Source organism: Paenibacillus sp. LRG-1 (genome assembly GCF_057220305.1).
The window spans coordinates 1-57,671 of record NZ_CM170126.1; the positions used below are offsets into that span (position 1 = coordinate 1).

The window sequence follows — 57,671 nt, forward strand, 5'->3', positions numbered from 1 at the left end:
GTGGACAGCCATACCTCTGAACTATGGCAGCAAATTCTATCCATCATACAAACCAAGCTGAGTAAGCCGAGTTACGACACTTGGTTTAAGGCTACCAAGGCAGCGAAACTAAATGACCACTCCATTGTGATTTCTGCACCGACAACTTTTGCCGTGGAATGGCTTGAAAGCCGCTATACCAAGCTAGTCGGAGCAACGGTTTATGAAATTTTGGGCAAACAACTAGAGGTCAAGTTCGTTATTGAAGAGAACAAGCCCGCCGAGGTCGACCTTCAGCAACAACCTCAGCAGCAGCCGGTCGTTCATGAAGAAGCTGTGTCCCATATGCTGAATCCCAAATATACATTCGATACATTCGTCATCGGATCGGGGAACCGTTTTGCCCATGCGGCATCGCTGGCCGTCGCCGAGGCGCCGGCAAAAGCTTACAATCCGCTGTTTTTATACGGTGGTGTGGGGCTGGGGAAAACGCATCTGATGCACGCTATCGGACACTATATTTTGGAGCACAATCCGACCAGCAAGGTCGTTTATTTATCGTCGGAGAAGTTTACGAATGAATTCATTAATGCCATTCGGGACAACCGCGGGGAAAGTTTCCGGAATAAATATCGCAACATTGATATTTTGCTCATTGATGATATTCAATTCATTGCGGGCAAGGAATCGACGCAGGAGGAATTTTTCCACACGTTCAACGCCCTTCATGAGGAACGCAAGCAGATTATAATCTCAAGCGATCGGCCGCCTAAAGAAATTCCAACGCTGGAAGAACGGCTGCGCTCTCGCTTTGAGTGGGGACTTATTACGGATATTCAACCGCCGGATCTGGAGACGAGAATTGCTATTCTTCGGAAAAAGGCGCGGGCGGAGAACCTGGATATTCCTAATGAGGCCATGATGTATATCGCTAATCAAATTGATACAAACATCCGTGAGCTGGAAGGGGCGCTTATTCGCGTTGTCGCTTATTCCTCCTTAACCAATCAGGATGTCACAAGTCATCTCGCGGCTGAGGCGTTGAAAGATATTATCCCGTCCAGTCGTCCAAAAATGATCACGATTCAGGATATACAGCATCAAGTCGGGGAATTTTACAATCTACGGCTGGAGGATTTTAAAGCGCGTAAGCGGACGAAGGCTGTAGCTTTTCCACGACAGATTGCCATGTACCTGTCTCGTGAGCTAACCGACTATTCTTTGCCAAAAATCGGCGAAGCCTTCGGTGGGCGTGATCATACGACTGTCATTCATGCGCACGAAAAAATCTCCAAATCCATTCAAGTGGATCAGGATCTGTTTAAAGTTATCAACAGCCTAATAGAAAAAATCAAAAATCCAACCTGAATAAGTTCAGAGCCTATACACAATTTATACACATGTGGATAGGCTTGATTTTATTAGGGTTACAGTGACTTATCCACATATTCAGTGCGCCTATTACTATTACTAATATATTTTAAAGATATACATCACCTAAATAAGGCCCGCGTCAACGCGTGCTTGAAGGATTAAAACCCGTAGGAGGAACTTATGAAGATCAGCATTCTGAAAAACGTTTTGAACGAGGCTATACAACATGTATCCAAAGCGATATCAAGTCGGACTACGATTCCAATTCTGAGTGGTATTAAGTTGGATGTGAATCACCAGGGAGTAACGCTGACCGCCAGCGATACAGACATCTCCATTCAATCCTTTATTCCGATGGAGGATGGTGACCAAACTGTTGTTCAGGTCGAACAACCCGGCAGTGTTGTGCTGCCTGCCAAATTCTTTGTCGAAATTATCAAAAAGTTGCCGTCGCAGGAGATCCATATGGAGGTAAAAGACCAATTCCAAACCTTTATCTCGTCCGGCGCAACTGAAATTCAGATTGTTGGCTTGGACCCTGAAGAATTCCCGGTGCTTCCCAACATTGAAGAAAATCAAGTCATCTCTGTACCAGGAGATTTACTTAAAAATATGATTAAACAGACGGTATTCTCCATCTCCACCCACGAAACGACACCGATTTTAACTGGCGTGTTGTGGAATCTGGCTGAGGGTGAATTGAAGTTTGTGGCAACGGACCGCCACCGCCTTGCCACCCGTAGCGCTCATTTGGAGACGTCTGAAGGCTTGCGTTTTAGCAATGTTGTCATTGCGGGCAAAACGCTGAATGAGCTGAGCAGAATTATTCCAGATCAAAATATGCTTGTGGATATCGTAGTAGCGGACAATCAGGTATTATTCAAAGTAGATCGGGTGCTATTTTATTCCCGCATCTTGGACGGCACCTATCCTGATACTTCTAGAATTATTCCGACCTCCTACAAAACAGAACTGATTGTGGATACAAAAAGTTTAAGTGAGTCAATTGACCGTGCTTATTTGCTGTCCCGTGAGGAAAAAACGAATATTGTAAAAATGCAGTCGCTGGAAAATGGCGGTTTGGAGATTTCCTCTAGTTCCTCTGAGCTTGGCAAAGTGCGTGAGGAAGTAACTGTGTCCAAATTTGAGGGAGAGCCGCTCAAAATTTCGTTCAACTCTAAATACATGCTCGACGTGCTGAAGGTGATTGACAGCGAGCAGCTGACGATTGCTTTTACCGGCATTATGAGCCCCATTATTTTAAAACCGGCTGATTCCAGCAATGCGCTGTATATCATCCTGCCATATCGCACAACCAACTGACGTTTAGCGTTAACCCACCCGAGGACAAGCGAAAGGATGAACAAGCCTTGAAACAGATATCTATACAAACCGAATACATTAAGCTCGATCAATTTTTAAAATTAGCCGATTGTGTATCCACAGGAGGCATGGCTAAAGCCCTGCTGCAAGAGGGACAAGTCCGTGTGAATGGTGAACCGGAAGAACGTCGTGGAAGAAAACTGTACCCGGGTGATACCGTAGAAGTAGAGGACAACGGAAGTTTCGAAGTTACAGCAGGAGCATGATCGCCTGGGTGGCAAGGACTCCTTTTAGGTACGGAGTAACAAGGGGGACCCTATGTGTTTGTGAACAACATTGTTTTGCAGCAGTACCGGAACTATGAACAGCTGGAGCTGAATGAATTTGGGCCCGTTAATTTGCTGATCGGACAAAATGCGCAGGGCAAAACGAATCTGGTAGAGGCGATTTTTGTACTGGCTTTAACCAAAAGTCATCGAACGTCCCGCGACAAGGAGTTAATCTCTTTCGGGGCTACTTCCACTCACCTAGCTGCGGATGTGGATAAAAAATACGGGAAAATCAGACTGGATCTCGCGTTATCCACACAAGGCAAAAAAGCAAAGATCAACGGACTGGAGCAGCGCAAACTGAGCGATTTTATCGGTTCGTTAAATGTGGTCATGTTTGCACCTGAGGATCTGGAAATTGTGAAAGGAACACCGGGGGTTCGCCGCCGGTTTCTTGACATGGAAATCGGACAGGTTGCGCCAGGATATCTGTATCATTTGCAGCAATATCAGAAAGTATTGGTTCAGCGAAACAACCTGCTCAAGCAAGCTTGGGGTAAGGATATGGCGTCAGTGCAGCTGATGCTGGAGGTATGGAATGAGCAACTTGTTGAGCATGGTGTTAAAATTGTTAAAAAGCGGAAACAATTTATAACAAAGCTACAAAAGTGGGCTCAGGCCATTCATGAAGGGATCGCAGGTGGGACAGAAGAGTTAAAATTAACCTATGTTCCCTCCTTCAGTGAGCCAGAGGAAGAAGATGAAGCTGTCTTATTGGAGCGATTTATGATAAAGTTATCCCAAATGAGGGAACAGGAAATCCGCCGTGGCATGACTTTGGCGGGACCCCATCGTGACGATTTGGCCTTTGCCATTAACGGCAGAGAAGTGCATACGTATGGCTCTCAGGGGCAGCAGCGGACGACGGCCCTGTCCTTGAAGTTGGCCGAAATAGAGTTAATTCATGAGGAAATTGGTGAATATCCTGTCTTGCTGCTGGATGATGTTTTGTCCGAGCTGGACCCCTATCGTCAGACCCAGCTGATCGAGACTTTCCAAAGCAAGGTACAGACCTTTATCACGGCAACCGGGGTTGAGACTTTGAACGCAGAACGACTCAAGGATGCCAATATTTATCACGTCCACGACGGGCATGTGGAACACTAAGGAGTGAGTGACCGCTATGTATATTCATCTGGGTGGAGAAAAAATCATCCGCTCGTCAGAGCTTGTGGCTATTTTCGATATCTCGATTGAAAAATCCTCTAAAATCTCCAAGCAATATGTGAACCACGCCCAACAGCAAAAGCATGTCGAGATGATTGGCGAAGAGGAAGCCAAGTCCATCGTAGTGACTCAGAATACGGTGTATTATTCCCCCATCTCCTCAACAACACTCAAAAAGCGGGCAAACCAGTTTGTTGCCAATGCTTAACCATAGAATCTATAGAAGTAGGTGAAAGGCATGTCTATGAATCAACCGTCTTATGATGCGGGCGAGATTCAGGTCCTCGAGGGCCTGGAAGCGGTTCGGAAACGTCCCGGGATGTATATTGGCTCCACGAGCGCCAAAGGTCTCCATCATCTGGTCTGGGAAGTTGTGGACAACAGCATTGACGAAGCGCTGGCGGGTTATTGTGACAGCATTCAAGTTGTGGTTCACGAAGATAACAGCGTTACCGTTACAGATAACGGACGCGGTATTCCGGTAAGCGAACACGCCAAAATGAAAAAATCTGCGCTGGAAGTCGTTATGACTGTACTTCACGCAGGTGGTAAATTCGGAGGCGGAGGGTACAAGGTATCCGGTGGTCTGCACGGGGTTGGTGTATCGGTAGTGAACGCTCTCTCCAGCAAAATGATCGTTCATGTTAAACGGGACGGACATCTGTATGAGCAGGAATATCACCGTGGTGCTCCGCAGTATGATGTCAGAGTCATCGGTGATACAGACGAGACGGGTACCCAAACGACCTTCTATCCGGACGATCAAATCTTTACAGAAACGACCGTATATGATTATGATACGCTCCAAACGCGGATTCGTGAGTTGGCTTTCCTGAACAAAGGCATTGCAATCAGCTTGACTGATGAACGGACGGGAGCCAGCGATACATTCCATTACGAGGGCGGAATCAGTGAATATGTGCAATTCTTGAATCAAAAAAGAGAAGCGTTACATGAACAGCCGATTTATGTCGAAGGCTCGCGTGATATGATTCAAGTCGAAGTTGCTTTGCAATATAACGACAGCTATACCGAGAATATTTATTCTTTTGCTAACAACATCAATACCCATGAGGGCGGAACTCACGAATCAGGCTTCAAGAGTGCATTAACCCGGATTATTAACGATTATGCACGTAAAAATGGCTTGATTAAGGACAACAATGCCAACTTGACCGGTGATGATGTGCGTGAAGGATTGACGGCGATTATCTCCGTCAAAATTCCAGAACCACAGTTTGAGGGTCAGACCAAGACAAAGCTGGGGAACAGTGAGGTGCGAGGGATTGTCGAATCCCTATTCGCAGAGAAACTCCAGGAGTTCCTAGAGGAAAATCCGTCTGTTTCCCGCCGTGTGGTTGATAAATCATTACAAGCAGCACGTGCCCGGGAAGCAGCGCGTAAAGCGCGTGAGCTTACACGTCGTAAAAGTGCGCTGGAAATCAGTTCGCTCCCAGGCAAGCTGGCAGATTGCTCCTCTAAGGATGCTTCGATTAGTGAACTGTACATCGTCGAAGGTGACTCAGCAGGGGGTTCGGCCAAGCAGGGTCGTGATCGTCACTTTCAAGCTATTTTGCCGATTCGCGGTAAAATCCTGAATGTCGAAAAGGCACGCTTGGACCGTATTTTGTCCAGTGATGAAATCCGGTCGATGGTAACAGCAATGGGCACAGGGATCGGAGACGACTTTGACATCGCCAAAGCCCGTTATCACAAGGTCATTATCATGACAGATGCGGATGTCGATGGTGCCCATATTCGTACGTTGTTGCTGACGTTCTTCTATCGGTACATGCGTAAAATCATTGATGCAGGCTATATTTATATTGCTCAGCCACCACTATTCAAAGTAGAGCGTAACAAAGTTGTACGTTATGCGAACTCCGAGGCGGAACGTGATGAGATCATCAGGGAATTTGGAGAAAACGCGAAGTACAATGTACAGCGCTATAAAGGTTTGGGTGAGATGAATGCGACCCAACTTTGGGAAACTACGATGGACCCTGAGAGTCGTACCATGCTTCAGGTAACTGTCAGTGACGCGATGCTGGCTGATACACTGTTCAATACCTTGATGGGTGATAATGTAGAACCTCGTCGTGACTTTATCCAAGAACATGCGAAGTACGTGAAAAATCTCGATTTTTAATGTGTGATGTTCTTTCCTAGTGGCTGTATTACGTGCTCATTAGGTAGTATTTTGTAGGAGTTCACAAGGGGCGCCCAAAGGGGCGTCCCTTTTCTTGTCATTAACCAGCCCGGGTGTATTTGAATATTTAATCTCATTGTTTTAGGCTTTTTTCTTAGAGCGTACGGCTTTACCCGTGGATGGAGAGTACCGTCCGTAGCCTACTGCATATCTGAATATTTTATGATAGAGGCTTTTGTTTGGAAGGGAAGAGAACACCTTGATTGCTGGTCTCGTGTTAACCTCCAGAATCCACGGATAATTTTGCTGATCCAGTCCCACATCTAATCCTATTTCCCTTAAACGTGGGTATCTTTTTTGCAACTGCCAGGCTACCCGTTCGCCCATTTTTGATAATTTTTGCTCCAGTCGTACAGATTCCTTTACATCCATGTATGGAGCGACCAGCTCATTGAAAAAGCGCGTTGTCCCACCGCTGTGATGATTGGTGACGACTTTGTCAGGAGCAGCTACGCGTCCTACAATAAGCGTTGTTTCCCATTGGTGTCTTAAGTTCATCTGGGTTAATACCCTCAGATCGAAAGGGCGTGCTTCATGCTGAAGAAGTGGAATTCCACGCTGGATCAGATATGGACGTTTTCGTATGCGGGAAGAAACCACTCTATGCAGATCTTCTAGACTTTCGAAGGTGAAGGTATCTACTTCATAGCGAAGCACATACCAAGTTCTCTCTTCGATGATTCCTTCTTCTGTCGGCGGAAGCGGTTCTGTCAGCCTCTCTGCCCGCATAACCCCTTTTCCATAAGTACCGTTATCAGGCTTAATATAGACAGTACCATACACGGCCAACATTTCGTTCAAGTGATCAAATGTGTACAACCGTGTTTCCGGTACATAAGCGGCCAATGTCGGATTGGGGAGAATGGCATTTGTTTTGGTCCACTTACTGGATACTCGCTGAATAGACAAGTAATCTCATCCCTTTCTTTTCGAAATATGAGTCATGTACTTGGAATCCGCAACACTTTGACAAAACAAGGGAAACTAAAGGACAAGTGCGTAAAACAATGATATAATAGAGAAATACGGCGTTTTTCGGAATTTTGCTAAGTGAACCCTGACCGTATACGTATTGTATGTGGAAAAGGCCCTTAGGGTGGGGGCTAATCCCCAGCTCTGGGGAATTTGTTATAATCAGGGCTTGTGAGTTGTACAAGAGAATAGCGATCTGCTACAGGCAGAGAGAGAATGACGAGGGATTTACGCTGTAAAGAGGACAGATGTGTTTAATTGTGCTCTTTTTGTGAAAGTAATATAATTATACAGATGAGGATTTCAGCCAAAATCCTGCGCAGAGAGCGGAGTGTATAGGCAGTATCTTGTTAGGCTTTTCACATAGAGAGCATTGTATTGAAGGATAAGAAGGAGGACCAGCATGGCGGATCAAAATAACTCGCAAATCATCAATAGGGATATCGGAGTGGAAATGCGCGAATCCTTTATGGATTATGCCATGAGTATTATTGTTAGCCGTGCCTTGCCTGATGTGCGGGACGGACTGAAGCCGGTACACCGTCGTATTTTGTACGCGATGTCCGAGCTGGGCATGTCGCCAGATAAGCCTTACAAAAAATCGGCAAGAATCGTCGGCGAAGTTATCGGTAAATATCACCCTCATGGTGATACGGCTGTATATGATACGATGGTGCGGATGGCGCAGGATTTTTCTTTGCGTTATATGTTGGTGGATGGACACGGTAACTTTGGCTCCGTGGATGGAGATATGGCGGCTGCGATGCGTTACACCGAAGCACGGTTGTCCAAGATTGCCATGGAAATGCTACGTGATTTGAACAAAGAGACCGTTGATTTTATGCCGAACTACGATGGTGAAGAGAGCGAGCCCGTCGTATTACCTGCACGTTATCCTAACTTGCTGGTGAATGGTGTCGGCGGAATTGCAGTCGGAATGGCTACCAATATTCCTCCGCATAACTTGGGAGAGGTTATCGATGGTGTACAAGCATTGATCGAAAACCCCGACATTACGCCGATGGAACTTATGGATTATATTCAAGGGCCCGATTTCCCGACAGCAGGTTATATTTTAGGACGCTCTGGTATCCGTCAGGCGTACCAGACTGGCCGCGGATCTGTGACCATGCGTGCGAAGACCACCATAGAAGAGATTGGCAATAAAGCACGGATTATCGTGCATGAGTTGCCTTACCAAGTGAATAAGGCTCGTCTGGTTGAGAAAATTGCCGAATTAGTACGTGACAAACGTATTGAAGGCATTACGGATCTTCGGGATGAATCGGACCGTACAGGTATGCGTGTCGTTATCGAGTTGCGTAGGGACGTGAACCCGAACGTCGTTCTGAATAATTTGTTTAAACATACGGCTATGCAGTCGAATTTCGGTATTAATATGCTTGCCATTGTAAACAACGAACCGAAGATTTTGAACCTGAAGGATGTCTTGTATCATTATCTCAAACATCAGGTCGAGGTTATTCGTCGCCGGACAGAATTTGATCTGAAAAAAGCCGAAGCCAGAGCACACATTCTGGAAGGCTTGCGCATTGCCCTTGACCATCTGGACGAAGTTATTGCTTTGATTCGTTCTTCCCAAACTGCAGAAGCAGCTCGTGAAGGACTGATTGAGCGTTTCTCGCTCACTCTTGAGCAGTCTCAGGCTATTCTCGATATGCGTCTGCAACGCTTAACCGGTTTGGAACGTGAGAAGATCGAGAACGAATATAACGAGCTAATACAAAAGATTGCGGAATACCGTGAGATTTTGGCGAACGAGCATCTGGTACTCAACATCATTAGCGAAGAGCTGAATGAACTTAAGGAACGCTTCGCTGATGACCGTCGCACTGAAATTACAGTGGGTGAAGAGAGTATTCTGGATGAGGATCTCATTCCGCGTGAAGATGTTATTATTACTGTAACCCATACGGGATATATCAAACGCCTTCCTGTTACTACCTATCGCAGTCAAAAACGCGGTGGTCGTGGTGTAGTGGGTATGGATACCAAAGATGAGGATTTCGTAGAGCATCTGTTCATTACGAATTCACATCATCATTTGTTATTCTTTACCGACAAGGGCAAGGTATATCGGATTAAGGCCTATGAGATTCCTGACCTTAGCCGGACAGCCCGGGGAACACCGATTATTAACCTGATTCAGATTGAACAGGGTGAGTCGATCAATGCGGTAATTCCAATCGAGGAATTTGTGGAGGATAGCTATCTATTCTTTGCGACCCAGCATGGAATCATAAAGAAGACACCACTTGACGACTATGCAAATATCCGCAAAGGTGGCTTGATTGCCATTAACTTGCGTGAAGATGACGCCCTGATCGAAGTGAAGCTGACGGACGGACAACAGGAAATGATTATTGGTACAGCACAAGGCATGTCTATCCGTTTCCCTGAAAGTGATGTACGGTCTATGGGCCGTAGCGCTACAGGGGTTAAAGGGATCAACCTTGATGAGAGTGATGCTGTAATTGGTATGGACATCGTAGATACCAGCCTGGATATCCTGATTGTAACGGCCAAAGGTTATGGCAAGCGTACCCCTGTTGTGGATTATCGTATCCAAAGCCGTGGAGGTAAGGGGATCAAGACGATTAATGTTACGGATAAAAATGGTCCGGTTGTCGGTCTCAAGGTTGTAAAAACCGAAGAGGATCTGATGATCATTACAGCTAGTGGCACCTTGATTCGGACTAGCATGGGGGAAATCTCCACGATGGGTCGGAATACACAAGGGGTAAGGCTGATTAATATTCGCGATGATGATTCGGTTGCAACTGTTTGTCGAGCGAACAAGAATGAGGAGCAGGATGAACTGCTTGAAGAATTATTAGAGGGTGGGGAAGCTGGAGAGGGCTCATCTCTATCATTTGTTGAACCAACTCTCGAAACGAATACAGAAGGTGCGGAAGGTAACGACCCAGAATCTTCTGAGGGCGAATAAGAGCCTGAATATGGAAACAACAGTAGTTATTAAATTTCAGATGGAACAGACTCTCTGACTATTTGGTCGGGGAGTCTTTTTCTTTTTCTGGCTAACGAATTCAGACAAGTATGCTTTAAATGGCATAAAATGAATGTACAGGATCATTCCCAAGTAATATAATGACATCATAACTGGCAGCTGGAGCAGCTGTTGTGAGAACAGAGAGGTTGACCATGACAACTGTACCCGTATCCGAATTAAAAGCAGGACTTAGATTGCAAAGCGATGTATTTACAGAAATGGGCAGCTTGCTGCTACCGAAAGGGCGCATTCTGCTACCGCGTGACTTGGAGATTTTACAGGCGTTCCTGATCCAGCAAGTTGAGGTAGGGACGGATGATCTTACAAAATCCAGTAGCGAGTCTACGACTGTTCGATCTGGAACATCTGAATCGCAAGGACCTTCGTTAGATGGACGAGATGAATCTGAACAATTTCAGGATGAGTATGACAAAATGGTGATGCTCGTTAAGAATGCATTTCAATCGGTGCTCGTCTCTAATTTATCTATATATGAACTGCGAGGACAATTGGAGTCCTTACTGGTGCACATTCAGCGCTATAATGTAATGACCTATACTCCGCCCGCCATGATCGAAGTGGACTATATTTTTCACAACGCCGTGCTAACCTCCCTTACTTCCTATTCCATTGCACAATGGATCGGATTACCTCAAAAGGATTGGATGCAAGTGGCTTTTGCTGGATTGCTTCATGACATAGGGAACGCTAAAATGGACCCGGTCATTCTGTATAAGCCCTCCAAACTAACGTGGGAAGAGCAAGAAGAAATACGTCGCCATACATCACTAGGATACCAGTTGCTTAAAAATGTGAAAGCTATTAACGAAGGTGTGCGTTTGGCAGCTCTTCAGCATCATGAGAAAGTGGACGGTACTGGATATCCACTGCGTCTTAAAGGGGAACAAATCCACATCTACGCTAAAATCGTTGGAGTGGCTGATGTATTCCATGCTATGACTCTAGAGAAAACATACCGACCTGCCCAATCACCGTATCTGGTTCTAGAGCAAATCAAGTCAGAATCATTTGGAAAGCTGGACCCAAGTGTCGTACAAGTTTTTATTCATAAGTTAACCCAATTCAATAATGGAACCAAGGTGCGCCTCAATGATAACCGTACAGGGGAAATTATTTTCGCTGATCGAGATCATCCGACTCGGCCGTTGATTCAAGTAGATGGGGAAATCATTAACTTAATGCTGCAAAGAGAGCTTTATATCGAGTGTATTGTTACTTAACTAAGTATTTTTAAAATAACAGTTGCACAATATAAAGAAAGTATGATATATTATTTCTTGTCGCTTCAAGTGTTATCAAGAAGAGCGGAAAACACTTTTGAAAAAAGTGTTGACATAACTCTAGAAAATATGATACACTATAAAAGTTGCTGAGGGGTTGAAAGAAACGCCGATGCGGACATTGAATGTTTGATCTTTGAAAACTGAACAACGAGTGAGTAAAACGATTTTGTTCGCAAAATCAAACAAGAGATATTTTATCTCGTCAGTTTCAAAATGAGCTTATCGCTCTTTCTATAAACCAACTTCGGTTGGTCTTTAATGGAGAGTTTGATCCTGGCTCAGGACGAACGCTGGCGGCGTGCCTAATACATGCAAGTCGAGCGGGGTTGATTAGAAGCTTGCTTCTAATCAACCTAGCGGCGGACGGGTGAGTAACACGTAGGCAACCTGCCCACAAGACAGGGATAACTACCGGAAACGGTAGCTAATACCCGATACATCCTTTTCCTGCATGGGAGAAGGAGGAAAGACGGAGCAATCTGTCACTTGTGGATGGGCCTGCGGCGCATTAGCTAGTTGGTGGGGTAAAGGCCTACCAAGGCGACGATGCGTAGCCGACCTGAGAGGGTGATCGGCCACACTGGGACTGAGACACGGCCCAGACTCCTACGGGAGGCAGCAGTAGGGAATCTTCCGCAATGGGCGAAAGCCTGACGGAGCAACGCCGCGTGAGTGATGAAGGTTTTCGGATCGTAAAGCTCTGTTGCCAGGGAAGAACGTCTTGTAGAGTAACTGCTACAAGAGTGACGGTACCTGAGAAGAAAGCCCCGGCTAACTACGTGCCAGCAGCCGCGGTAATACGTAGGGGGCAAGCGTTGTCCGGAATTATTGGGCGTAAAGCGCGCGCAGGCGGCTCTTTAAGTCTGGTGTTTAATCCCGAGGCTCAACTTCGGGTCGCACTGGAAACTGGGGAGCTTGAGTGCAGAAGAGGAGAGTGGAATTCCACGTGTAGCGGTGAAATGCGTAGATATGTGGAGGAACACCAGTGGCGAAGGCGACTCTCTGGGCTGTAACTGACGCTGAGGCGCGAAAGCGTGGGGAGCAAACAGGATTAGATACCCTGGTAGTCCACGCCGTAAACGATGAATGCTAGGTGTTAGGGGTTTCGATACCCTTGGTGCCGAAGTTAACACATTAAGCATTCCGCCTGGGGAGTACGGTCGCAAGACTGAAACTCAAAGGAATTGACGGGGACCCGCACAAGCAGTGGAGTATGTGGTTTAATTCGAAGCAACGCGAAGAACCTTACCAGGTCTTGACATCCCTCTGACCGGTCTAGAGATAGACCTTTCCTTCGGGACAGAGGAGACAGGTGGTGCATGGTTGTCGTCAGCTCGTGTCGTGAGATGTTGGGTTAAGTCCCGCAACGAGCGCAACCCTTATGCTTAGTTGCCAGCAGGTCAAGCTGGGCACTCTAAGCAGACTGCCGGTGACAAACCGGAGGAAGGTGGGGATGACGTCAAATCATCATGCCCCTTATGACCTGGGCTACACACGTACTACAATGGCCGGTACAACGGGAAGCGAAATCGCGAGGTGGAGCCAATCCTAGAAAAGCCGGTCTCAGTTCGGATTGTAGGCTGCAACTCGCCTACATGAAGTCGGAATTGCTAGTAATCGCGGATCAGCATGCCGCGGTGAATACGTTCCCGGGTCTTGTACACACCGCCCGTCACACCACGAGAGTTTACAACACCCGAAGTCGGTGGGGTAACCCGCAAGGGAGCCAGCCGCCGAAGGTGGGGTAGATGATTGGGGTGAAGTCGTAACAAGGTAGCCGTATCGGAAGGTGCGGCTGGATCACCTCCTTTCTATGGAGAATCGTTTCCTGCAACGGAAACATTCAAATATGAAGCGTAAGCTTCAAAACTCAGGTTTAGGCCTGTTACTCACTCGTTGCTCAGTTTTGAGAGCTCAAACTCTCAAGCTTCGACGAATGTTTCATTCACACATCTGTGTGGAACCGAAATATTCATCGGGTTTCGCTTCAATGAAGCGAATTGCACCTTGAAAACTGGATACCGAAACGAAATTGCGTTTTAGAATATTCCTTTAAGCTGATCTTGTGTAAACAAGTGAAATAAAGGTAGCTGCCTTGAATTTTATTCACACATTTGTGTTGAACCGAAATTCAAAGCAAATCGTATTTACCATGTAAATACTAGGTTAAGCTACAAAGAGCACACGGAGGATGCCTAGGCGCCAGGAGCCGACGAAGGACGTGGCGAACAACGATAAAGCCTCGGGGAGCTGTAAGCAAGCTTTGATCCGGGGATGTCCGAATGGGGAAACCCGGCTGTCTTCATCGACAGTCACTTTCTGCTGAATACATAGGCAGAATAGAGGCAGACCAGGGGAACTGAAACATCTAAGTACCCTGAGGAAGAGAAAACAATAGTGATTCCGTCAGTAGCGGCGAGCGAACGCGGATTAGCCCAAACCAAGGAGCTTGCTCCTTGGGGTTGTGGGACGTCTCACATGGAGTTACAAAGGAACCGGTTAGATGAAGAGGTCTGGAAAGGCCCGCCAGAGAAGGTAAAAGCCCTGTAGTTCAAAACTTGTTCTCTCCGAGACGGATCCCGAGTAGTGCGGGGCACGTGAAACCCCGTATGAATCCGGCAGGACCATCTGCCAAGGCTAAATACTCCCTGGCGACCGATAGTGAAGCAGTACCGTGAGGGAAAGGTGAAAAGCACCCCGGAAGGGGAGTGAAATAGATCCTGAAACCGTGTGCTTACAAGAAGTCAGAGCCCGATCTATGGGTGATGGCGTGCCTTTTGTAGAATGAACCGGCGAGTTACGTTCCCGTGCAAGGTTAAGGTGAAGAGCTGAAGCCGCAGCGAAAGCGAGTCTGAATAGGGCGAATGAGTACGTGGACGTAGACCCGAAACCGGGTGATCTACCCCTGTCCAGGGTGAAGGTGCGGTAACACGCACTGGAGGCCCGAACCCACGCATGTTGAAAAATGCGGGGATGAGGTGGGGGTAGCGGAGAAATTCCAATCGAACCCGGAGATAGCTGGTTCTCCCCGAAATAGCTTTAGGGCTAGCCTCGGAAAAAAGAATCGTGGAGGTAGAGCACTGATTGGGTGCGGGGCCCGCAAGGGTTACCAAGCTCAGTCAAACTCCGAATGCCATAGATTTAGTTCCGGGAGTCAGACAGTGAGTGCTAAGATCCATTGTCGAAAGGGAAACAGCCCAGACCATCAGCTAAGGTCCCCAAGTGTGTGTTAAGTGGGAAAGGATGTGGAGTTGCACAGACAACCAGGATGTTGGCTTAGAAGCAGCCACCATTGAAAGAGTGCGTAATAGCTCACTGGTCGAGTGACTCTGCGCCGAAAATGTAACGGGGCTAAACACACCACCGAAGCTATGGCTTGATGCTTGCATCAGGGGTAGGGGAGCGTTGAATGCGGGTTGAAGGTGTACCGTAAGGAGCGCTGGACTGCATTCAAGTGAGAATGCCGGTATGAGTAACGAAAAGATCTGTGAGAATCAGATCCGCCGAAAGCCTAAGGGTTCCTGAGGAAGGTTCGTCCGCTCAGGGTAAGTCGGGACCTAAGGCGAGGCCGATAGGCGTAGTCGAAGGACAACAGGTCGAAATTCCTGTACCACCGTAATCCGTTATGAGCGATGGGGTGACGCAGTAGGGTAGTGACGCGGACTGATGGATGTCCGTCTAAGCAGTGAGGCTGGTGTGTAGGCAAATCCGCACATCGTAAGGCTGGGCTGTGATGGGGAGCGAAAATTGTAGTAGCGAAGGTCATGATCTCAGACTGCCAAGAAAAGCCTCTAGCCAGGAGAAGGTGCCCGTACCGCAAACCGACACAGGTAGGCGAGAAGAGAATTCTAAGGCGCGCGGAAGAACTCTCGTTAAGGAACTCGGCAAAATGACCCCGTAACTTCGGGAGAAGGGGTGCCTCGGTAGGGTGAATAGCCCGAGGGGGCCGCAGTGAAAAGGCCCAAGCGACTGTTTAGCAAAAACACAGGTCTGTGCGAAGCCGCAAGGCGAAGTATACGGGCTGACGCCTGCCCGGTGCTGGAAGGTTAAGGGGAGTGGTAAGCCTTCGGGCGAAGCTATGAACCGAAGCCCCAGTAAACGGCGGCCGTAACTATAACGGTCCTAAGGTAGCGAAATTCCTTGTCAGGTAAATTCTGACCCGCACGAATGGCGTAACGACTTGGGCGCTGTCTCAACGAGAGATCCGGTGAAATTTTAATACCTGTGAAGATGCAGGTTACCCGCGACAAGACGGAAAGACCCCATGGAGCTTTACTGCAGCTTGATATTGAATTTGGGTACGATCTGTACAGGATAGGTGGGAGCCGTAGAACTTTGAGCGCCAGCTTGAAGGGAGGCATCCTTGGGATACCACCCTGATCGTATCTAGGTTCTAACTTGGTACCGTGATCCGGTGCGAGGACAGTGTCAGGTGGGCAGTTTGACTGGGGCGGTCGCCTCCTAAAGAGTAACGGAGGCGCCCCAAGGTTCCCTCAGAATGGTTGGAAATCATTCGAAGAGTGCAAAGGCAGAAGGGAGCTTGACTGCGAGACCTACAAGTCGAGCAGGGACGAAAGTCGGGCTTAGTGATCCGGTGGTACCGCATGGAAGGGCCATCGCTCAACGGATAAAAGCTACCCTGGGGATAACAGGCTTATCTCCCCCAAGAGTCCACATCGACGGGGAGGTTTGGCACCTCGATGTCGGCTCATCGCATCCTGGGGCTGAAGTAGGTCCCAAGGGTTGGGCTGTTCGCCCATTAAAGCGGTACGCGAGCTGGGTTCAGAACGTCGTGAGACAGTTCGGTCCCTATCTGTCGTGGGCGTAGGAAATTTGAGAGGAGCTGTCCTTAGTACGAGAGGACCGGGATGGACGTACCGCTGGTGTACCAGTTGTTCCGCCAGGAGCACCGCTGGGTAGCTATGTACGGAAGGGATAAGCGCTGAAAGCATCTAAGCGTGAAGCCCCCCTCAAGATGAGATTTCCCAATTAGTAAGACCCCTTGAAGACGACGAGGTAGATAGGTTGGGGGTGGAAGTGCAGTAATGCATGGAGCTGACCAATACTAATCGGTCGAGGGCTTATCCTAAGAATAAAACGCAAATAAGTTTCGGATCCAGTTTTCAGGGTGTAACCTTGAAGGTGTGTAGAAATACATACATACAAGCGCGTGGCTATTCATTCACACAAAAGTGATGAACCGAATAACCACACGGTAGAATTTGCACAGCAAATTCATGTTTGGTGGCGATAGCGGAGGGGTTCCACACGTACCCATCCCGAACACGACCGTTAAGCCCTCCAGCGCCGATGGTACTTGGACCGCAGGGTCCTGGGAGAGTAGGACGTCGCCAAGCAACAAGTAAAGAGGACCATGATCTCATTGAGATTATGGTTCTTTTTTGCATATACGTATACTTTAGAAATATCCTTACAAAAGGAAGGTAACATTTTTGTTACGGAATGTAAGAGTAAACCCTGTATAATATAGGTATTGAATCCCATACACACACGCTGCATTATTGCAGAATTATGCAAACTCCATCATAGGATTTTGTATAGTCAATCAGGCTGGTAAGGAGGGAAGATCATGCGGCGAAATAAATGGCTTGCTCTATTGGTGCTATTCAGTGTCGCTGTCGCGATTCTTACCGGGTGCGTGGAGGAGGAGCCTTCTTGGACATCGTTTGAGGGTGCTGCCAATGAGAAGACGTTTCCGGTTCCCAAAGAAGCTAGTAAAACCGATCGGGCCAGCAGTAATTCGGACATGGACTATGTTCGCTATGCACTGCCAGCATTGAAGGAAAGTGATAGTCTACCTGCCCCTTATCTAGAGGAGATTGCAGCTTGGGGCTGGACTGAGGAACCGAATTTATCCACCTCGAATCAGAAGGTGTTTCAGAAAAATAAACACATGGTGCATTTATCTGTGCATGATGGTTCTTTTACTGTATTGGTTCCAAAAGACAGAAAGGCTGTTGTGAAGAGCAAAAGCGTGGATCTTAATTAGGGACACGGTTTTCAACCGAGTAAGCAGCATAGGATTTATTGTAGATCATATTTTTAGTAAACTCATAGCGTATTGTATGCTGTGTATAATGATGAATGAAGAGATCGGATATGGGGAAGCACTCAGAACTGCAGTTGAGTAGGGGGTGGCTTCCTTTTATATATTTGCATGTTGATCAAATGCTCTACATGAATAACGAGGATAATGATGAGGAAAAGTTTACTTGATAAGCGAATATAACGATTACAGTTGTTAAGTCACAAAAAAAGGAGTAACCGGTTGAGGTTGCTCCTTTTTTATTGCTTCGGTCTATATGGGTGTAGGTTAGTTCAGACCTGAATTTTCTATCTGTACGGATAATGAGTGGTTAGATTTACTGTTGATAATATGAGGCATCTTCATCGGTAAACTTCAACATGCCGTCTTTTCTCTCGCCTGTAAGCCGACTGAGGATGTATAGACGCGGTGCAATAAGCCATAGATGCCAGAAGAGTAAGGATACAGTAAAGGCTGGTGGAGACCAGAGAATGAATACGGCTGATAAGCAGATACCGATCCAGAGGGTATGTATGTGCACACGACGAAAGATGCTATAGCCTATATACTGGTCTGTCATATAGCCTAGCCAAGGTAATTTACGATGGAATGCCCAGCGTTTGCGGAAGGATGTTCCGCCACCGATGTATAGGACAGATCGTGAGATTACGAAGTGTACCCATAAGGTTAGGAAAAAGGCAAGAGCAAACAAAAACACGCTAGTCCAGGAAAAGGCAAGAAGCAGAAAGAGAAGCATAATAATAGGTAATGTGATGTGACTCCATATTAGTTGACGCGGTATACTGATTTTTTTAATGAGCTTGTAGTGATAGTAGGTAGCTTTGGTTCCGGTTTCCTCTGTCATGCGAACAGTCCTTTCATTAATCTACTGCATCACAAGTGGCTTCCCGTCCACAGCCGGAAAAAGGGACGGTACTTCGCTCATGCCGCTTTAAATAAGCATTTAATCGTTTTTGTAGAAATACAGAATGATCAACATCCAGTGTTAGCTAGCCTACTCTATAATTACTGGAAAAGCTATCACTGATGAAGTGTTCAAGAGCTCCGATGAAAGGGTATCCATACATAAGAGCTTTTCTTATTATATCGGCATAGACGGCTGTTTTTTAAACATACGGGGTACAAACACCATAATGGCCCAGAAGGAATATATATAGAGTATATCGTCGAACTGGGCTATGAAAAGGTTTAAAATAGTAGAAAGTGCCCCATACTAATAGTAAAAGAAACAAGGTGGGATGGATATGCATGATCAAGGCGGCCACCGCTGCATTATATGCGGGCAGCACAAGCATGAAGGCATTTTTATCGTTTCCGAGTTTATCTGTGATACGTGTGAAGCTGAAATGGTGCACACGGATGCAACTGATGCCAAATATCATTTTTTTATTGATCAATTAAAGCAAATCTGGGTACAGAAAAATGCATAATATCCTTTGCTAATTAGTCTTTGAAGGATTGGCATTCCAAGGTCTGTCGATACGGGCCTTTTTTTCTGTGAGTAAAAGTAGGATTCCGCTTGATTTTACGATAAAATAAGGTAGATATAAAGCTTTGTTTGGAAGGATTGCAGAATGATGGGGAAAAAGGCGGTACATGCACCATTAATGGAAGCTCTAATACGTTACCGGACTCAGGGCAATGCTTCTTTCCATGTACCCGGTCATAAAAATGGACAAGTATATGAGCATGAAAATATTGCGTCTCTGTTGCAAGAAGTGATGTCTATTGATGCGACAGAAATTTCTGGACTGGATGATTTGCATCACCCAGAAGATGTGATTCGTGAAGGGCAGGGACTGGCTGCAAAGTGCTTTGGTGCTGAGGAGAGCTTTTGGCTAATTGGAGGAAGCACGGTCGGTAATTTGGCTATGATTTTAACTGTATGTACGGAGCCGGGAGATCTACTGCTGGTACAGAGGAATGTACACAAATCTGTCCTGAACGGTCTCATGCTGTCAGGGGCTAACGCGGTATTCCTGGATCCGGAAATAGACACACTAAGCGGACTGACGGTTGCCCCAACGACGGATACAATAAAGGCTGCACTGAAGGCCTATCCTTCGGCTAAAGGGGTGTTACTTACACTACCTAATTACTATGGAATGGGGCATGACCTGACGGCAACGGCTAAGGCCTGTCATGCAGCCCATGTGCCGCTATTGGTAGATGAGGCACACGGTGCCCATTATGGGCTGCATCCTCGTTTGCCAGCCTCTGCGCTATCCTGCGGGGCTGATGTAGTCGTCCAGTCGACACATAAAATGCTTCCAGCCATGACCATGGGGGCCATGTTACATGTGCAGGGAGAGAGAATCCATCGGGAACTGCTTCGTCAGCGGTTGGCGATGGTGCAGAGCTCTAGCCCTTCTTATCCGTTAATGGCTTCACTGGATTTGGCAAGATGGTATATAGAGGCGTATGGAGCGGATGCTTTTACAGTGGGCTTAGCGTCGGCAGATGCTTTTAGAAAGGGCCTGGAGCAGCTCCCACGCTTTCGCTTGCTAGAACCTACACAGCAGGTACTAGAGGGGAAAGGCGCTCACAGGGGAATCTCTGAGGTCCTAGAAAGGGCTGAGGAGGGAATAAGCGGATATTCAACCCAGGACCCTTTTAAATTGGTGCTGTATGATACATGGGGGATACTGGATGGGTTTGGACTCAAGCATGAGTTGGAGACTTATGGATGTACTCCAGAGATGAGCGACGAAAAACATGTTGTTTTATTGTTTACGTTAGGCTCTACGCCTAAGGATGCGAGTCACCTGTTGCAGGCTCTTGTGCATATAGATAATGATATAAGATTTAAGGAGACGGCTGGTGAGCCGGGGGCAACGGAAAAAGAGCTGCAAAGACTCGAATTAGATTTTTCCACGTGGAACAATGATAGAATGAAGGGATACTCTAGTCCGGTGCCGTTTGGACTTCGACCGATTAGCCCGGATCAGATAGAGAACGTGTCTGTAGAGGATTCCGCTGGCAGGGTAGCGGCTGAAATGATTATCCCGTATCCTCCAGGTATTCCGCTGTTATATACAGGAGAAACAATCACAGAAGCGATTGCACTGCGGATGAGTCGTCTACGTGAGCTGGGAGCCAAGTGGCATGGGATAGCAGATGAAAGTATGCTTACAATTCGGGTATTCCGTTTACAATAAAGATTAGATACTAGAGACTTAACAAATACAGAAGACTGAATAAAAGAAGCATACGTAGCCTGTGGGTGACTTTTATTTTTCAGGCAGGAAAGCAGGGAATAACATGAATCGCAAAGGCATTTTTATCACACTGGAGGGGGGAGACGGCTCCGGTAAAACAACTATGATTCAACGGCTGGCGAAGTTTATGGAGGAAGAAGGCTATCCAGTCATCACGACGAGGGAGCCGGGTGGCATCGAAATTTCCGAAAAGATTCGCTCTATCATTTTGGACCCTGCTCATACCAGTATGGATGCTCGAACAGAGGCACTTTTATACGCGGCGGCGCGGCGTCAGCATTTGGTGGAGAAGGTAAAGCCGGCTATTGAACAGGGAGCTATCGTATTATGTGATCGTTTTGTGGATAGTAGCTTGGTCTATCAAGGATTTGCAAGAGGGATCGGAATTGAAGAGGTAGCTTCAATTAATCGCTTCGCGGTGGATGATTGGGAGCCGGATGCCACATTTTATCTGGATATTGAGCCCGAATTGGGATTGGCAAGAATTAATGCGTCACGAGGAGCAGAAATGGACCGCCTCGACATGGAGAGTATATCGTTTCACCATAAGGTGCGAGAGGCATATTTGGAGTTGGCTCGCAAATTTCCGGAGCGAATTACAATTGTTGATGCATCTCCGGCGCCAGAGCAGGTGGAGCAAGTATTGAGGGATTTGCTGAAAAAGCGGTTTGTTCAGAATTTTAGCATATAATTGTCGAAGGATATACGGTAAAATTGAGCTAGGGACAAGGTTGTCTCTAATATGACTTGAAGGAGGAATACAGGATGAAGCTGATTATTGCGATTGTACAGGATAAGGACAGTAATAGATTATCCAGCGGACTGGTGAAAGCTAATTTCCGTGCTACCAAATTGGCGAGCACAGGAGGATTTCTGCGTGCAGGTAATACGACATTTATGATCGGTGTTGATGACAATCAGGTGGACTCATTAATGAACGTCATTCGCAGCAGTTGCAAGGTTCGTGAACAGCTGGTCACACCCGTTACCCCTATGAGCGGGACGACGGATTCCTATTTACCGTTACCTGTTGAAGTGCAGGTGGGTGGAGCGACGGTATTCGTGATGCCTGTAGACCGTTTCGAGCATTTCTGAATCTACACAATAGGGCCTATTCTGCCGATATGATAGGGGAATCGCCTGTATCTTCTCACATGATGGGAGTGAGGGCAGATCCACTAAAACGGCAGCGCTACAGCGTAGTCCCCGGAAAGCCGAAGAAACCCCGAGTTCTAGTTTGAACTGTTCATGAAGGGGGAAAGTGGAAGCATCCGGGGAGAAAGCAGGTTTATATGAAAATAAATCCGGGCTATCGCCCTTTACAAAGTACATTGTCTACAAATGAAATGAGTGCAAAGCCAATTCAGCCCAAGAGCTTCTCCGACGTTATGCAGCAAAATGGGGAGCAGGCTTCGCAGGAGGAATTGAATCGGCGCTTTAAGGAAATACAAATGCAGGGAGATCGTCTTGCACGTTCAATGACGATTCGTGAGTTGAAGGCTTATAAGATGCTGGTTAAACGGTTTTTGGAAGATACAGTTCGGCGAGGCGTGTCCATGAAGGACACAAAGGGTTGGGATCGCCGGGGACGCAGCAAACGTTATAAGCTGATTGATGAAGTGGATGAGCTGTTGCTCAAAATGGCGGATGAGCTGCTTGAAACTGAACAAGGCAAGATTGAGCTTTTGCAAGGGGTCGGTGAGATCAGAGGATTGCTGATTAATCTCTCATTTTAATGCAGACTTATGTTATAAATGAATACAGACGGGCTGTTGCCACGAAGAAATAATCTGCTTGCTGATCATGCTGGCAGATTATTTTTGACTATGTATATGTGGGCAGACGTGATACGGAAATAGCAGCAGTTGCCCCGAAAAACGAGGATTTGAAGTTGGAATCATGAAAATAGCAACAAAGTTTGCCCGGAAGAACAACGGTTTGCTGAGGGATCACAGTTGTTTTCAGTGGAGAAAGTGAGGAAATATGTCTTTTCAACATATAATGGGCCAGGATGTAGCCAAAAAAATGCTGCAAAGTGCACTACGGAATCATACGGTCAACCATGCCTATGTTTTTAGCGGGCCGCCGGGAAGCGGGCAGATGAACATGGCGCAGATCTTTGCTAAGGCTTTATTTTGTGAGCGACAGACGGATGATGCATGTGGGGAGTGCTTGTCGTGCCGTAAGGTAGAGCACGGGAATCATCCAGATTTGCACATTGTAGAGCCGGATGGAGCTACGATTAAAATTGATCAGATTCGCGGGCTTCAACGTATATTTTCTTACAAATCTGAAAGCTCCAATCCGAAGGTATATATTATTCGACAGGCGGATACCATGACAGTGCAAGCTGCTAATAGCCTACTTAAATTTTTGGAGGAGCCCCAGATTCCAGTGGTCGGTATACTCATTTCTGAAAATGGACAGGCGTTGCTACCTACGATTCAATCACGGACGCAGCAGGTTCCTTTCCACGCTTTACAGCCAGAAGTGATGATGCAGGCGTTAATTGGGGAAGGCTATACGGCAGGGCTTGTCCGGTCGGTCGTTCATATTGCTTCAGGACTGGAATCATGTAGAGAAATTCTCCAGCAGAATTGGTTTGCAGAAATTAGAAACGTAGTGTTACAATTAGTGAAGGAGTCCATGAGTCGGGGGAGCTCGTCTATTATTCTGGCTCAACAGAAGATTTTTAAAACTGGACTTTCTGAACACCTGGATATTCTGTTTCATCTGTTTCATTTGTGGTTTAAGGATATGCTTCATTTCCGTTACGGAAGGCACGAAAGCATTGTTTTCATAGATCATTTGGAGTCCGTCTCCAAATTGGCAATCACCCGCAGCACGGAACAATGGGTCTCTTATATGGATTTGGCCGCGAATTGCAGGAAGAAGCTCCGTTTTCACGTCAACGGGCAATTATGCGTGGAGCAGCTTCTGATTGGGTTGTCCGATACAAGCGGTTCTATCACCGGCTAACAGGAAGGCGCGCTTGTTCCACTCTGCACAATCCGCGACGCCAGGTTCCCGGTTTGTGCGACAGTGAGACTTCAATTGCGGCCATTCGTACAATGTCGGCTTCAAATGAGGTTTAGTGGCATACAAGGGGGTTAATTTTTGTATAGTGTAGTGGGTGTCCGTTTCAAGAAGGCGGGCAAGACTTATTATTTTGATCCGCTGGACCTTCCAGTGGAGAAAGAAAACTGCGTCATTGTAGAGACCGCACGCGGTATTGAATATGGCAAGGTTGTAGTGGGCAAAAAAGAGGTAAATGATTCGGATGTTGTCCTGCCCTTAAAAAAAGTCATTCGTATTGCTGGGGATGATGATGCTCTTGTTGTAGAAGAGAATAAATTGGCGGCCAAGGATGCATTCGGCACGTGTTTAAATAAAATTAAAGACCATGGCCTTAAAATGAAGCTGGTAGATGTAGAATTTACATTTGACCGCAATAAGATCATTTTTTATTTTACGGCAGAGGGTCGGGTGGATTTTCGAGAGCTTGTAAAGGACTTGGCCAGTATTTTTCGTACACGGATCGAGCTGCGGCAGATCGGCGTACGGGATGAGGCTAAAATGCTTGGCGGAATCGGACCTTGTGGACGTATTCTGTGTTGCTCCTCATGGCTGGGGGATTTTGAGCCGGTATCTATTAAGATGGCGAAGGATCAGAGTTTGTCGCTGAATCCGACGAAGATTTCCGGGTTGTGCGGGAGATTGATGTGCTGCCTCAAGTTTGAACATGATAACTACGAAAGCATGCGAGAAGAGCTACCTCAGGTGGGTAAGATGGTTATCACCTCTTTGGGAGAAGGTAAAGTCGTAGGTGTGAATGCAGGTCATCGCACGGTGCATGTTCAACTGTTTGAGATCAGTAAGGTCAAGGAACTTCCAATGGACGATGTAGTCGTCAAGTAAACCATTAGGTTGCTTCGGGGTGGAAACTTGGATAAATTAAATGTTTTTGCGCGTATTCACGAAATGGAAACCCAAATGGGACAGTTGCATAGCGATCTGGGTGAATTGAAACTGGCAGTAAAAGAGCTGCTGGAGGAAAATCAACGACTAACGATTGAAAACGAACAGGTGCGCAAGATGCTCAAACGTGAAACCTCTGGAGAAGAAAAGACGGCAAACAAGCCGAAGCTTCCTCCTCCGATCGTCATTAAGGATGAAGGGCAAACGGGTGAGGTCGTGGGCGAAGGCTACGACAATCTAGCAAGGCTGTATCATGAAGGATTTCATATATGCAACGTGTATTACGGACATTTGCGAACGGAAGGCGATTGCCTCTTCTGTCTGTCATTTTTGAATAAATAAAAACAAGCCGTAGGAGCAAGATGCCTACGGCTTTTTTGTAAGGAAGTATGAGTGAAAAGCGATTTTGGTTATAAAAGATGGGAGAGCATTATGGACGAAAATGAAAAGAAGTCTGAACGAATTGATGATTTACTTTCACATAATTTGCGCATTATCCAAAGTGATGAAGTATTCAGCTTCTCGATGGACGCGGTCTTGCTGGCACGTTTTGCTGGTATTCCACAGCGTGGAAAGATCCTGGATCTGTGTACTGGCAATGGGGTTGTCCCGCTGTTGCTAACGACACGAACAAAAGCGTCTATTGAAGGAATTGAGATTCAACCACGCTTGGCAGATATGGCTAGACGCAGTGTCAGCTTGAATGGATTAGAAGCAGCAATTGAGATTCGGGAAGGGGACCTGCGTGAGCTGGTTCAAATCACGGGACATGGTGTTTATGATGCGATTACCGTGAATCCCCCCTATATGCCGCTAAATGGTAGCGATATCAAGCTGAATCCTCACCAGGCAATTGCCCGTCATGAAGTGAACTGTACACTGGAAGAAGTCATTCAGGCATCCACCCGGCTCGTCCGTAATGGGGGCAAAGTATCCATGGTTCATCGCCCGCAGCGATTGGGTGAGATTATAACCTTGATGCGTAATCATAGTTTGGAACCCAAACGAATACGTTTTGTTCACCCACGAGTTCATATGGAAGCCAATATGGTACTGGTTGAAGCATTACGTGACGGCAAACCGGAGGTTCGTCTGTTGCCTCCGCTCATTGTATATCAGGAAAATGGGAATTATACTCAGGAAATAAGAGATATCTATGGAGAAGTAAGCAAGGGGGATTCTGTGTGAAAGCAGCTGTACAAAAAAGCTTTAGTACCAGCGAAGAAGAACGGGGAAAGTTGTATCTTGTTGCAACACCCATTGGGAATCTGGACGATATGACCTTTAGGGCGATTAACACCTTAAAATCATGTAGTATTATCGCTGCCGAAGATACGCGGCAGACACGCAAACTGCTCACCCATTTCGAAATTACACCGGATATGCTCTTCAGTTATCATGAACATAATAAGGCTGCCAGTGGGCCTGAACTGATACGTTATATAATAGAAGGAAAAAATTTGGCACTGGTTAGCGATGCAGGTCTACCGGCCATTTCTGACCCTGGTTCGGATCTGGTCAAGCTGGCACTGGAAGCGGAAATTAGCGTCATTCCTATCCCAGGAGCAAATGCGGCACTATCGGCTTTAATTGCCTCAGGACTGGATACAGAAAGGTTCACCTTCGCTGGCTTTCCACCACGGGAGAAAAAGGATCTAGAGAAGCTGTTGCTATCGTTTCAGGTATCTCACGGCACAATTATTTTTTATGAATCGCCTCATCGCATTGTGAAGACATTGATGGTGTTGAAGGAAACATTAGGTTCACGCAAAGTGGTGCTTGCGCGTGAGCTGACCAAGCTGCATGAGGAATGGGTTCGGGGAACCGTGGAGCAATGCCTTGCTAGACTAGAGGGAAATCCACCGATTGGTGAATATTGCCTGGTGGTTGAAGGAAAAGACGAAGAGGAAGAGGAACAGGAACGTCAGGCGTGGTGGCAGTCCTTATCTTTGGAGTCCCACGTCGCACATTACGAGGCAGAGGGACTTACACGCAAGGATGCAATGAAGCGTACAGCCACAGATCGTTCAATCTCCAAGAGAGATGTTTACAACGCACTCTTATGAATATCTGTCTGAACAAAAAAGGGCCTTCCAACGGTTGGGTTCAAACCGTGGAAGGCAACAAGGAGTATATATGAAAAAGGTTAGAATTAACAATATCTGATAAGTCTATTATATACTAAAATTCTCAGTTTGTCACAGGTGTTGGGATTTCAGAAATGCAATCTTGGCAAACAATTTTCCCTTTGAAGTAAATTACGTTCTCAGCATTGCCGCAGAAGATACAAGCAGGCTCGTATTTTTTAAGCATGATGCGTTCGCCATCAACATAAATTTCCAAAGCGTCTTTCTCTCCGATTCCCAGGGTACGACGCAATTCGATTGGAATAACAACACGTCCGAGCTCGTCAACTTTTCTTACAATACCAGTGGATTTCATCATAATAAATCAGGCTCCTCTCGCCGTTTAAAATAATATAAGTGTCATGATTCGACAAAATTTTCTCTTTTCTGATATTTACTATACCAACGATTCCCAAAACAGTCAACCTTAAAAATGTAGTAACAGTCTGATTATGCAAAAGTATTTAGATTAAAGACCTTTACTCATGTGTATTGCCTTATCTTATTGATGATTTATTCAGTTTGTCGATTTGGAAATGTCGAAAAACTATAATTCGACATATTACGACAAAGAATGTCGAATGAGGGAAATCATTTAGGATTTTATTGTATTTTAATCCATTATTCCGAATATTAAAGGAGCTGATATCTTGCACCAGCCACTCAGTGAAGAAAAAGTTTTTAAAGACCCGGTACATAATTACATCCATGTTCAGGATACTGTGATATGGCGGTTGATCAACACGCCAGAGTTCCAACGTTTACGGCGCATACGGCAGTTAGGCACATCGTATCTTACGTTTCATGGAGCGGAGCATAGCCGTTTTTCACATTCATTGGGCGTATATGAGATTACGAGACGTATTATTTCTCAATTTGAACGTGGAGATTTCCCAGATTGGCCGAAGGAGGAAAGGCTGGTTGCTCTGTGTGCAGCCCTATTGCATGATGTGGGGCATGGCCCATTTTCTCATTCAATTGAGGAAGCCTTTCATATGAACCATGAGGATTGGACATGCCGCATTGTACTGGGAGACACGAAGATCAACGCTGTGCTACGGCAAGTCGACGACAAGCTTCCACAAAAGGTGGCTGCGGTTATAGCCAAAACGTATGATAAGCCAATCGTTGTCAACTTGGTAACCAGTCCGCTAGATGCTGACCGTATGGATTATTTGTTGCGGGATGCTCATTCGACAGGTGTCAACTACGGCACAATTGATTTGGATCGTATTTTACGACTGCTACGTCCTCATAATGGGAGAATTGTTGTGAAGGAATCAGGCATGCATGCAGTAGAAGATTATTTAATGTCACGCTACCAGATGTATTGGCAAATTTATTTTCATCCTGTAACACGCAGCTCGGAAATCCTTTTACGTAAAATTTTCAAGCGAGCAAAGGAATTGTTTAAAAACGGATATGAGTTTGGTTTTCTGCTGGACCCGCTGCCGGATCTGTTGAAAGGAGAGCTTACAGTAGAGCAATATCTGATGCTCGACGAGTCATTAATCCAGACCGTATTTAGCCAGTGGAAACGAGAAAAGGACGAGATTTTAAGTGATTTGAGCAGCCGTTTTATGGACCGTAGATTGTATAAATATGTAGAGATTGAAAATATGGATACAGATACCATTGACAGTATTAGAGAAGCTTTGAAAGAGGCTGGTTTGCACCCTGAATATGATTTTGAAATTGATTTTCCGACAGATCTTCCTTATGATGTGTTTCGGCAGGGTGGCTCGACGGACAACCAGATTTTACTGCTTGGACGTCAGGGCGAGGTGAGTGAAATATCCGAAGTTTCGGAAATTGTGCGCTCAATAAGTGGTATTCACCGAGGAAAATATCATATGTATTTTCCCCAGAATAAATTGAACGCGGTAAAAGACAGGCTTCCTGCCGAAATAAGGAATTATTTTGTCAAAGAATAGACAACTATATAGAAATGTAAGTAAAAAAAGGAGATGTAAACCTTGGATTTATTCGACACTCATACTCACTTGGATGCGCCACAATTTGACGAAGATCGTGAAGAAGTTATAGCACGTGCTGTCGAATCAGGAGTAACACGGATGATCAATATCGGATTTAATCGTGAGACCATTCCATCCACTATGAAATTGGCCGAGACGTATGATTTTATTTATGCGGCAGTTGGATGGCATCCGCAGGATGCTATTACAATGCAGGAGGGCGATCTAGAATGGATTGCATCGTTATGCAGTCATAAAAAGGTTGTAGCCATCGGAGAGATCGGTCTGGATTATTATTGGGATACATCACCGAAGGATGTGCAGCATCGGGTGTTTCGAAATCAAATTGGTCTGGCTCGTGAGCTCAAAATGCCCATTGTTATCCATAACCGGGATGCACATGAAGATATTGTTAAGATTTTGCGCGAGGAAAAAGCGAGTGAGATTGGCGGAGTCATGCACTCCTTTTCGGGTAGCTGGGAAACTGCCAAAATGGTGCTGGATATGGGATTTCACCTTTCCTTCGGTGGTCCAATAACGTTCAAAAATGCCAAGCAGCCAAAAGAGGTGCTCGCACAGGTGCCGCTGGACCGTCTGCTCATTGAAACTGATGCTCCCTATCTGACGCCTCATCCGTTTCGTGGGAAGCGAAATGAGTCTGCACATGTGAGACTGGTAGCAGAGGCTGCAGCCCAAATCAAAGGGATTACAGTGGAGGAATTAGTGTCAATAACGACCCAAAATGCCCTGGAACGATTTGACATTCAATGAAAAAGTGAAGAAATCGATCAAAATAAAGAGATAGACGAAGCTAATCATGAATTTGTTGCAGGAAACTCGAGAATATTACAATATTTTAACCGAATATTTTAAAAAATGTACTTGAAACCTGCTTTACAACATGCATAGAAACAGGATATCATCTTTTCAGTGAATTGTTGTTTGAATGTAAACATCAACAAGTCATTTCATGAACCAGTCTCGCTGAGTCCCTTTTACAGGGAACGGGGGAACCGATATGGCTTACAGTACGTCCGGCGTATGTGCAAGAAGGGAACGTCTCTTCCGCCAGCCGGCTCGACCTAAATTCTTTTCCCGGATGGGATTGAACAGGTGGAGGAGCCGTATTTCGATTTCTTTCTGGGTCTTCGGGGTGAATGTGAAGGCGACCGCCATGAGCGGTTGACCCAAGCTAGGGCGACTCTCTACGTCCGAACCCGACAGCTAACCCCGTAAGCGTAACAAGAGAGAAGCCATCTCGTGCATGAGTTTTCCCGCATATTCACACATGCCGGAAGCCACGAAAGAGCTCTCTAGTCTCTTTCTCTGGCTTTTTTTGTTGTGAATAAAAGAAAATCTGTCATCATACTGTGGTTAAACAGGGGAGGACAGCATGCCGCGAAGACGGGTACATGGTGCAGGACAGTCGCAGTTTGGGCTTGTCTTGTAGAAAATCTGTTATAGTCACGTCAAATCTCAACTATGTCTTACTCCAGACGGCGGGCTATGTAAGGAGGACGGAGGAAATGGGCATTTTCCAAAAAAAGGATACCCATGAGTCACGCTCATCCAGCATGTCTTACGTATTGCGTTGGAAGCAAGAGAATGTGCGCCAGGCTGCTTTGGTTGCTATTTTTCTAATCGCGCTAACGATTATGATTTCAATTCTGATGTACACGCAATCTAAAAAACAAGTCTTTTTTGTCATCGATGGCAAGGCGTCTGCGGTAGAAACCCGGGAATCCAAGCTTCAAGATTTGCTGAGCGAGCATTCCATTTCACTTCAGCCGCATGATACAGTTTCCATGCCGCTAAATGGAGCAATACAGGATGGCGATCGCGTAGTCATTAAACGTGCCAATCAAGTCAAAGTATCTTCAGGCAATGAGACGAAAAAGCTGTACACAACAGAAAATACAGTAGAAGGTGCCATTCGTACCTCGGGCTATAAATTATCATCAACGGATAAAGTTTATCCTGCGTTGGATGCCTCTGTTTCGTCTAACATGGACATAAAAATCGTCCGTGTGAAGAAACAGCAGGTCGAACAGAAAAAACAGGTGCCTTATCAGGTCATCAAAACGGCCGATCCGAGTCTTTATAAAGGCGATAATCGGGTCATTCAAAGCGGCAAATCGGGTGTGGTCGTCCAGCACGTTCAAAAGGTATATCATGATGGAAAGTTGGTATCCAAACAGCTGGTTAACAAGGAAGTTGCACAGAACCGTGTGGATAAAGTCATTGCAGTAGGAACGAAGAAAAAACCGGTCGTTCTGGCTGCTTCCGTCGGTCCCAATGATGCGGTTAAGGCAACAACGGTTAGTTCGGGCAGTGCTGTCCGTAAAGCAGGCGTCAATTTTAAATATAGCAAAGTTTTACAAAATGTCTCCATGACGGCGTATTCCTCACAGGAGCCAGGTATCGGTACACGTACTGCATCCGGCGCACGTGTCACGGAAGGACGCACCATCGCGGTCGATCCGAGTGTAATTCCAATCGGCTGGTGGGTGTATATCGAAGGGGTGGGCTTCCGCCGTGCGGAGGATACCGGTGGCGCGATTAAAGGCCACAAAATCGATGTGTATTATGAGAGTTTGAGCCGAGCCAACCAATTTGGTCGTAAGCACGGTAAAACCGTTTATGTTATCGGACCGATAAAGCCTGAAATCAACTAAAACAGGTTGTGTATGTTGAGGGCAATGCGATAGTATTAATAACATAGTTATGCCATGCTAAGAAGAGGATATCCTCTTCTTATTTTGTTTTCAAAAGCAGGGAAAGATAAATATAGCTTGCTGTGTAGCAGTGGAGGGAAACGCAAATGATCAAGGAAGTGATCGTGGTAGAGGGCCGGGATGATACGGTGGCCATTCGCCGCGCTGTTGAAGCGGATACGATAGAAACTGGCGGCTCAGCCATTAATAAAATGACGCTGCGTAAAATTGCATTGGCGCAGGAGCGGCGGGGGGTCATCATTTTAACCGATCCCGATCATGCAGGGGAGCGCATCCGTAAGATTATCGCTTCCAAGGTACCCGGCTGCAAGCAGGCCTTTATACCCGAGGCAGAAGCGACGCGTAAAGGAGATATTGGCGTGGAGAATGCCTCACCAGAAGCGATCAGACACGCTCTTGCACGGGTCCATACGACAGTGGAAGGCGCCGACCCGCTGATTGAGTGGGCGGACCTGATTGATGCTGGACTCATCACCCATCCCAATGCTGCTGCACGCCGTATGGCCTTAGGGAATGTGCTGGGTATTGGTTATTGTAACGGAAAGCAGCTACATAAACGGCTCTCTGTATTTCAGATCAGCCGCGAGGAATTTGCCGGGGCGCTGGCACAAATTGAAAGTGAAGGATTGTGATATCCGTATGACAGGGATTCAAGATATAGCAACACCGCGGCGTACGAAGGACATTATTCAACGGCACGGTTTTTCGTTCAAAAAGAGTTTGGGACAAAATTTCCTGATTGATCAGAATATTCTCAATAAGATTGTAAATGCTGCCGGATTGGATGAGACGAAGGGCGCACTTGAGATCGGTCCTGGGATTGGTGCTTTGACCGAGAAGCTAGCCCAATCGGCCAAGGCAGTTACCGCTGTCGAGATTGACCAGCGGCTACTGCCAATTCTCGAAGAAGTGTTGGCCCCTTACGAGCATGTGAAGGTACGTCATGGAGATGTGTTGAAGCTGGATTTGCGCGAGGTGTTCGCAACCGATTTTGCAGACGTGAGCAAAGTAAGTGTCGTGGCTAATCTGCCGTACTACGTTACTACACCGATTCTGATGAGGCTGCTGGAGGACAAGCTCCCTTTGGAGAATATCGTCGTTATGATCCAAAAAGAAGTGGCTGAGCGTATGGCTGCGTCTCCTGGAACGAAGGATTACGGCAGCCTGAGCATTGCGGTGCAATATTACAGCGAACCTGAATTAGTCTGTATTGTGCCGAATACAGTATTTATTCCCCAGCCGAATGTGGAGTCTGCAGTCATCCGGTTGCGTGTACGGGAAGCCCCTCCAGTGGAAGTGGTGGATGAGAAGCATTTTTTTGAAGTGGTTCATGCTGCTTTTGCCCAGCGTCGTAAAACCATTTCCAATAACTTAAAAAGCCGTTTCTTCACCAAAGAGAACAGGGACACGCTGGAGCCGTTGTTGCAACAAGCCGGTATTGAACCCTCCCGTCGAGGAGAAACGCTAAGTATTGAGGAATTTGCGCGTCTCAGCGCTGTGCTGTTGGAGGCAGGTATATCCTAAGCTGGAACCAAACTGTGCATTCACCCATACGATATAGGAGGGGTGATACAGTGTGATGAGTTTAGGAGACTTGGTCGTTCGGAAATCGTACGGCGGAGATGTCACGTTTCGTGTTGAGGACATCCAGCGGGATAAAGCGATCATTAAGGGAATAGAATTTCGGCTGCTGGCCGATTCCCCAGTGAACGATCTGGTCAGAGTGCCTGCAGACCAGATTAGCGGTAAGACTCAGCAGGCCCATATTAAGGCTGGTGAGTCTCTTAATCTGTTGCAACGGGCACGCCAGCAGCAAGCTGCTCGTAGTCAGGCAGCTCTGGTTGGGGACTGGAGTGATCCGGTCGAGTCAACGTATTTTGAAATGCCGGGAAAGGTTCTTCATCTGGATGGAGATCCCGGCTATTTGAAAAAATGTCTCAGTTTATATGAACAGCTCCGTGTTCCTGCAGAGGGACATCACGTTCACGAATCGGCAATGGCGGACACGTTGTACCGACTGCTTCCCCGTATCCGTCCGGATATCGTAGTCATTACCGGACATGACGGTGTGCTGAAGCAGCCACAGCCTTACGATTTGTACAGCTTGAAAAGTTATAAAAATTCGCAAAATTTTGTGGCGGCGATTCAGGTAGCAAGACAATATGAACGTCATCTGGATTCGCTGACGATTGTAGCGGGGGCGTGCCAGTCCCATTTTGAGGCGCTGCTACGTGCGGGAGCGAACTTCGCCAGCTCACCAGGGCGTATCCTGATTCACGCGCTGGACCCCGTTTACGTGGCTGCCAAGGCGGCCTTTACTTCGATCCGTGATACGGTCAACATGGGGGACCTGTTTCACCAGACAATCAGTGGCAGCCGCGGAGTGGGTGGAATTGAAACTAGGGGAAGCTATCGCATCGGCCTGCCGAAGCTTGAAAATTTGTCTACGCTTAAAGTAACGCCTTCCGCAATCTAGGATTCAAATGTGCCAATAGGATTAATCTGAACAAAAAGCCTCTGCTTTCAGAGGCTTTTTGTCATTTTTTATATAAATTATTCCTGTTCGCAAAAAATTAAATTGACAACTTATTTTTCGTGTTGTTATAATATTTAGCTTGATTTGACAATCCCTCTAAAATTCGTTATAATGGACAAGGAAAGAGGTGGTCGTTAGGCAATGGCTAAAAATACGCTGTTGGAAATCAAACGCAGTCTCGACGCACATGTAGGGCAAAAAATTTTGCTGCGGGCTAACGGCGGACGCCGTAAGACCGTCGAACGAACTGGTGTCTTGGAAGAAACGTACCCTTCTGTTTTTATCGTCAAGCTGGATCAGGAGCAACAGACGTTTAAACGTGTCTCCTACAGCTATGCTGACATTCTTACCGAGTCGGTGGAAGTCAGCGTATATGATCCCGACTCCCATACAAGTGTAGTCGAATATTTTGAAACACCTTAATTAATTTCGTGATTTATACCAGCTTCGCAGGTTTAACGACGGCTTCGTCATTTCAAATGACGGGGCCGTTTTGTATATACAGAGCAGGATGAAGCATGACATCTCTGCACATACTAAGCCGGGAATGATCTTCCTTATTCCATTGCCGAAGGAGGCGTATGTATGAGCCGAAGAAGACGGAGTGTCATGTCGGAGGAGCTAAAGTACGAGCTGGCCAAAGATCTTGGGTTTTACGACACGGTCAAGGAAGAAGGTTGGGGAGGCATTAAAGCCAAGGATGCGGGCAATATGGTCAAGCGGGCTATCCAACTTGCCGAGCAGGCAGCTTCCCGCAAATCGTAGCTATCGGTGGTGCTGATGAAAAGCGGGGATATCCGGGATTAGACCGGGTCATCTCCGCTTTTTTGAACCTCATGACTTGACACGCTGAGTCTGATATAATATGTTAAGCTGTCTTGAGGGAAAAGTTGAAGGTGGGTGAACGCCTTGAAAATATATGAAAAAGCACCGGCGAAAATCAATTTAATGCTTGATGTTCTACGTAAGCGGGACGATGGTTATCACGAGGTCGAAATGATTATGACCATGGTCGATCTATCTGACCGATTGACGATGTCCGAGTTACCGCGTGATACCATTATTATTTCAAGTCAAGCCGGGTACATACCATTGGATGAAAAGAACTTGGCTTTTCAGGCTGCGCGTCTGATCAAAGAACGTTATAACGTGTCTACGGGCGTCCACATCCATCTGGATAAGCATATCCCAGTGGCGGCAGGGTTGGCGGGTGGAAGTAGTGATGCTGCCGCAGCGCTGCGTGGACTGAACAAGCTATGGAAGCTTGGCATCTCGGATGCAGAATTAAGGGTGCTGGGTGCTGAGCTGGGCTCAGATGTACCTTTCTGTATTACAGGGGGTACAGCTTTAGCGAGCGGACGCGGAGAACTGCTCAAGCCACTTCCGAATCCGCCACAATGCTGGGTGATCCTTGCGAAGCCGCCGATTAATGTGTCGACGGCTGAAGTGTATGGTCGTGTCAAAGCAGACCAGATTACGCACCACCCGTCTGCCCGCCAGATGGAGCATGCGATCCGTAACGCCTCTTTTACCGATGTATGCAACGCGCTGGGGAATGTACTGGAGGATGTAACACTAAAGCTGTATCCAGAGGTAGAGCATCTTAAAAGCTCCATGATCCGCTTAGGAGCAGATGGTGTGCTGATGTCAGGTAGTGGACCTACAGTGTTCGGACTGGTATCGAAGGAAGCCAAAGTGCCACGGATTTACAACGGACTAAGAGGGTTTTGTAAAGATGTGTATGCAGTACGACTTTTGACCTGATTTTAGATATTTTTTTCTTATTATAGTGGTAATTGTTGTACAAATACGTACGAAGATGATATATTTACTATTAAATATTCGGATTTTACTATACCACTTACATTCCGCCAGCAACCGGCCAGTCCGCCGGTGCTTTACTGTACAAAGCGGGCGGCAGGAGAATAGATCGCGAGGAATTGTTGTGAAAAAACTTAAAAGAAGCTCACGATTGGTGGAAATGACGCAATTTTTGTTGTCACGGCCGCATACGCTGGTGCCTCTTACTCATTTTGCGGATCGCTACGGGGCAGCTAAGTCGTCCATAAGCGAGGATCTGGCCATCATCAAGGAAGTATTTGAGGATGAGGGCACTGGCGAGCTTCTGACGCTGGCGGGAGCGGCAGGGGGCGTCAAACTGATCCCAAGGCTTTCCAAGCAGCATGCGCTTGCGTTTGCGAACGACCTGTGTGCGCAACTGGAGCAGCCTGACCGCATATTACCAGGAGGATACCTGTATTTGTCCGATTTGCTGGGCCAACCTGCGATGATGAACGAAGCTGGTAAAATATTCGCGACCGCTTTTGCCAATCGTCAGATTGATGTGGTTATGACGGTGGAGACCAAGGGTATTCCACTTGCCTATGCAACCGGAGCACAGCTGAATTTGCCAGTCGTTCTCGTACGGCGTGATCATCAGGTGACAGAAGGCTCGGCTGTAAGTATTAATTATGTTTCAGGATCACAAAAGAGCCTGCATACGATGTCTTTATCCAGACGTGCAATGCGTGAGAAATCGCGTGTGCTCATTGTAGATGATTTTATGAAGGCCGGTGGCACGATTCAGGGGATGGTCGACTTGTTGGCTGAGTTCGATGCTGAGGTGGCCGGTGTAGGTGTGCTGGTAGAATCAGGCGAGGTGGAGAACGAAGAGCGCCTGCTGCACGATTATATTTCACTGGCGAATCTGACCGCAGTCGATTCTCGAAGCAAGCAAATTACAGTCAAGCTGGGCAATTATTTTGATGAGTGAACAGGGCAGTAAATTGTCACAATCCATCATAAAATACCTAAATATGTCGAAAAGAAATCTTTTCAAAAAAATTACCTGAATTTAGGATACGAATTGCCGAAAAAAAGAAGGATTTCGAACTGCTGTGTGGAATGTATACACCAAGTCCTATTTGGAAAAAGGTGGTGAAACACACATGCAGATTACGGATGTTAGACTCCGCCGAGTGAACTCAGAAGGAAGAATGAAGGCGATTGCATCCATTACGATTGATAACGAGTTTGTTGTTCATGACATCCGAGTTATCGACGGTAATAACGGGATGTTCGTAGCTATGCCAAGCAAACGAACTCCAGACGGAGAGTTTCGCGATATCGCTCACCCGATATCTTCAGGAACCCGTGAGAAGATCCAAGCTGCTGTATTGACTGAGTACGAACGTGCAGCTGTGGATGAAGAAGTTGCTATTGAAGAAGGCGCTTAATTCGCCTAAAGCAGGATTGGGGTACAAAAGAAAAAGAGAGCCACTAACTGTGGCTCTCTTTTCTTTTTGTCTGGAATGAGATATATTCTTTAGTGAGTTAACAGTCAGTTTTAAGGCAACTTGGAGCCATCCGGGCTGCCGAAGCGGCTTTTTCATAAGACAGGGACTAGGCAGCGATGCGTCCCGGGGATGAATGTCCAGCACAAGCTGGCCTGAAAAAATAGCCATTAACCAAAGGTTCGCCGTTATTTTTCAGGAGGATTGTGAAAAGTTAAGCAAAATCTGATCTGGGAATTAACGTTTTAGCCAAGGGGTAACTGTTATTTTCAGGATAGGAGGTTGGACTTGTTGGAAAGGTTGGCAGTCATTCTTGCCGCAGGGCAGGGAAAACGTATGAAATCCAAATTATATAAAGTTCTGCATCCGGTGTGCGGAAAACCGATGGTCGGGCATGTGCTCGACACGGTTCGTGAAATCGGTGTGTCCCGAAGTGTAGTCGTCGTGGGTCATGGAGCAGAGGCGGTACAGTCTTATTTGGGACCGTCGGCAGAATATGCGCTTCAGGCAGAGCAGTTGGGAACGGGCCATGCTGTCAAGCAAGCCAAGGACTTGCTCGGTCAGGAAAAAGGTACAACCATTGTCATTTGTGGGGATACTCCTTTGATCACAGCGGAAACGCTAGAGGGCTTGGTGCAACTGCACGAGAGCCGTGGGGCGGCTGCGACGATTCTGACCGCTGAGTTGGACGACCCGAAAGGATATGGACGAGTTATCCGTGATGCTTCCGGGGCCGTGCTCAAGATCGTGGAACAGAAAGATTGTTCACCTGAGGAAGATGCTGTCCGGGAGATCAATACGGGAACGTACTGCTTTGACAATGCCAAGCTGTTTGCAGCGCTGGACAAGGTAACGAACACCAATGCACAGCAGGAATATTATCTGACAGATGTCATTGGTATTTTGCATGGTGAAGGTGAGCAGGTTGAAGCGTATTTGACAGATGATGTGTCTGAATCCATCGGTGTTAACGACAGAGTCGCTTTGTCGGTAGCTGAGGGCTATATGCGTGAGCGCATCGTCCGCAAGCATATGCTGAATGGTGTCACTGTCATTGATCCGTCTTCTACCTATATCGGGAGCGAGGTTGTTATTGGTTCCGATACGGTACTGTACCCGAACACATGGCTGCATGGTCAAACACAAATCGGAGAAGATTGTGTGATTGGTCCACAGGCTGAGATTCAGAATACGATTATCCATTCAGGCGCAACGGTAAAACATTCGGTGTTGAACGAAGCGGAAGTGGGAAGCAGTACATCTGTGGGGCCGTTTGCTTATCTGCGTCCAGGCGCGAAGCTTGGCGAACATGTGAAAATTGGTGATTTTGTTGAGGTGAAAAATGCGACCATTGGAGATCATTCCAAGGTGTCTCATTTGAGCTATGTCGGTGATGCCAAGGTGGGTACAAACGTAAATATTGGCTGCGGGGCAATAACGGTCAATTATGATGGATATAATAAATCTATTACAGAAATTGAAGACGATGCCTTTATTGGCAGCAACGTGAATCTGATCGCCCCGATTAAGATTGGAAAAGGTGCTTATGTTGTAGCAGGCTCCACTGTAACACATGCTGTCCCTGATAACGATCTGGCCATTGCCAGACCACGTCAAGAGAACAAAGCCGGATATGCGGACAAAATCCGCGCACGTGCCAAAGCGAAGAAGAAAAGATCGGAATGATCTTAATCAGCAAGCTGTTGAATCTGTAATGAATGAACCAGCACGGAGGGTTTCTATTAATGACTTATTGCGATTCCAAACTCAAAATATTTACTTGTAACTCCAATCCGAAGTTAGCCCACCAGATTGCGGACTACATCGGCATCCCAATGGGGGAATCCCATACCACATCGTTTAGTGACGGTGAAATCCAGGTTAAGCTGTCGGAAAGCGTACGCGGCTGCCATGTGTATATTGTGCAGTCAACTTGTCTGCCGGTTAACGACAACTTGATGGAGTTATTGGTTATGATTGATGCACTTAAACGCGCTTCTGCCAAAAGTATCAATGTCGTTATGCCATATTACGGTTACGCTCGTCAGGATCGTAAAGCTCGTTCACGCGATCCGATTACAGCGAAACTTGTCGCTAACTTGATTGAAAAGGCGGGGGCTCACCGCGTAATCAGTATGGATTTGCATGCGATGCAGATTCAGGGATTCTTTGATATTCCAGTGGATCATATGCTGGGAGCGCCAATTCTGGCCCAATATTTCCGTTCCAAGCAAATTGAGAACCCGATTGTCGTCTCACCCGATCATGGCGGGGTTGTTCGTGCGCGTAAGCTGGCGGACTTCCTGAGTGCGCCGCTCGCTATTATTGATAAGCGTCGTCCAGAGCCAAATGTCAGTGAAGTGATGAATATCATCGGGAACATTGAGGGTAAAACGGCTATTTTAATTGATGATATCATTGATACAGCCGGAACGATTGTATTAGGTGCAAATGCGCTTAAAGAAGGCGGCGTAAAAGATGTGTATGCATGTTGTACACATGCTGTGCTTTCTGGTCCTGCTATGGAAAGACTGGAGAATTCGCCATTAAAAGAGGTGGTTGTGACGGATACGATCCCGATCGTTCACCCGAATCCGACAAGCAAGCTGAAGGTATTGTCTGTGGCTCCATTAATGGGAGAAGCTATCATCCGTGTGCATGAAGAATTGTCGATCAGCAAACTGTTTGAAATCGAATAAGCGCTGGCTCATTAAAAAGGGGTTGCCTTTTCCATATGGAAAAGGTAACCCCTATCAGCATGTCAGGCTAAAAGCCTGGGCGAGATATGAATGTGAAGCGTTGACGATTGTATAGTGTGTCCTCTATTTCGACGAAATGCTCATTAAAACGCGCAACGATGCCAATCTGAATATGTACATTCCCGTCATATATCTGGACAGGAACGGAATGTTTTAAATGATATAGAAAATGGCTGTCATATAAGAGGATATCACCTTGATTGAGCATACCGGCACGCACCTTCCTATTCAATACAACTATTTTACCAAAAAATACAGACTGCGAAAGAGGGTGTCAAGGTTATGAAGTGGATTGTAGGATTGGGCAACCCCGGTCCCCAATACGAGAAAACGAGACATAATGTCGGATTTATGGCATTGGATGCTCTTGCCTCACGTCATAACATCCAGATTAACCAAAGCAAATGCAAGGCGTTGATTGGAGAGGGCCACATTGGTGGCGTGAAAACCGTACTGATTAAGCCAATGACCTATATGAATCTATCAGGCGAGTCTCTACGTGCTTATATGGACTACTATAAGGCCGATATGGAAGATCTGGTTGTCGTGTACGATGATCTGGATACTGAAGTCGGTAAAATAAGATTGCGTTATCAAGGTAGCGCAGGCGGTCATAACGGCATTAAATCGATCATTCAGCATACCGGCACGCAGTCCTTCAATCGGATACGTATGGGCATTTCCCGCCCGGAACCTGGACATGCTATTGTCGATTATGTTCTGGGTACCTTTCCCAAGAAGGAAAAAGAATTACTGGCCGGAATGATCGAGGACACGTGCAACGCCTTAGAGCATAGCTTGAGTCATCCGTTTGAACGGACGATGGCTGAATTCAACAAGTAAGTTCAGACGCAGGCAGACGGGCTTAAATGGAAGATTGTTGGACATACTGAAAGGTATAGAAAACTTTCAGGAGGCATATACATTACATGATTGTTAATTATGTATGCAGACATTGTCGAACTTTCTTGGGACGAATTGATTCCGCGGCAATAACCGAAGAAAGGTTGGGCTTCCATTCCTTGACCCCTGCCGAACGTAGAGATATAATAGCGTATAATTCGGGTGGTGAAGTGACCGTCAAAGTCATTTGCGAGCATTGCAGTCAGGCATTGGAGAATAATCCTGAGCTGAGTCTGCTCGTTAATCCGCTCCAATAACAGGTATTCAACTGGTAGGATGTACCAGCTTGAGAGGTGAAGCGGCAATTCCGCTTATGGAGCCTTGGCAGCATTGCTGAGGCTTCTTTTTCGGTTTACATGTAACTATTTATAAGCATAAAGGGGTGCCTTTTTTGTTACAAGCACTTATTCAGGCTTTTACGAAGGATGCTGATTATGCATCCATTGCAGCAGGCATATCATCAGGGATGAAGGAACAACTGATATCAGGTTTATCAGGCTCTTCCCGACAGGTACTGATGGCCGCGCTTGCCGAAGATACCGGACGACCGTTAATGGTCATGACGCACAATATGTTTGCCGCTCAAAAAATAGCAGATGACTTACAGGAAGCGCTTTCTCCTGATCAGGTTTTATTGTATCCTGCTAATGAGCTGGTGGCTGCTGAAGCAGCAATATCCAGTCCAGAGACATTGTCCCAACGAATTGATGTATTGATACGCTGCGCCCAGGGTTTTCGTGGGATTGTTGTCGTGCCGTTTTCTGGTGTCCGACGTTTACTGCCAATCCCGGAAACATGGCGTGAGGCTCGTATTGAGCTGAAAGAAGGCGAAACGATTCAGCTGGAAGCGTTTTTGCTACATATGGTCGAGATGGGATACCAGCGTGTAGAGCGTGTGGAATCACGTGGAGAGATGAGCGTACGCGGAGGAATTATTGATTTTTATCCCATGACAACCCGTTGGGGCTATCGTGTGGAGCTGTTTGACGATGAAATTGATTCGATCCGTAAGTTTGATCCGCAAGATCAGCGTTCGGTGGAAAAGGTTCAGGACGTTACCGTAACACCGTGTAAGGAAGTTATTGCGAATAACCAGCGTATGGACCAGGCGGCGGATGCCGCTGCTATTTTGTTGGAGGAGCAGCTGGGCAAAATGACGGATCGTCAAGCTAAGCAGCATCTGAAAGAAGAGATCCATCGTGAAATTGAATTGCTGCGAGAGCATGTGTATTTTGACGAAATCTATAAATATATCTCCCTGCTGTATCCTGAACGTAAAACCCTAGCAGACTATATGCCGGAAGATACGATTCTGATTATTGATGAACCGGCACGTATGCTGGAAACAGCCAAGCAACTGGAACGAGATGAGTCAGAATGGAATCTGCATTTGCTTCAAAACGGTAAAACGTTACCGCAGCTAGAACTGTCAGATGACGCGGACAATCTGCTGTACAACCGGAGATTTCAGACGTTGTTTCTGTCGATTTTCCTCCGTCAGGTTCCTCATACCCAGCCACAAAATATTTTGAACTTCATCTGCCGAGGCATGCAGGATTTCCATGGCCAAATGAATGTGCTCAAGGCGGAGATGGATCGTTGGCGCAAAGCAGGCACACAGGTTATGATGCTGGCGAGTGGAGATGAACGTCTGGACCGGATGCGCAGAGTGCTTGAAGATTACGGTATTGATGAGCCGACGATGGCTATAGGCAATCTGCAAAGCGGTTTTGAAATGCCGTCTATTCATCTGGCAGTCATTACCGAGGGTGAAATGTTTTCCCAGAAGCAGCGGAAAGCTCGTAAGCAGGGTCGGCATGTGGACAATGCAGAACGGATTAAGAGCTATAGCGAGCTGAAGGTGGGCGACTACGTCGTACACCAAAATCACGGGATCGGGAAGTACATGGGAATCGGCACGCTGGAGGTTGGCGGTATCCATAAGGATTACATGCATGTCCTCTATGCGGGTGGAGATAAGCTGTCTGTGCCGATTGAACAAATTGATCTGATTCAGAAATATGTCGGCTCAGAGGACAAGGAACCCAAGATTTATAAACTGGGTGGCAATGAGTGGACACGGGTTAAAAGTAAGGTGCGCAGCTCGGTTCAGGATATTGCGGATGACTTGATCAAGCTATATGCAGAACGACAGTCGGCACCAGGGTTTGCTTTTGAAAAGGATTCACCTGAGCAACAAGAGTTTGAAGATATGTTCCCGTATGATGAGACACGTGACCAGATTCGGGCCATTGAAGAGATTAAGAAGGACATGGAGCAGAGTCGCCCGATGGATCGTTTGCTATGCGGTGATGTAGGTTACGGCAAAACTGAAGTTGCTATTCGTGCTGCTTTTAAGTCTGCTATTGAAGGTAAACAAGTAGCGGTGCTGGTACCGACGACAATTTTGGCACAACAACACTATGAGACGTTCCGTGAACGTTTTTCAGGGTATCCGTTCAATATTCAGGTATTGAGCCGTTTCCGCTCGCGCAAAGAGCAGAATGAGACGATTAAAGGGGTCCGGCAAGGCACGGTCGATATTGTCATTGGTACCCATCGTCTGTTGTCGCAGGATCTGGTGTTTAAGGACTTGGGAATGCTGATTGTCGATGAAGAACAGCGATTTGGCGTAACCCATAAGGAAAAGCTGAAGAAGCTGAAAACGAACGTAGATGTGCTGACGTTAACGGCAACACCTATTCCGCGTACGTTGCATATGTCCATGCTGGGTGTGCGTGACTTGTCAGTCATTGAGACGCCACCGGAAAACCGTTTTCCAGTGCAAACCTATGTGGTTGAGCACAGCCAGACTCTAGTTCGTGAGGCCATTGAACGCGAGATGGCACGCGGAGGGCAGGTGTACTATCTGTATAATCGCGTGCAGGGCATTCAGGAGATGGCTGCAGAGATCAATGCGCTCGTACCGGAGGCCAAGGTGGGCGTGGGTCACGGACAGATGTCCGAAACCGAACTGGAGAAAACTATTTTGGATTTCCTGGATGGCGAATATGATGTACTGGTCAGCACCAGCATAATCGAAACCGGTGTGGATATTCCAAATGTGAATACACTCATTGTGCATGATGCCGATAAAATGGGGCTATCCCAGCTTTATCAGCTACGTGGGCGTGTAGGTCGTTCCAATCGGATTGCCTATGCTTACTTCACGTACCAGCGGGATAAGGTGCTCACGGAAGTGGCAGAGAAGCGCCTTCAGTCGATTAAAGAATTTACGGAGCTGGGCTCCGGGTTCAAGATTGCAATGCGCGATTTGTCCATCCGTGGAGCGGGTAACTTGCTTGGCGCTGAGCAGCATGGATTCATCGCATCCGTCGGTTTTGATCTTTACTCGCAGATGCTGGCTGAGGAAATTAATAAACGTAAAGTCAGCGTACTTGGAGAAGAGGATCAGTCCAATCGGAATTGGAGTACGTCGATTGATTTAGGCGTCGATGCTTACTTGCCGGGAGACTATATTTATGACAGCATCCAGAAGATTGAGATTTATAAAAAGGTTGCAGCGGTCAGCACCTTTGACGAGGCTTCCGAACTGGAGGATGAACTGGTCGACCGATTTGGCGATCTGCCAGAGGCTGTGCGTCATTTGCTAGCCGTGGCTCGCCTCAAGGTATATGGACGCATGTATGGCATCGAGTCCATGGTGCAACGGGATGACAATATAGTGCTGAAATTCCATGAAGGGCGCCAGCAGGCGGTACAGACCGCCAAACTTGCCGAGATTGGCAATCGCTTTGAAAGACGTGTACAATTTGAACAGGGCACTTCTATGAGCGCACGCATAAAGGGCAAAGGTCTAAATGATCCACAGTTGCTAGAACTGCTGGAACAATTTTTGAGTGCATTGAAAGAAGCATTCACATTGAAGGAGGAACTGCAAAATGCCACAACTAAATAAAAGAAAACCTTGGAGAATGCTCTCCTTGGGAATGGCAGCGCTGCTAGCTATATCCGTGCTGGCAGCATGTACGAAGCAAGCGGATGAGAACAAGGTCAAGGATGAACCGAAGGACAACAGCAAGGTTGTCGTGACCTATAAGGGTGGAACCATTACCGAAAATGAGTTCAACCAAGAAATCAGCATGATGAAATTCCTTTACCCGGAATATGAGGCTGCGTTAGCTTCGGATCAGGTACGGGAGCAAATTGTAAAGCAGGAAGTGGTGTACAAGCTTCTGGCGGCCAAAGCGGACGACAAAGCCAAGGAGCAGGGTGCCAAAGAAGGGAACGAACAGCTGGAGCAGTATAAAAAGTCAGTCGGAGAAGATAAGTTCAAGACATTTCTGAGTGATAAAAAACTGACCGAACAAGGTGTGAAAGATTACTTCACGCGTGTAATGACGGTAATCAACAGCGAAACCAACAAAGTAACAGATGATCAGCTAAAACAGGAATTTGAGAAAAATAAAGATCAATTCACAACAGCAACCGTGCGTCATGTATTGATTAACTTCGAAGATCCTAAAACGAAGAAACAGCGCAAAAAAGAGGATACCCTCAAGCTGGCTAAAGAAGTGAAGGCGAAGCTGGACGGAGGAGCGGATTTTGCGACGATTGCCAAGAAGTATTCAGAAGACCCAGGTTCTGCGTCTAACGGAGGTCTGTATGAGAATGCATCCGTAGCGCAATGGGTACCTGCATTTAAAGAGGCCGCTGAGACTCAGCCGATTAACAAAATCGGTGAGCCAGTGGAAACGGAATACGGATATCACGTGATCAAAGTGGAGTCCCGCAATGAGCCAACGTTTGATAAATTGAAAGACAACGAAAAGGCTGCCCTGAAAAATAAATTGGCCGGGGAAAGTATCCAAAACTTTACCGAAAATGATTTGACGAAGCTTGATTTGAAAATCAATCTGCCGAAGGTACCAGCTACGCAAGAGAAAAGCGGTGCAACTTCCGGTGCCGGTAGCACAACTACACCGGGCGCAGCAACAAACGGTACGAGCGATACCAATGCAGGAACAGCCAAAGATGGAGCTACAAACGAAGGTAAATAACTGAACATGCATAAGGAATTGGGAACAGATGAATACTATGGTCAGATATCACCATAAACACCATGACCGTGACGTTCTTCGTGACCGCTTCTGGGGGAGTGGAAGCGTCTTTCGATACCGTCAGTAGTTTACTAAATTCTTCTTGAGAAAGTGGGGCAACATGTGAAATGAAAGCTACTGGTATAGTTCGCCGTATTGATGACCTTGGGCGGGTAGTTATTCCAAAGGAAATTCGCCGCACCTTGAGAATTCGTGAAGGAGATCCGCTTGAGATTTTTGTGGATCGTGACGGAGAAGTCATTTTGAAAAAGTATTCACCTATTGGTGAACTTGGTGATTTCGCCAAAGAATATGCTGAGTCCCTGTTTGAAAGCACGGGCCATATTACAATGATTACCGATCGGGACACCATTATTACGGTGGCTGGAGGCTCTAAAAAAGAGTTTCTGGACAAGCCAATCGGTAGCATTATCGAAGGTAGTATGGATAATCGCAAAACTGTGCTGGAGACAGCCAGCGGCTCCTATGAGCTAACGCGAGACCACGAAGAAACACTCTCGTCCTTTGTGGCGGCTCCCATTGTTTCCGGTGGTGATCCCATTGGTTCCGTTGTATTGTTGAACAAGGACGAAAATGTAAAAATGTCCGAAATGGAGATCAAAATGGCTGAAACAGCCGCTGGCTTCCTGGGCAAACAAATGGAACAGTAACATCCCGTTTCACCCCTGTATGACGTACAGAATGGCGAAAGCCGTCCTGCGTTGTACAGGTTTTTTTTTTCTTTCCGGGAGAAGAGGCGGTATAATAGGACTCGTGAAAGATGCATATTTCAGGTGGGAGTGGAGACGGAGAATGCAGGAAAATCGCGCCGCTTCGCGGCTGCTACGAGGTGCTGTCATTTTGACACTGGCAGCAGTAGCGAGCAAGCTGATCGGCACAGTGCAAAAAATCCCGCTGCAGAATATCGGCGGCGACGGCGTGTTTGGCATTTATAATACGGTTTATCCTTTTTATACGCTGTTCATTACCATTGCAGCTGCTGGATTTCCGGCTGCAATATCCAAATTTGTAGCTGAGTTTGAGGCAGTGGGAAACCGGGCAGCGGGGCAACGTGTTGCTCGGCTATCTTCGCTTGTCTTGGGTGTCTTTGGATTGATCTTGGGCGTGCTGATGTATACGTGCGCGCCGCTCATTGGTCAATGGATCGACAATGTTCACGTTATTCCGTCGGTGAGGGCGGCGGCGTTTGCCTTTTTGTTCGTACCGGTTATGGCGGGATTGAGAGGATATTTTCAAGGTTTGCAAAATATGCTTCCGACTGCTATCTCCCAAGTGACGGAGCAGGCGATACGGGTAAGCGTGATGATTATGCTGTTGCTGCTCATGCTGTCGCAAGGAGCGGGGGCGGATATGATTGCCGCCGGAGCAGTGTTTGGTTCAGCAGCAGGTGGAGCAGCGGGATTGGTCGTCATGTTGCTATATTGGCGAAATCACAGGAAGAGGCTTAGAAGGCAAGGGACGGTCATGGCGACAGTGCAAGCACAAACTGGAGAGCTATACCCGGCGGAAAGCAACGGTGCCTTGCTAAAGGCGCTGCTGCGTTATGCCTTGCCTGTTTGCCTTGGAGCGCTAGCCGTTCCGTTAATTAGCCTGGTAGACACTTTTACCGTACCTCGCTTGTTAAAGCAGGAGGGTTTGGACGATACTGCGGTTATGGTGGCCTTTGGCGTGTATAACCGAGGTCTGCCGCTGGTACAGCTAGTCATGATGTTTGCTACCACACTGTCGGCATTATTCATTCCATCGCTGGCTGAGGCGCGGGTGACCGGCGGTACGGAGCTGGCACGTCGCCAGTGCGAGCAATCGCTGCGCTGGTTTTGGTTGCTGGGACTAGCCGCTGCGACAGGCTTGATCGTGCTGGCTGTGCCCGTCAATGTGATGCTGTATGCGGACGACACCGGCAGCGAGGTCATGCGCTGGATGGCGCTAACCGCCGTAGGCGGCACGCTCAGCATCATCTCGGCTGCGCTGCTGCAAGGGCTTGGTGCGGTTCGCGCGCCAGCTCTGGCGATGCTCGCGGCCGCAGTAGCCAAGGCGCTGCTAAACTGGCTGCTCGTGCCGCAGCTAGGCACGGCTGGAGCCGCCATTGCGGGGGCTGTCGCCTATCTGCTGGCGGCGGTGATCAACATCGTGCTGCTGGCTCGCTTGGTAGGCCTGCGTGGGAGCTGGTCCGCCAGCGTGCTCAAGCCGGCGGCACTGCTTATCGCCCTGGCTGGTGCGGCCGGGGCGGCGATGTGGGGCACCAGCGCTGTGCTGGGTGCCTTGGGATGGGCTGCCGGAGGTCGCGCCACGGCAGCCGCGGAGAGCCTGCTGGGCGTAGCAGCAGGCGCCGTTGTGTTCGTGATCGGCCTCGCACGCTTGAGGCTGATCACGGAAGCCGAGCTTGTGGCGGTGCCCAAGCTCGGACGCCCGCTGGCAGCCGTGCTGCGCAGGCTGCGTGTACTGGCTTAGCCCAGGCATAGGGCTTAGGGCGCGAAAGTGGCACAGCCATTTTATGAGCCTATACAACTTTGTGGTATAGTAAGTCCCAAAGCAAAGGAAGCGGAAGCGGGGGTAGGCCGTATATTTTTTCGAGCATGAACCTTGTTTCTGCGAAACGGAGGATTGGATATGAGCGTAACATTAACGGTCGTAGGTTTGGGCTCGGGAGATCCGGATCAGCTTACGATAGGGATATTGAACAAAATGCGGGGCGCCTCAGCGCTCTATCTGCGGACCAAGGAGCATCCTGCGGTTCAAGTGCTGATTGAGTTTGAAGTGGCTTTTGAGTCGTTTGACAAGGTATATGAGACAAAGGAGTCCTTTCCAGAGGTATACGAGGAAATTACCAGCCAATTAATTACGACAGCTGCTAAGGCGGCAGACGGAAGCGAAATCGTCTATGCGGTTCCCGGTCACCCGATGGTGGCAGAAGCAGCGGTGCAGTTGCTTAAGGAGCGTTGTCCTGCGCAAGGGATTGAACTGAACATTCTGGGTGGCGAAAGTTTCCTGGATGAGGCTTTTGTGCGTCTTGGTTTTGATCCGATCGAGGGTTTCCAACTGTTGGACGCAGGTACACTGGATGCCGGCTGGCTCCAGCCTCAGCTGCATACGCTGATCGGACAGGTGTATGACACCTTCACGGCTTCTGATGTGAAGCTGTGCCTGATGGAGCGGTATCCTGACGATTATGAGGTGTACGTCGGTCACGCTCTTGGGGTGGAAGGCGAGGAAGCGGTGCACAAGGTGCCGCTGTACGAGCTAGATCGAGTAGAGGGCTACGGGAACCTATCCTTGGTATACATACCTCGCAGTGAAGATGAGGCGCTGAAACGGCGTTCTTTTGACCGTTTACACGAGATTGTCGATATTTTACGCAGTCCGGAAGGCTGTCCATGGGATCGTGAACAGACACATCAGTCGATCCGCAAAAATCTGATCGAAGAAACGTATGAAGTCATTGAAACGATAGATGAGGACGACCCTGAGCATATGAAGGAAGAGCTGGGCGATCTGTTGTTGCAAATTTTACTGCATGCCCAAATGGAAGAGGAAGTCGGAACCTTCAATGTGTATGATGTTATCCAGGGGCTGAATGATAAGCTTATTTTCCGTCATCCACATGTATTTGGTGACAATCAAGCGAATGATGCGGAAGAGGCACTGCAAAACTGGGAGCAGATGAAGGCTGAGGAAAAACGGCTTAAAGGCACGACGGCAGCAGACCCTTCCGTACTGGATGGGGTTCCACGTGATCTGCCTGCTCTTATGAAATCGTACAAGCTCCAGAAGAAAGCAGCTAAAGTAGGCTTTAACTGGGATAGCATTGAGGGCGTATTCGATAAATTGGACGAAGAAGTGGCTGAGCTGAAGGAAGCGGTTCGTGAAGGGCATGCCGTGGAAGCCCAGTTGCTGGAGTTAGGCGATGTATTATTTGTTGCAGTGAATGCAGCTCGGTTCATGGGAGTAGATCCGGAAGAGGCATTGTCCGCCACCAATCGCAAATTTGTCGACCGTTTCCAGTATATTGAGCAGAAATTACGCGAGCAGGGACGCCGTCCCGAAGACAGCAGCGTAGATGAAATGGAGACTTACTGGCAGGAAGCGAAAAAGCTCCTTGGCAAAGCGTGATTCCACATATTCGCTTTTGGCTGCACAGAACAGTAAAATGAGACATATGCAGGGTTGAAAGAAGGCCCAGTTTGTGAAGACTTGCCAATGGGCAGAGTTTTGTAGTAGGATGTTGGCTTAACTGGGGTCGAATAAAAAAACGCCTGTCATTGCAGGATTTTTACGGACAAGCCAGAATAACTTGTAGTAATTCTGAAAATAACTGTAGCTTATAGTTAAGCGTGTTACAGTGACATTCAGGAGGGCTTCGGCCACAGTTGGACCTCACGTCTGCTCCATAAATGGACATGCAGCGTGATGATTATTTTTTGACATTTGGGAGGCTTTTATCTTATGAACAAGACAGATCTGATCAACAATATTTCCAGCAAAAGCGGTTTGAGCAAACGTGACGTTGAAGCTGTATTGAATGGCGTTCTTGGTGAAATTACAGATGCACTTGCTAGCGGTGACAAAGTGCAACTGATCGGCTTTGGTACTTTCGAAACACGCAAGCGTTCCAGCCGTACAGGCCGCAATCCACAAACCGGTAACACGATTGAAATTCCAGAATCGACCGTTCCTGCTTTTAAAGCCGGTAATAAGCTTAAAGAAGCCGTTAACTAATGCGTCTTGATAAATTCTTGAAAGTCTCGCGGCTGATTAAGCGGCGTACGGTAGCCAAGGACGTCTCCGAACAAGGGAGAGTGCTGGTGAACGGACGCGAAGCCAAGCCGAGCAGTGCGGTCAAAGTAGGCGATGAAATTACCGTCCAGTTTGGCCAGAAGCTGGTGACCGTGCGAGTGGAACGGCTCGCCGACACTACACGCAAGGACGAGGCTGCAAGTATGTACACTTTGGTAAAGGAAGAGCCTATTGCCAGGGACAATGGTTTGAACTGGTAAGCAGACATCTGATTTTCTCACAACTGTACATGAAAGCATTCCTTCATTATTTTATGAAGGAGTGCTTTTTTTTCTTTAGATGACGAGGTTTCGTCCATCATATGCTGATTAACAGCAAAAGCGGTTCTAAATCATACGGCCCCCTTCATAAGCTAAGAACAGAAGGAGGGGTACATGCCATGATTGAACAAGGGAAGTCCAAGCACCATGATCTGCGCATGCAAAGCCGCAAGCAACTCGATATTTCAGGCGTCAGCAATGTGGAGAGCTTTGACAGTGAAGAATTTTTGCTTCAGACCGAGCTGGGCCATCTCACCATTCGCGGACAACATTTACATATCAAAAACCTCAGTCTAGAAGAGGGGCTGTTGTCCATTGAAGGTTTGATTACTTCCCTCGTCTACCTGGAGCCCGGGGCCCCGGCCAAAAACGGAAAAAGCCTATTCGGCAAGCTCTTCAAATGAACCCTTACACACAATGGCTGACATTGACATGGATGCTGTTGTCGGGCATAGCCATGGGAGTGGTGTTTGACAGCTACCGGGTGCTGTCCATCCGCTTTCATTTTGCCCGCTGGAGCGTTCATATGTTGGACGTGCTGTACTGGGTGGCCTCGGCTTTGTTTATTTTCCGTGTGCTATACGCGAGTAATCGCGGTGAGCTGCGGTTTTATGTCTTTTTAGGACTACTTTTGGGGGTTTGGCTCTATTTTTGGGCCTTTAGTGTTACAACCCAACGTTTTGTGGTAATGTTATTAGAGATAGTTCGCAGACTGACGTTGATCGTGAACAGCATACTGCGCATCCTGATTGTTCTTCCGGTGTTAGCGCTGTATCGGCTGTTACGCAAGCTGGTCGGATGGACATGTGCACTTATTGTGTTCCTGGGAAGGATGCTGATATACATCCTGATGCCGGTTTGGAAGCCGATCCTATGGCTGATCGGTCCGCTTAAAGCGCGCTGGAAGACTCCAGAGTCGCTCGTAAAGCTGGGTATCAGACTGAAAAACACAGCGAAAAGATGGTTTGGAAGGAGGTAGTATCATGCGTAATTCGTCTGTAGATCGCCATTCATCTTCTACGTCCAAGTCCAACGCGGGCGGGCGCAGGCGAATCATGATTTGGTTGCTATCGCTTGCCGCCTTTGGTAGTTGGGCAATTTTTACCTTTTTTTCTCAAGGCATGATTATGGCCGATCGAAGTGAACAGCTCACCCAGAAGGAAAAGCAGAAGCAAGCTGCTACACAAACGGAACAACAGCTTCAAACCGAAGTGAATCGTCTCAAGGACCCTGAGTACATTGGCGAGATTGCCAGAAGCAAGTACGGTCTTTACAAACCGGAAGAGACGCCAATCATCGGAGATCAGAAATAGGAACATTATCGGGCCAATGCTTAGTTGACCTTGGTTCCGCCATTTTGTATAATCAAATCACCACAGCGGGATTTTTTTGCAAAAAAATCGGTTGTATATTTTAAGGGAGGATCATTTTATTCTATGGCAATTGAAGTGGGCACCAAGTTAGAGGGCAAAGTGACAGGCATCACGCATTTTGGAGCATTTGTGGATTTGTCTGGAGGTGTCACGGGTCTCGTTCACATCTCGGAAATCGCCGATAACTATGTTAAGGATGTTAACGACCACCTGAAGATTAATGATGTTGTGACGGTGAAAGTCATTAATGTTGACAAAGATGGCAAAATCGGACTTTCCATTAAGCAAACGATTGACAAGCCGGCAAGTGAAGCCCGTCCCCCAAGAGCTCCAAGACCGGAGCGTACAGGAGGACCAGGCGGAGGCGACCGTTTCGGCGGTGGAGGTTCAGGTCCAAGTCAAGGACGCGGTGGTGGTGGCGGTGGTTTCAACCGCGATCGTGGAGGCCGTTCTTTCAAGCCTGCACCGGGTAAACCTTCATTTGAGGATAAAATGTCACGCTTCCTGAAAGATAGTGAGGAACGCATTTCGTCGCTGAAAAAGAACACCGAAGGTAAACGCGGAGGACGCGGCGCGAAGCGTGTTTAATTCACTTTGACAACCGTATCAATCATACACGGAAAACCGTACAGTCGAGAGACTGCTACGGTTTTTTTGCGTTCTACCGACAACAGATGCGATAAGCAGCGGCTGTCGGCGCTGAATCCAGTGGTTAGTCGTACGGGCATTTATGAGATTCGCAATTTTGGCGAAGAAGATAAGAGCTACGATGCTGGAAAGTGGATGTTTTTTTTGTCGTGAGGACATAATCGTCCGACAAACTCCAACGGTTTTCCGTCTATCTTCTGTGCGAATCGCTAGTTTGGACATCAGGATGAACGACATCGAGAGGTTATGTAAGGAGTAGCGGGACGTTTCTTTCATCGGCTTCCATACGGGCGTAGCTTGATGTTCAGAGTGATGCTCTGTCCTTTCGCGCAGAACGTTTTTTTGTCGGAAATTTCTTGGAATAAGACGTGAGGTTCTGACAAACTTTCTCAATCGTTCTGGTTTAAGATGGGAACATCAAATTGATGAATGGGGTGCCTGACGCATGATGGAGAAATGGAACGTGGTACATTTTCCGGGGTTAAAATCTAGAAAGTCCAAATCCAAAGAGCGTACGGAAGGGTGGTCTTCCAGACTCAAGAAACGGCTGGATTCACATAAAGTGGTGCAATGGGTAACGGCGCAAAGATGGATGCTGCTATTGTCAGCTATGGGAGTTCTACTGGGACGCGCCACTATTTTGGACGAGCTTTCTCCCTTTGCCCTCGCTTATTTTGCGGTCATAACGTTTCTTCGGCGTGATCTGATGCTGCCTGTAGCTGTATCCGTTGTGTTAGGCAGCCTGCTAGCTCCTTACCCATCGTTATTTATGATTGGTGGTGAGTTACTGGTATTTTATCTCCTGTATCGCGGACTACGAACCTTCGACCGTCTGGAATTATCCTATGCCCCGCTTATGGTTTTCTTGTCTGTGTTTATGGTCAATTTATTTAACGCCGTGATGGCTCCGACTTTTACATGGTATGAACTTATCATTGTGGGGACGGATGCGGTTCTCAGCTTTATGCTTACGCTGGTGTTCACGCAGGCCATCCCGTTGTTTACGTACCGCAAGAAGACAAGCCAGCTCAAGAATGAGGAAATTTTATGTCTTATTATTTTATTAGCCTCTGTGATGACGGGAGCAGTAGGATGGACTGTTCATTCATTGTCTGTCGATCATGTACTGTCGCGATATTTGGTCTTGGTGTTTGCTTTGGTGGGAGGTGCTTCGCTGGGTGCATCGGTCGGTGTAATTACTGGCTTAATTTTAAGCTTGGCCAATATGTCTGCAATTGTGCAGATGAGTTTACTCGCTTTTGCAGGTTTGCTGGCAGGAATGCTGCGTGAAGGAAAAAAAGGTGCTGTTGCGCTTGGGATGCTGCTAGGCTCCTCAATCCTGACAATCTATTTGGACGGGACCGGAGACGTGCTGACGTCAACCTGGGAGAGCTGTGCGGCAATTCTATTATTCTTAATGACCCCAAAAAGTTTCTTTAAAGCGGTTTCTACCTATGTTCCCGGTACGCAGGACCACGCCAAATCTCAGCATGAGTATGCCAAAAGGGTCCGCGACCTCACCGCAGAGCGGGTAACGAAGTTTTCTCGTGTATTCAGTCAGCTATCCCGCAGCTTTCATCAGATATCTGCGAGTGAGAGCACGAAGTCGGATGGTGAAATCGAACACTTTATGAATGCGGTGGCGGAAGGGACATGTGCCTCCTGCTTCAAGTGTGAGCAGTGCTGGGATGGAAAGTTTATGCAAACTCATCAGTATATGACGGAAATGATGAGCGCCATTGAGGATAACCCGGATTTGGAACCGGAGCAGATCCCGCCGCAATGGAGCAAGGCATGTGCTAAAACGGGCGCTGTCCTGCAAGTGATGAAGCAGCAGTATAGCCTCTACCAACATAATATGCAGTGGAAGCGCCAAGTATACGATAGTCGTCAGCTTGTTGCTGACCAACTATCGGGTGTATCACAAATCATGGAGGATTTAGCGCGAGAAATTCAGCGGGAAGGGCAAACCATGCATCGGCAGGAAGAGCAAATACGAGAGGCTCTTGATAGACTGGGCTTGTCCATTCAATCCATTGAGATCATAAACCTGGATGCAGGTCAGGTAGAAATTGAGATTGTCCATGCCTATACAAGGGGATTTGATGAATGTCGGAAAATCATTGCTCCACTTTTGTCGGACATACTGGACGAGCATATAGCTGTGATGCGCGAAACGGAGGCAGATCGCCGCCAAGGCTTGGCTACAGTCATGTTTGGCTCTGCTAAAACGTATGAGATTGCTACAGGAGTAGCTAGTGCCGCCAAAGGAGGCGATTTTTTCTCAGGTGACAGCTACAGCATGATGGAGCTAGGGAACGGGACTTTTGCAGTCTCTTTAAGTGATGGTATGGGGAACGGAGAGCGCGCGCAGCAAGAGAGCAGTGCAGCACTTAACATTTTGGAGGAATTACTCCAATCGGGTATGGACGAAAAGTTGGCGATCAAGTCGGTCAACTCTGTCCTGATGCTGCGATCACCTGAGGAAATGTATGCTACGGTCGATATGGCGCTGATTGATCAGTACACGGCCCAGACAACCTTTATGAAGATTGGGTCTACGCCGAGTTTTATTAAAAGAGGGGAGGAGGTCATTCCCGTATCTGCCAGCAACTTGCCGATTGGCATTATACAGGATATTGAAGTTGATTTGGTATCACTGCAGCTCCAGCCGGGTGATATTCTCATTATGATTACAGACGGTATATACGACTCACCGGGTTATGCGGTTAATAAGGAAATATGGATGAAACGCATGATTCAGGAAATTGAAAGCGAAGATCCACAGCAGTTGGCCGACTGCTTACTAGAAAGGGTTATTCGATACCAACAAAATCAAATCTATGATGATATGACAGTAGTCGTTAGTAAAATAGATCACTTCCGCCCAGAATGGGCAACTCTCCATGTACCTGGCATGAGGTGGTTGGAACGTCCACGGACGGTGAGCTAATCCGACATTGCCCGGGAAATTCCTTATTCGTTTTTAAAAATCCGCATCCTTCGTTTGAATCGTTCCGGATTAGGCAAAGATAGAATCTATCGGGATAGATTAAGAGGAAGCGGAGGTCAAAAAACAATGAAGCAAATTTTGATCATTACAGACGGATGCTCAAATGTAGGTGTTAGTCCAGTCATGGCGGCTGCCCAAGCTTTACGAGAAGGTATTACAGTGAACGTCGCCGGAGTCATAGATTATGGAACTATTGGCGAGCTTGGCAGCGCGGAGATTCAAGAAATTGCTAAAGCAGGGGGAGGGTTTAGCCAGATCGTAGGGACGAAGCAGTTGGCGCAGACCATGCAGATGATGACGCGCAAAACGGTGGTTCAAACCATTCAGCAGGCGGTTAATAGAGAGTTAACGCACATTCTGGGTGAGGGTGGCGCTAAACATATTGGTGAACTTCCTCCGGCCAAACGGGCCCAGGTGGTTGAGGTGATGGATGAGCTGACAGAAACAAGCACCCTGGAGATTGCTTTGCTCATTGATGCAAGTGCGAGCATGAAGCCCAAGCTGCCTGCTGTAGAGGACAGCATTCGCGATTTGCTGCTCAGTTTACAGTCCAGAAGCGGACACAGCCGTATATCTGTATTTCATTTTCCGGGCGGAAAAATGGGAGAAGACGCAGTCATGGATATCGGTTGGACCTCTGAGCTTAACCAGATCAAATCGATATTTGGACGCTTGCGGATGAAAGGGGCAACACCGACAGGTCCTGCCATTTTACAAGTGATTGATTATTACCGATATGTTACACTAGGAGAACAGAAAGATCTGGAAGAATCCTATGGCAAAGGAGAAGGGATGCTCGGTGACTACGTCGTCTGATCCCGTTCTTGCACCCGGAACGGTCATCAAGGGCAAGTGGAAGCGGAGCAGCTATGTCATCCAGCGCTTGCTGGGCCGGGGAGCGAACGGAACTGTATATTTGGTAAAAGAAGCACAGGCCGATCGGCAATTTGCTCTGAAAATGGGGAAGAACACGCTTGATCTGCAATCAGAGATTAATGTGCTAACCACATTGCAGTCTCAGGGGACTCAGGCCGCCCTTCAGCGAAATGGAAATCCTTCCTTTTTGTTTGAGGTGGATGATGTAGTGTTACGCAGCGGAGAAATCCCCTTTTATGTTATGCGATATGTTAAGGGTGATCCGCTTCATCGTTTTGTGGCAGCCAAAGGGCCGGAATGGTATGGTGTGGCTGGAACCGGTATACTGAATCGTCTGGCGGATCTCC

At 47.3% G+C, this 57,671-nt stretch carries 53 protein-coding genes, 3 rRNA genes and 1 riboswitch (1 of these 57 running past the window's edge); of the genes, 52 read left to right on the plus strand and 4 right to left on the minus strand.

The features are described from left to right. The 6 genes from dnaA (at position 1) to gyrB (ending at position 6,321) form a co-directional block, all read left to right on the plus strand. Positions 1–1,347 carry a chromosomal replication initiator protein DnaA gene (gene dnaA, locus ACUUJN_RS00005; protein WP_023986414.1) on the plus strand — a complete coding sequence of 449 codons (1,347 nt, stop codon included), beginning with the start codon at positions 1–3 and terminating at the stop codon, positions 1,345–1,347. Positions 1,348–1,533: 186 nt separating this feature from the next. Continuing rightward, on the plus strand, positions 1,534–2,676 hold the full coding sequence (gene dnaN / locus ACUUJN_RS00010; protein WP_023986415.1) for a DNA polymerase III subunit beta: 1,143 nt from the start codon (positions 1,534–1,536) through the stop codon (positions 2,674–2,676). Positions 2,677–2,723: 47 nt separating this feature from the next. After that, positions 2,724–2,942: a S4 domain-containing protein YaaA gene (gene yaaA / locus ACUUJN_RS00015; protein ID WP_023986416.1), complete on the plus strand. Its 219-nt coding sequence runs from the start codon at positions 2,724–2,726 to the stop codon at positions 2,940–2,942. A 54-nt stretch (positions 2,943–2,996) separates the two neighbouring features. Further along, entirely contained in the window at positions 2,997–4,112 is a 1,116-nt protein-coding gene (gene recF, locus ACUUJN_RS00020) for a DNA replication/repair protein RecF (protein WP_013308098.1), read from the plus strand. Positions 4,113–4,128: 16 nt separating this feature from the next. After that, positions 4,129–4,380: an extracellular matrix regulator RemB gene (gene remB, locus ACUUJN_RS00025; protein WP_007433255.1), complete on the plus strand. Its 252-nt coding sequence runs from the start codon at positions 4,129–4,131 to the stop codon at positions 4,378–4,380. A gap of 30 nt (positions 4,381–4,410) precedes the next feature. Next, the gene (gyrB, locus tag ACUUJN_RS00030) at positions 4,411–6,321 is read left to right on the plus strand and encodes a DNA topoisomerase (ATP-hydrolyzing) subunit B (RefSeq protein ID WP_013308100.1); all 1,911 of its coding nucleotides are present in this window, start codon (positions 4,411–4,413) and stop codon (positions 6,319–6,321) included. Between the two features lie 141 nt (positions 6,322–6,462). Here gyrB and ACUUJN_RS00035 read toward each other — a convergent pair whose 3' ends face one another. Next, positions 6,463–7,290: a YheC/YheD family protein gene (locus ACUUJN_RS00035; RefSeq protein ID WP_025720769.1), complete on the minus strand. Its 828-nt coding sequence runs from the start codon at positions 7,288–7,290 to the stop codon at positions 6,463–6,465. Between the two features lie 466 nt (positions 7,291–7,756). Between ACUUJN_RS00035 and gyrA the strand changes: the two genes are divergently transcribed. The 6 genes from gyrA to ACUUJN_RS00065 all read left to right on the plus strand — a co-directional run bounded on the left by gyrA (position 7,757) and on the right by ACUUJN_RS00065 (position 17,698). Next, a complete protein-coding gene (gene gyrA, locus ACUUJN_RS00040; protein ID WP_075153515.1) occupies positions 7,757–10,321 on the plus strand; it encodes a DNA gyrase subunit A in 2,565 nt (854 codons plus the stop codon). Positions 10,322–10,536: 215 nt separating this feature from the next. Beyond that, entirely contained in the window at positions 10,537–11,625 is a 1,089-nt protein-coding gene (locus ACUUJN_RS00045; RefSeq protein WP_028540988.1) for an HD-GYP domain-containing protein, read from the plus strand. A 318-nt stretch (positions 11,626–11,943) separates the two neighbouring features. Continuing rightward, positions 11,944–13,499, plus strand: a 16S ribosomal RNA gene (locus ACUUJN_RS00050). 353 nt (positions 13,500–13,852) lie between these two features. Further along, positions 13,853–16,777, plus strand: a 23S ribosomal RNA gene (locus ACUUJN_RS00055). 151 nt (positions 16,778–16,928) lie between these two features. Next, positions 16,929–17,045 (plus strand): 5S ribosomal RNA (rrf, locus tag ACUUJN_RS00060). The 16S, 23S and 5S rRNA genes sit together here, the layout of an rRNA operon. Positions 17,046–17,278: 233 nt before the next feature. After that, positions 17,279–17,698, plus strand: a complete 420-nt coding sequence (locus tag ACUUJN_RS00065) for a hypothetical protein (RefSeq protein ID WP_013308104.1) — start codon at positions 17,279–17,281, stop codon at positions 17,696–17,698. 373 nt (positions 17,699–18,071) lie between these two features. On the opposite strand, the gene ACUUJN_RS00070 is transcribed toward ACUUJN_RS00065, so the two are convergent. Further along, a complete protein-coding gene (locus ACUUJN_RS00070; RefSeq protein WP_023986421.1) occupies positions 18,072–18,599 on the minus strand; it encodes a hypothetical protein in 528 nt (175 codons plus the stop codon). Between the two features lie 400 nt (positions 18,600–18,999). Between ACUUJN_RS00070 and ACUUJN_RS00075 the strand changes: the two genes are divergently transcribed. The 10 genes from ACUUJN_RS00075 to rsmI all read left to right on the plus strand — a co-directional run bounded on the left by ACUUJN_RS00075 (position 19,000) and on the right by rsmI (position 27,017). Further along, complete coding sequence (locus ACUUJN_RS00075; RefSeq protein ID WP_023986422.1) at positions 19,000–19,185, plus strand: sigma factor G inhibitor Gin; 186 nt, start codon at positions 19,000–19,002, stop codon at positions 19,183–19,185. A gap of 144 nt (positions 19,186–19,329) precedes the next feature. Then, entirely contained in the window at positions 19,330–20,913 is a 1,584-nt protein-coding gene (locus tag ACUUJN_RS00080) for an aminotransferase class I/II-fold pyridoxal phosphate-dependent enzyme (RefSeq protein WP_484669135.1), read from the plus strand. 103 nt (positions 20,914–21,016) lie between these two features. Continuing rightward, entirely contained in the window at positions 21,017–21,664 is a 648-nt protein-coding gene (tmk, locus tag ACUUJN_RS00085) for a dTMP kinase (protein WP_068938708.1), read from the plus strand. Between the two features lie 74 nt (positions 21,665–21,738). Beyond that, positions 21,739–22,068 (plus strand): cyclic-di-AMP receptor, encoded by a 330-nt coding sequence (locus ACUUJN_RS00090; protein ID WP_007427998.1) that lies wholly within the window; start codon positions 21,739–21,741, stop codon positions 22,066–22,068. A gap of 197 nt (positions 22,069–22,265) precedes the next feature. Further along, positions 22,266–22,709 carry a YaaR family protein gene (locus tag ACUUJN_RS00095; RefSeq protein WP_013308108.1) on the plus strand — a complete coding sequence of 148 codons (444 nt, stop codon included), beginning with the start codon at positions 22,266–22,268 and terminating at the stop codon, positions 22,707–22,709. Between the two features lie 247 nt (positions 22,710–22,956). Beyond that, positions 22,957–23,952, plus strand: a complete 996-nt coding sequence (gene holB, locus ACUUJN_RS00100; protein ID WP_023986424.1) for a DNA polymerase III subunit delta' — start codon at positions 22,957–22,959, stop codon at positions 23,950–23,952. Between the two features lie 138 nt (positions 23,953–24,090). Further along, positions 24,091–24,891, plus strand: a complete 801-nt coding sequence (locus tag ACUUJN_RS00105; protein WP_013308110.1) for a PSP1 domain-containing protein — start codon at positions 24,091–24,093, stop codon at positions 24,889–24,891. 27 nt (positions 24,892–24,918) lie between these two features. Further along, a complete protein-coding gene (yabA, locus tag ACUUJN_RS00110) occupies positions 24,919–25,293 on the plus strand; it encodes a DNA replication initiation control protein YabA (RefSeq protein WP_025722558.1) in 375 nt (124 codons plus the stop codon). Positions 25,294–25,383: 90 nt separating this feature from the next. Next, the gene (locus tag ACUUJN_RS00115) at positions 25,384–26,139 is read left to right on the plus strand and encodes a tRNA1(Val) (adenine(37)-N6)-methyltransferase (RefSeq protein WP_254349261.1); all 756 of its coding nucleotides are present in this window, start codon (positions 25,384–25,386) and stop codon (positions 26,137–26,139) included. Further along, a complete protein-coding gene (gene rsmI, locus ACUUJN_RS00120) occupies positions 26,136–27,017 on the plus strand; it encodes a 16S rRNA (cytidine(1402)-2'-O)-methyltransferase (protein WP_023986427.1) in 882 nt (293 codons plus the stop codon). Before ACUUJN_RS00115 ends, rsmI begins: the two co-directional genes overlap by 4 nt. Positions 27,018–27,141: 124 nt before the next feature. Here the strand turns inward: rsmI and ACUUJN_RS00125 are convergent, their stop codons facing one another. After that, positions 27,142–27,396 (minus strand): AbrB/MazE/SpoVT family DNA-binding domain-containing protein, encoded by a 255-nt coding sequence (locus ACUUJN_RS00125; protein WP_007428005.1) that lies wholly within the window; start codon positions 27,394–27,396, stop codon positions 27,142–27,144. Positions 27,397–27,727: 331 nt separating this feature from the next. On the opposite strand from ACUUJN_RS00125, the gene ACUUJN_RS00130 reads away from it, so the two are divergent. The 13 genes from ACUUJN_RS00130 to ACUUJN_RS00190 all read left to right on the plus strand — a co-directional run bounded on the left by ACUUJN_RS00130 (position 27,728) and on the right by ACUUJN_RS00190 (position 40,316). After that, positions 27,728–29,011 carry an HD domain-containing protein gene (locus ACUUJN_RS00130; RefSeq protein ID WP_023986428.1) on the plus strand — a complete coding sequence of 428 codons (1,284 nt, stop codon included), beginning with the start codon at positions 27,728–27,730 and terminating at the stop codon, positions 29,009–29,011. A gap of 42 nt (positions 29,012–29,053) precedes the next feature. Beyond that, positions 29,054–29,824 (plus strand): TatD family hydrolase, encoded by a 771-nt coding sequence (locus ACUUJN_RS00135; RefSeq protein WP_023986429.1) that lies wholly within the window; start codon positions 29,054–29,056, stop codon positions 29,822–29,824. Between the two features lie 201 nt (positions 29,825–30,025). Then, a riboswitch (cyclic di-AMP (ydaO/yuaA leader) is annotated at positions 30,026–30,308 on the plus strand. Positions 30,309–30,579: 271 nt separating this feature from the next. Continuing rightward, positions 30,580–31,728 (plus strand): resuscitation-promoting factor, encoded by a 1,149-nt coding sequence (locus ACUUJN_RS00140; RefSeq protein ID WP_071559543.1) that lies wholly within the window; start codon positions 30,580–30,582, stop codon positions 31,726–31,728. Positions 31,729–31,874: 146 nt separating this feature from the next. Next, entirely contained in the window at positions 31,875–32,420 is a 546-nt protein-coding gene (gene rnmV, locus ACUUJN_RS00145) for a ribonuclease M5 (RefSeq protein WP_013308117.1), read from the plus strand. Between the two features lie 7 nt (positions 32,421–32,427). Next, complete coding sequence (gene rsmA, locus ACUUJN_RS00150; protein ID WP_023986431.1) at positions 32,428–33,312, plus strand: 16S rRNA (adenine(1518)-N(6)/adenine(1519)-N(6))-dimethyltransferase RsmA; 885 nt, start codon at positions 32,428–32,430, stop codon at positions 33,310–33,312. A 55-nt stretch (positions 33,313–33,367) separates the two neighbouring features. Beyond that, a complete protein-coding gene (gene yabG / locus ACUUJN_RS00155) occupies positions 33,368–34,264 on the plus strand; it encodes a sporulation peptidase YabG (RefSeq protein ID WP_023986432.1) in 897 nt (298 codons plus the stop codon). 201 nt (positions 34,265–34,465) lie between these two features. Next, positions 34,466–34,747, plus strand: a complete 282-nt coding sequence (gene veg / locus ACUUJN_RS00160; protein ID WP_013308120.1) for a biofilm formation stimulator Veg — start codon at positions 34,466–34,468, stop codon at positions 34,745–34,747. A gap of 162 nt (positions 34,748–34,909) precedes the next feature. Next, positions 34,910–35,089, plus strand: coding sequence for a small, acid-soluble spore protein, alpha/beta type (locus ACUUJN_RS00165; RefSeq protein WP_007428013.1), 180 nt, complete (start codon positions 34,910–34,912; stop codon positions 35,087–35,089). A 144-nt stretch (positions 35,090–35,233) separates the two neighbouring features. After that, positions 35,234–36,088 carry a 4-(cytidine 5'-diphospho)-2-C-methyl-D-erythritol kinase gene (gene ispE / locus ACUUJN_RS00170; RefSeq protein WP_013308121.1) on the plus strand — a complete coding sequence of 285 codons (855 nt, stop codon included), beginning with the start codon at positions 35,234–35,236 and terminating at the stop codon, positions 36,086–36,088. A gap of 181 nt (positions 36,089–36,269) precedes the next feature. Then, entirely contained in the window at positions 36,270–37,097 is an 828-nt protein-coding gene (purR, locus tag ACUUJN_RS00175; protein WP_013308122.1) for a pur operon repressor, read from the plus strand. 175 nt (positions 37,098–37,272) lie between these two features. Continuing rightward, positions 37,273–37,560, plus strand: a complete 288-nt coding sequence (spoVG, locus tag ACUUJN_RS00180; protein WP_007428016.1) for a septation regulator SpoVG — start codon at positions 37,273–37,275, stop codon at positions 37,558–37,560. Positions 37,561–37,905: 345 nt separating this feature from the next. After that, on the plus strand, positions 37,906–39,303 hold the full coding sequence (gene glmU / locus ACUUJN_RS00185) for a bifunctional UDP-N-acetylglucosamine diphosphorylase/glucosamine-1-phosphate N-acetyltransferase GlmU (RefSeq protein WP_080658680.1): 1,398 nt from the start codon (positions 37,906–37,908) through the stop codon (positions 39,301–39,303). 59 nt (positions 39,304–39,362) lie between these two features. Further along, positions 39,363–40,316 carry a ribose-phosphate diphosphokinase gene (locus ACUUJN_RS00190; RefSeq protein WP_013308125.1) on the plus strand — a complete coding sequence of 318 codons (954 nt, stop codon included), beginning with the start codon at positions 39,363–39,365 and terminating at the stop codon, positions 40,314–40,316. A gap of 67 nt (positions 40,317–40,383) precedes the next feature. Here the strand turns inward: ACUUJN_RS00190 and ACUUJN_RS00195 are convergent, their stop codons facing one another. Beyond that, positions 40,384–40,584, minus strand: coding sequence for a hypothetical protein (locus ACUUJN_RS00195; RefSeq protein ID WP_023986434.1), 201 nt, complete (start codon positions 40,582–40,584; stop codon positions 40,384–40,386). A gap of 74 nt (positions 40,585–40,658) precedes the next feature. On the opposite strand from ACUUJN_RS00195, the gene pth reads away from it, so the two are divergent. The 17 genes from pth to ACUUJN_RS00280 form a co-directional block, all read left to right on the plus strand. After that, entirely contained in the window at positions 40,659–41,219 is a 561-nt protein-coding gene (gene pth, locus ACUUJN_RS00200; protein WP_023986435.1) for an aminoacyl-tRNA hydrolase, read from the plus strand. Positions 41,220–41,305: 86 nt separating this feature from the next. Then, complete coding sequence (gene fin, locus ACUUJN_RS00205) at positions 41,306–41,536, plus strand: anti-sigma-F factor Fin (RefSeq protein WP_013308128.1); 231 nt, start codon at positions 41,306–41,308, stop codon at positions 41,534–41,536. Between the two features lie 134 nt (positions 41,537–41,670). After that, complete coding sequence (gene mfd, locus ACUUJN_RS00210) at positions 41,671–45,198, plus strand: transcription-repair coupling factor (protein WP_023986436.1); 3,528 nt, start codon at positions 41,671–41,673, stop codon at positions 45,196–45,198. After that, positions 45,182–46,300, plus strand: a complete 1,119-nt coding sequence (locus ACUUJN_RS00215) for a peptidylprolyl isomerase (RefSeq protein ID WP_341056979.1) — start codon at positions 45,182–45,184, stop codon at positions 46,298–46,300. The genes mfd and ACUUJN_RS00215 overlap by 17 nt, the downstream gene beginning before the upstream one ends. Positions 46,301–46,467: 167 nt before the next feature. Beyond that, positions 46,468–47,010: a stage V sporulation protein T gene (gene spoVT / locus ACUUJN_RS00220; RefSeq protein ID WP_023986438.1), complete on the plus strand. Its 543-nt coding sequence runs from the start codon at positions 46,468–46,470 to the stop codon at positions 47,008–47,010. Between the two features lie 142 nt (positions 47,011–47,152). Beyond that, entirely contained in the window at positions 47,153–48,811 is a 1,659-nt protein-coding gene (locus ACUUJN_RS00225; RefSeq protein WP_484669136.1) for a putative polysaccharide biosynthesis protein, read from the plus strand. Between the two features lie 159 nt (positions 48,812–48,970). Next, entirely contained in the window at positions 48,971–50,470 is a 1,500-nt protein-coding gene (gene yabN / locus ACUUJN_RS00230; RefSeq protein WP_484669137.1) for a bifunctional methyltransferase/pyrophosphohydrolase YabN, read from the plus strand. A 333-nt stretch (positions 50,471–50,803) separates the two neighbouring features. Next, the gene (locus tag ACUUJN_RS00235; protein ID WP_007428028.1) at positions 50,804–51,076 is read left to right on the plus strand and encodes an HU family DNA-binding protein; all 273 of its coding nucleotides are present in this window, start codon (positions 50,804–50,806) and stop codon (positions 51,074–51,076) included. Further along, entirely contained in the window at positions 51,076–51,354 is a 279-nt protein-coding gene (locus tag ACUUJN_RS00240; RefSeq protein ID WP_016818913.1) for an RNA-binding S4 domain-containing protein, read from the plus strand. The genes ACUUJN_RS00235 and ACUUJN_RS00240 overlap by 1 nt, the downstream gene beginning before the upstream one ends. Before the next feature lie 179 nt (positions 51,355–51,533). Then, a complete protein-coding gene (gene yabP, locus ACUUJN_RS00245) occupies positions 51,534–51,818 on the plus strand; it encodes a sporulation protein YabP (RefSeq protein ID WP_013368685.1) in 285 nt (94 codons plus the stop codon). Beyond that, entirely contained in the window at positions 51,815–52,393 is a 579-nt protein-coding gene (gene yabQ / locus ACUUJN_RS00250; RefSeq protein WP_484669138.1) for a spore cortex biosynthesis protein YabQ, read from the plus strand. Before yabP ends, yabQ begins: the two co-directional genes overlap by 4 nt. Before the next feature lie 4 nt (positions 52,394–52,397). Next, the gene (locus tag ACUUJN_RS00255) at positions 52,398–52,727 is read left to right on the plus strand and encodes an FtsB family cell division protein (RefSeq protein WP_013308137.1); all 330 of its coding nucleotides are present in this window, start codon (positions 52,398–52,400) and stop codon (positions 52,725–52,727) included. 123 nt (positions 52,728–52,850) lie between these two features. Continuing rightward, complete coding sequence (locus ACUUJN_RS00260) at positions 52,851–53,375, plus strand: S1 domain-containing RNA-binding protein (protein WP_014279051.1); 525 nt, start codon at positions 52,851–52,853, stop codon at positions 53,373–53,375. A 6-nt stretch (positions 53,376–53,381) separates the two neighbouring features. Beyond that, positions 53,382–53,588 (plus strand): hypothetical protein, encoded by a 207-nt coding sequence (locus ACUUJN_RS00265; RefSeq protein ID WP_023986442.1) that lies wholly within the window; start codon positions 53,382–53,384, stop codon positions 53,586–53,588. A gap of 292 nt (positions 53,589–53,880) precedes the next feature. Continuing rightward, the gene (gene spoIIE, locus ACUUJN_RS00270; protein ID WP_028542513.1) at positions 53,881–56,388 is read left to right on the plus strand and encodes a stage II sporulation protein E; all 2,508 of its coding nucleotides are present in this window, start codon (positions 53,881–53,883) and stop codon (positions 56,386–56,388) included. A gap of 126 nt (positions 56,389–56,514) precedes the next feature. Further along, the gene (locus ACUUJN_RS00275; protein ID WP_023986444.1) at positions 56,515–57,264 is read left to right on the plus strand and encodes a vWA domain-containing protein; all 750 of its coding nucleotides are present in this window, start codon (positions 56,515–56,517) and stop codon (positions 57,262–57,264) included. After that, positions 57,248–57,671, plus strand: partial view of a protein kinase domain-containing protein gene (locus ACUUJN_RS00280; RefSeq protein ID WP_023986445.1) — the beginning only. The gene runs 515 nt beyond the window's last position; the window shows 424 of its 939 coding nt (coding positions 1–424); its start codon is at positions 57,248–57,250; its stop codon lies beyond the right edge, outside the window. The genes ACUUJN_RS00275 and ACUUJN_RS00280 overlap by 17 nt, the downstream gene beginning before the upstream one ends.

Excerpts from the sequence above, each read along its gene's own strand:
- ACUUJN_RS00235 (WP_007428028.1), top strand. The coding sequence starts at position 50,804 with ATGAACAAGACAGATCTGATCAACAATATTTCCAGCAAAAGCGGTTTG.
- ACUUJN_RS00190 (WP_013308125.1), top strand. The coding sequence starts at position 39,363 with ATGACTTATTGCGATTCCAAACTCAAAATATTTACTTGTAACTCCAAT.
- ACUUJN_RS00215 (WP_341056979.1), top strand. The coding sequence starts at position 45,182 with ATGCCACAACTAAATAAAAGAAAACCTTGGAGAATGCTCTCCTTGGGA.
- rnmV (WP_013308117.1), top strand. The coding sequence starts at position 31,875 with ATGATCAAGGAAGTGATCGTGGTAGAGGGCCGGGATGATACGGTGGCC.
- ACUUJN_RS00195 (WP_023986434.1), bottom strand. The coding sequence starts at position 40,584 with ATGCTCAATCAAGGTGATATCCTCTTATATGACAGCCATTTTCTATAT.
- ACUUJN_RS00080 (WP_484669135.1), top strand. The coding sequence starts at position 19,330 with ATGATGGGGAAAAAGGCGGTACATGCACCATTAATGGAAGCTCTAATA.
- ACUUJN_RS00070 (WP_023986421.1), bottom strand. The coding sequence starts at position 18,599 with ATGACAGAGGAAACCGGAACCAAAGCTACCTACTATCACTACAAGCTC.
- yabG (WP_023986432.1), top strand. The coding sequence starts at position 33,368 with ATGAGTTTAGGAGACTTGGTCGTTCGGAAATCGTACGGCGGAGATGTC.
- rsmA (WP_023986431.1), top strand. The coding sequence starts at position 32,428 with ATGACAGGGATTCAAGATATAGCAACACCGCGGCGTACGAAGGACATT.
- ACUUJN_RS00240 (WP_016818913.1), top strand. The coding sequence starts at position 51,076 with ATGCGTCTTGATAAATTCTTGAAAGTCTCGCGGCTGATTAAGCGGCGT.
- gyrB (WP_013308100.1), top strand. The coding sequence starts at position 4,411 with ATGTCTATGAATCAACCGTCTTATGATGCGGGCGAGATTCAGGTCCTC.
- ACUUJN_RS00165 (WP_007428013.1), top strand. The coding sequence starts at position 34,910 with ATGAGCCGAAGAAGACGGAGTGTCATGTCGGAGGAGCTAAAGTACGAG.
- ACUUJN_RS00075 (WP_023986422.1), top strand. The coding sequence starts at position 19,000 with ATGCATGATCAAGGCGGCCACCGCTGCATTATATGCGGGCAGCACAAG.
- ACUUJN_RS00115 (WP_254349261.1), top strand. The coding sequence starts at position 25,384 with ATGGACGAAAATGAAAAGAAGTCTGAACGAATTGATGATTTACTTTCA.
- dnaN (WP_023986415.1), top strand. The coding sequence starts at position 1,534 with ATGAAGATCAGCATTCTGAAAAACGTTTTGAACGAGGCTATACAACAT.
- spoVG (WP_007428016.1), top strand. The coding sequence starts at position 37,273 with ATGCAGATTACGGATGTTAGACTCCGCCGAGTGAACTCAGAAGGAAGA.
- spoVT (WP_023986438.1), top strand. The coding sequence starts at position 46,468 with ATGAAAGCTACTGGTATAGTTCGCCGTATTGATGACCTTGGGCGGGTA.
- veg (WP_013308120.1), top strand. The coding sequence starts at position 34,466 with ATGGCTAAAAATACGCTGTTGGAAATCAAACGCAGTCTCGACGCACAT.
- ACUUJN_RS00095 (WP_013308108.1), top strand. The coding sequence starts at position 22,266 with ATGAAAATAAATCCGGGCTATCGCCCTTTACAAAGTACATTGTCTACA.
- yabQ (WP_484669138.1), top strand. The coding sequence starts at position 51,815 with ATGAACCCTTACACACAATGGCTGACATTGACATGGATGCTGTTGTCG.
- yabP (WP_013368685.1), top strand. The coding sequence starts at position 51,534 with ATGATTGAACAAGGGAAGTCCAAGCACCATGATCTGCGCATGCAAAGC.
- holB (WP_023986424.1), top strand. The coding sequence starts at position 22,957 with ATGTCTTTTCAACATATAATGGGCCAGGATGTAGCCAAAAAAATGCTG.
- ACUUJN_RS00065 (WP_013308104.1), top strand. The coding sequence starts at position 17,279 with ATGCGGCGAAATAAATGGCTTGCTCTATTGGTGCTATTCAGTGTCGCT.
- spoIIE (WP_028542513.1), top strand. The coding sequence starts at position 53,881 with ATGATGGAGAAATGGAACGTGGTACATTTTCCGGGGTTAAAATCTAGA.
- ACUUJN_RS00090 (WP_007427998.1), top strand. The coding sequence starts at position 21,739 with ATGAAGCTGATTATTGCGATTGTACAGGATAAGGACAGTAATAGATTA.
- tmk (WP_068938708.1), top strand. The coding sequence starts at position 21,017 with ATGAATCGCAAAGGCATTTTTATCACACTGGAGGGGGGAGACGGCTCC.
- gyrA (WP_075153515.1), top strand. The coding sequence starts at position 7,757 with ATGGCGGATCAAAATAACTCGCAAATCATCAATAGGGATATCGGAGTG.
- ACUUJN_RS00275 (WP_023986444.1), top strand. The coding sequence starts at position 56,515 with ATGAAGCAAATTTTGATCATTACAGACGGATGCTCAAATGTAGGTGTT.
- ACUUJN_RS00140 (WP_071559543.1), top strand. The coding sequence starts at position 30,580 with ATGGGCATTTTCCAAAAAAAGGATACCCATGAGTCACGCTCATCCAGC.
- ACUUJN_RS00255 (WP_013308137.1), top strand. The coding sequence starts at position 52,398 with ATGCGTAATTCGTCTGTAGATCGCCATTCATCTTCTACGTCCAAGTCC.
- fin (WP_013308128.1), top strand. The coding sequence starts at position 41,306 with ATGATTGTTAATTATGTATGCAGACATTGTCGAACTTTCTTGGGACGA.
- yabN (WP_484669137.1), top strand. The coding sequence starts at position 48,971 with ATGAGCGTAACATTAACGGTCGTAGGTTTGGGCTCGGGAGATCCGGAT.
- ACUUJN_RS00260 (WP_014279051.1), top strand. The coding sequence starts at position 52,851 with ATGGCAATTGAAGTGGGCACCAAGTTAGAGGGCAAAGTGACAGGCATC.
- remB (WP_007433255.1), top strand. The coding sequence starts at position 4,129 with ATGTATATTCATCTGGGTGGAGAAAAAATCATCCGCTCGTCAGAGCTT.
- ACUUJN_RS00125 (WP_007428005.1), bottom strand. The coding sequence starts at position 27,396 with ATGATGAAATCCACTGGTATTGTAAGAAAAGTTGACGAGCTCGGACGT.
- pth (WP_023986435.1), top strand. The coding sequence starts at position 40,659 with ATGAAGTGGATTGTAGGATTGGGCAACCCCGGTCCCCAATACGAGAAA.
- ACUUJN_RS00225 (WP_484669136.1), top strand. The coding sequence starts at position 47,153 with ATGCAGGAAAATCGCGCCGCTTCGCGGCTGCTACGAGGTGCTGTCATT.
- ACUUJN_RS00045 (WP_028540988.1), top strand. The coding sequence starts at position 10,537 with ATGACAACTGTACCCGTATCCGAATTAAAAGCAGGACTTAGATTGCAA.